The organism is Kitasatospora sp. NPDC004615 (assembly GCF_042873545.1).
Lineage (GTDB): Bacteria > Actinomycetota > Actinomycetes > Streptomycetales > Streptomycetaceae > Kitasatospora.
In genome coordinates, this window is the sequence record NZ_JBIALQ010000010.1 from 170,966 (window position 1) to 224,673 (window position 53,708).

The 53,708-nt window shown below is 72.8% G+C and carries 59 protein-coding genes and 1 pseudogene (1 of these 60 cut by a window edge); 24 read left to right on the forward strand and 36 right to left on the reverse strand.

All coding sequences use genetic code 11. The features are described 5' to 3' along the window. The 4 genes from ACFYS8_RS30370 to ACFYS8_RS30385 all read right to left on the reverse strand — a co-directional run. The coding region (locus tag ACFYS8_RS30370) for a HAMP domain-containing protein (protein WP_387647210.1) at positions 1-791 on the reverse strand (791 nt) is incomplete at its 3' end. Between the two features lie 166 nt (positions 792-957). Continuing rightward, positions 958-1,476 carry an ATP-binding protein gene (locus tag ACFYS8_RS30375; protein WP_387647045.1) on the reverse strand — a complete coding sequence of 173 codons (519 nt, stop codon included), beginning with the start codon at positions 1,474-1,476 and terminating at the stop codon, positions 958-960. After that, the gene (locus tag ACFYS8_RS30380) at positions 1,473-2,027 is read right to left on the reverse strand and encodes an STAS domain-containing protein (protein WP_387647047.1); all 555 of its coding nucleotides are present in this window, start codon (positions 2,025-2,027) and stop codon (positions 1,473-1,475) included. Before ACFYS8_RS30380 ends, ACFYS8_RS30375 begins: the two co-directional genes overlap by 4 nt. An 81-nt stretch (positions 2,028-2,108) precedes the next feature. Continuing rightward, entirely contained in the window at positions 2,109-3,065 is a 957-nt protein-coding gene (locus ACFYS8_RS30385) for a SigB/SigF/SigG family RNA polymerase sigma factor (RefSeq protein WP_387647050.1), read from the reverse strand. A 211-nt stretch (positions 3,066-3,276) separates the two neighbouring features. Between ACFYS8_RS30385 and ACFYS8_RS30390 the strand changes: the two genes are divergently transcribed. Next, positions 3,277-3,600, forward strand: a complete 324-nt coding sequence (locus tag ACFYS8_RS30390) for a plasmid stabilization protein (protein WP_387647051.1) — start codon at positions 3,277-3,279, stop codon at positions 3,598-3,600. A 5-nt stretch (positions 3,601-3,605) separates the two neighbouring features. After that, a complete protein-coding gene (locus ACFYS8_RS30395) occupies positions 3,606-3,884 on the forward strand; it encodes a hypothetical protein (protein WP_387647054.1) in 279 nt (92 codons plus the stop codon). Between the two features lie 14 nt (positions 3,885-3,898). Here the strand turns inward: ACFYS8_RS30395 and ACFYS8_RS30400 are convergent, their stop codons facing one another. Further along, entirely contained in the window at positions 3,899-4,804 is a 906-nt protein-coding gene (locus ACFYS8_RS30400; protein WP_387647057.1) for an alpha/beta fold hydrolase, read from the reverse strand. 60 nt (positions 4,805-4,864) lie between these two features. On the opposite strand from ACFYS8_RS30400, the gene ACFYS8_RS30405 reads away from it, so the two are divergent. From ACFYS8_RS30405 to ACFYS8_RS30420, 4 genes are all read left to right on the forward strand, one after another. Then, positions 4,865-5,449 carry a TetR/AcrR family transcriptional regulator gene (locus ACFYS8_RS30405; protein ID WP_387647060.1) on the forward strand — a complete coding sequence of 195 codons (585 nt, stop codon included), beginning with the start codon at positions 4,865-4,867 and terminating at the stop codon, positions 5,447-5,449. A 37-nt stretch (positions 5,450-5,486) separates the two neighbouring features. After that, positions 5,487-6,137, forward strand: a complete 651-nt coding sequence (locus tag ACFYS8_RS30410) for a class I SAM-dependent methyltransferase (protein ID WP_387647212.1) — start codon at positions 5,487-5,489, stop codon at positions 6,135-6,137. A 52-nt stretch (positions 6,138-6,189) separates the two neighbouring features. Beyond that, positions 6,190-6,891, forward strand: a complete 702-nt coding sequence (locus ACFYS8_RS30415; RefSeq protein WP_387647062.1) for a hypothetical protein — start codon at positions 6,190-6,192, stop codon at positions 6,889-6,891. A gap of 132 nt (positions 6,892-7,023) precedes the next feature. Continuing rightward, positions 7,024-7,359, forward strand: a complete 336-nt coding sequence (locus tag ACFYS8_RS30420) for a hypothetical protein (protein ID WP_387647063.1) — start codon at positions 7,024-7,026, stop codon at positions 7,357-7,359. A gap of 36 nt (positions 7,360-7,395) precedes the next feature. Here the strand turns inward: ACFYS8_RS30420 and ACFYS8_RS30425 are convergent, their stop codons facing one another. Continuing rightward, positions 7,396-8,409, reverse strand: a complete 1,014-nt coding sequence (locus ACFYS8_RS30425) for an AI-2E family transporter (protein WP_387647065.1) — start codon at positions 8,407-8,409, stop codon at positions 7,396-7,398. A gap of 337 nt (positions 8,410-8,746) precedes the next feature. On the opposite strand from ACFYS8_RS30425, the gene ACFYS8_RS30430 reads away from it, so the two are divergent. Then, positions 8,747-8,974 carry a hypothetical protein gene (locus ACFYS8_RS30430; RefSeq protein WP_387647068.1) on the forward strand — a complete coding sequence of 76 codons (228 nt, stop codon included), beginning with the start codon at positions 8,747-8,749 and terminating at the stop codon, positions 8,972-8,974. Between the two features lie 82 nt (positions 8,975-9,056). Here ACFYS8_RS30430 and ACFYS8_RS30435 read toward each other — a convergent pair whose 3' ends face one another. Next, positions 9,057-9,266 carry a hypothetical protein gene (locus ACFYS8_RS30435; RefSeq protein WP_387647071.1) on the reverse strand — a complete coding sequence of 70 codons (210 nt, stop codon included), beginning with the start codon at positions 9,264-9,266 and terminating at the stop codon, positions 9,057-9,059. 119 nt (positions 9,267-9,385) lie between these two features. Between ACFYS8_RS30435 and ACFYS8_RS30440 the strand changes: the two genes are divergently transcribed. Next, a complete protein-coding gene (locus ACFYS8_RS30440; RefSeq protein ID WP_387647073.1) occupies positions 9,386-9,961 on the forward strand; it encodes a hemerythrin domain-containing protein in 576 nt (191 codons plus the stop codon). A 245-nt stretch (positions 9,962-10,206) separates the two neighbouring features. Then, positions 10,207-10,773 (forward strand): type 1 glutamine amidotransferase domain-containing protein, encoded by a 567-nt coding sequence (locus ACFYS8_RS30445; protein WP_387647076.1) that lies wholly within the window; start codon positions 10,207-10,209, stop codon positions 10,771-10,773. Positions 10,774-10,795: 22 nt separating this feature from the next. Here ACFYS8_RS30445 and ACFYS8_RS30450 read toward each other — a convergent pair whose 3' ends face one another. After that, on the reverse strand, positions 10,796-10,966 hold the full coding sequence (locus ACFYS8_RS30450) for a hypothetical protein (protein WP_387647079.1): 171 nt from the start codon (positions 10,964-10,966) through the stop codon (positions 10,796-10,798). A 55-nt stretch (positions 10,967-11,021) separates the two neighbouring features. Here ACFYS8_RS30450 and ACFYS8_RS30455 point away from each other — a divergent pair, with 55 nt between their 5' ends. Further along, positions 11,022-11,882, forward strand: coding sequence for an alpha/beta fold hydrolase (locus ACFYS8_RS30455; RefSeq protein WP_387647082.1), 861 nt, complete (start codon positions 11,022-11,024; stop codon positions 11,880-11,882). Positions 11,883-11,914: 32 nt separating this feature from the next. On the opposite strand, the gene ACFYS8_RS30460 is transcribed toward ACFYS8_RS30455, so the two are convergent. After that, entirely contained in the window at positions 11,915-12,880 is a 966-nt protein-coding gene (locus ACFYS8_RS30460) for a TIGR03557 family F420-dependent LLM class oxidoreductase (RefSeq protein ID WP_387647084.1), read from the reverse strand. Between the two features lie 223 nt (positions 12,881-13,103). Between ACFYS8_RS30460 and ACFYS8_RS30465 the strand changes: the two genes are divergently transcribed. Genes ACFYS8_RS30465 through ACFYS8_RS30475 form a run of 3 tightly spaced genes read left to right on the forward strand, consistent with a single transcriptional unit; the run spans position 13,104 to position 15,504 of the window. Continuing rightward, entirely contained in the window at positions 13,104-13,532 is a 429-nt protein-coding gene (locus ACFYS8_RS30465; RefSeq protein WP_387647086.1) for a GntR family transcriptional regulator, read from the forward strand. Next, positions 13,529-14,467, forward strand: coding sequence for an ABC transporter ATP-binding protein (locus ACFYS8_RS30470; RefSeq protein ID WP_387647089.1), 939 nt, complete (start codon positions 13,529-13,531; stop codon positions 14,465-14,467). The genes ACFYS8_RS30465 and ACFYS8_RS30470 overlap by 4 nt, the downstream gene beginning before the upstream one ends. Continuing rightward, positions 14,464-15,504 (forward strand): ABC transporter permease subunit, encoded by a 1,041-nt coding sequence (locus ACFYS8_RS30475; RefSeq protein WP_387647091.1) that lies wholly within the window; start codon positions 14,464-14,466, stop codon positions 15,502-15,504. Before ACFYS8_RS30470 ends, ACFYS8_RS30475 begins: the two co-directional genes overlap by 4 nt. 99 nt (positions 15,505-15,603) lie before the next feature. Here ACFYS8_RS30475 and ACFYS8_RS30480 read toward each other — a convergent pair whose 3' ends face one another. Next, positions 15,604-17,088, reverse strand: a complete 1,485-nt coding sequence (locus ACFYS8_RS30480) for a SulP family inorganic anion transporter (protein WP_387647094.1) — start codon at positions 17,086-17,088, stop codon at positions 15,604-15,606. Positions 17,089-17,401: 313 nt separating this feature from the next. Beyond that, complete coding sequence (locus ACFYS8_RS30485; RefSeq protein ID WP_387647097.1) at positions 17,402-17,842, reverse strand: hypothetical protein; 441 nt, start codon at positions 17,840-17,842, stop codon at positions 17,402-17,404. Positions 17,843-18,242: 400 nt separating this feature from the next. On the opposite strand from ACFYS8_RS30485, the gene ACFYS8_RS30490 reads away from it, so the two are divergent. Further along, positions 18,243-19,676 carry an FAD-dependent monooxygenase gene (locus ACFYS8_RS30490; protein WP_387647099.1) on the forward strand — a complete coding sequence of 478 codons (1,434 nt, stop codon included), beginning with the start codon at positions 18,243-18,245 and terminating at the stop codon, positions 19,674-19,676. Positions 19,677-19,753: 77 nt separating this feature from the next. Here the strand turns inward: ACFYS8_RS30490 and ACFYS8_RS30495 are convergent, their stop codons facing one another. Further along, positions 19,754-20,476, reverse strand: a complete 723-nt coding sequence (locus tag ACFYS8_RS30495) for a class I SAM-dependent methyltransferase (protein WP_387647102.1) — start codon at positions 20,474-20,476, stop codon at positions 19,754-19,756. 301 nt (positions 20,477-20,777) lie between these two features. On the opposite strand from ACFYS8_RS30495, the gene ACFYS8_RS30500 reads away from it, so the two are divergent. After that, positions 20,778-21,290 carry a hypothetical protein gene (locus ACFYS8_RS30500; protein ID WP_387647104.1) on the forward strand — a complete coding sequence of 171 codons (513 nt, stop codon included), beginning with the start codon at positions 20,778-20,780 and terminating at the stop codon, positions 21,288-21,290. Then, positions 21,274-22,098: a tetratricopeptide repeat protein gene (locus ACFYS8_RS30505; RefSeq protein WP_387647106.1), complete on the forward strand. Its 825-nt coding sequence runs from the start codon at positions 21,274-21,276 to the stop codon at positions 22,096-22,098. The genes ACFYS8_RS30500 and ACFYS8_RS30505 overlap by 17 nt, the downstream gene beginning before the upstream one ends. 378 nt (positions 22,099-22,476) lie before the next feature. Here ACFYS8_RS30505 and ACFYS8_RS30510 read toward each other — a convergent pair whose 3' ends face one another. The 7 genes and pseudogenes from ACFYS8_RS30510 to ACFYS8_RS30540 form a co-directional block, all read right to left on the reverse strand. Continuing rightward, on the reverse strand, positions 22,477-22,845 hold the full coding sequence (locus tag ACFYS8_RS30510; protein ID WP_387647109.1) for a CU044_2847 family protein: 369 nt from the start codon (positions 22,843-22,845) through the stop codon (positions 22,477-22,479). After that, positions 22,842-24,215, reverse strand: a complete 1,374-nt coding sequence (locus ACFYS8_RS30515) for an ABC transporter substrate-binding protein (protein WP_387647110.1) — start codon at positions 24,213-24,215, stop codon at positions 22,842-22,844. The genes ACFYS8_RS30510 and ACFYS8_RS30515 overlap by 4 nt, the downstream gene beginning before the upstream one ends. Beyond that, entirely contained in the window at positions 24,212-25,369 is a 1,158-nt protein-coding gene (locus ACFYS8_RS30520; protein WP_387647113.1) for a hypothetical protein, read from the reverse strand. The genes ACFYS8_RS30515 and ACFYS8_RS30520 overlap by 4 nt, the downstream gene beginning before the upstream one ends. Continuing rightward, positions 25,366-26,856 (reverse strand): VWA domain-containing protein, encoded by a 1,491-nt coding sequence (locus ACFYS8_RS30525; protein ID WP_387647115.1) that lies wholly within the window; start codon positions 26,854-26,856, stop codon positions 25,366-25,368. The genes ACFYS8_RS30520 and ACFYS8_RS30525 overlap by 4 nt, the downstream gene beginning before the upstream one ends. Before the next feature lie 54 nt (positions 26,857-26,910). Then, on the reverse strand, positions 26,911-29,295 hold the full coding sequence (locus ACFYS8_RS30530) for a tetratricopeptide repeat protein (protein WP_387647118.1): 2,385 nt from the start codon (positions 29,293-29,295) through the stop codon (positions 26,911-26,913). Further along, positions 29,292-31,046: a trypsin-like peptidase domain-containing protein gene (locus tag ACFYS8_RS30535; RefSeq protein ID WP_387647121.1), complete on the reverse strand. Its 1,755-nt coding sequence runs from the start codon at positions 31,044-31,046 to the stop codon at positions 29,292-29,294. Before ACFYS8_RS30535 ends, ACFYS8_RS30530 begins: the two co-directional genes overlap by 4 nt. Before the next feature lie 123 nt (positions 31,047-31,169). After that, a pseudogene (locus ACFYS8_RS30540) lies at positions 31,170-31,262 on the reverse strand (BBE domain-containing protein); the annotation flags it as partial. Positions 31,263-31,714: 452 nt separating this feature from the next. Between ACFYS8_RS30540 and ACFYS8_RS30545 the strand changes: the two are divergent. Then, positions 31,715-32,575 (forward strand): universal stress protein, encoded by an 861-nt coding sequence (locus ACFYS8_RS30545; protein WP_387647123.1) that lies wholly within the window; start codon positions 31,715-31,717, stop codon positions 32,573-32,575. A 122-nt stretch (positions 32,576-32,697) separates the two neighbouring features. Here the strand turns inward: ACFYS8_RS30545 and ACFYS8_RS30550 are convergent, their stop codons facing one another. Beyond that, entirely contained in the window at positions 32,698-32,946 is a 249-nt protein-coding gene (locus ACFYS8_RS30550; protein WP_387647126.1) for a hypothetical protein, read from the reverse strand. A gap of 175 nt (positions 32,947-33,121) precedes the next feature. Between ACFYS8_RS30550 and ACFYS8_RS30555 the strand changes: the two genes are divergently transcribed. Further along, a complete protein-coding gene (locus tag ACFYS8_RS30555) occupies positions 33,122-33,802 on the forward strand; it encodes a YoaK family protein (protein ID WP_387647127.1) in 681 nt (226 codons plus the stop codon). 47 nt (positions 33,803-33,849) lie between these two features. Here the strand turns inward: ACFYS8_RS30555 and ACFYS8_RS30560 are convergent, their stop codons facing one another. From ACFYS8_RS30560 to ACFYS8_RS30575, 4 genes are read right to left on the reverse strand one after another with little or no spacing between them, the layout of a single operon-like run. Then, a complete protein-coding gene (locus ACFYS8_RS30560) occupies positions 33,850-34,347 on the reverse strand; it encodes a hypothetical protein (RefSeq protein WP_387647130.1) in 498 nt (165 codons plus the stop codon). Positions 34,348-34,404: 57 nt separating this feature from the next. Then, positions 34,405-34,764 carry a hypothetical protein gene (locus ACFYS8_RS30565; RefSeq protein WP_387647132.1) on the reverse strand — a complete coding sequence of 120 codons (360 nt, stop codon included), beginning with the start codon at positions 34,762-34,764 and terminating at the stop codon, positions 34,405-34,407. A gap of 40 nt (positions 34,765-34,804) precedes the next feature. Then, positions 34,805-35,461, reverse strand: a complete 657-nt coding sequence (locus ACFYS8_RS30570; protein ID WP_387647135.1) for a hypothetical protein — start codon at positions 35,459-35,461, stop codon at positions 34,805-34,807. Beyond that, positions 35,458-36,087 carry a hypothetical protein gene (locus ACFYS8_RS30575; protein ID WP_387647214.1) on the reverse strand — a complete coding sequence of 210 codons (630 nt, stop codon included), beginning with the start codon at positions 36,085-36,087 and terminating at the stop codon, positions 35,458-35,460. Before ACFYS8_RS30575 ends, ACFYS8_RS30570 begins: the two co-directional genes overlap by 4 nt. Positions 36,088-36,434: 347 nt before the next feature. Between ACFYS8_RS30575 and ACFYS8_RS30580 the strand changes: the two genes are divergently transcribed. Both ACFYS8_RS30580 and ACFYS8_RS30585 read left to right on the forward strand, forming a co-directional pair. After that, positions 36,435-36,716: a hypothetical protein gene (locus tag ACFYS8_RS30580; RefSeq protein ID WP_387647137.1), complete on the forward strand. Its 282-nt coding sequence runs from the start codon at positions 36,435-36,437 to the stop codon at positions 36,714-36,716. A 227-nt stretch (positions 36,717-36,943) separates the two neighbouring features. Continuing rightward, complete coding sequence (locus tag ACFYS8_RS30585) at positions 36,944-37,585, forward strand: carbonic anhydrase (RefSeq protein ID WP_387647140.1); 642 nt, start codon at positions 36,944-36,946, stop codon at positions 37,583-37,585. A gap of 54 nt (positions 37,586-37,639) precedes the next feature. On the opposite strand, the gene ACFYS8_RS30590 is transcribed toward ACFYS8_RS30585, so the two are convergent. From ACFYS8_RS30590 to ACFYS8_RS30610, 5 genes are all read right to left on the reverse strand, one after another. After that, positions 37,640-37,996 carry a Pycsar system effector family protein gene (locus tag ACFYS8_RS30590; protein ID WP_387647143.1) on the reverse strand — a complete coding sequence of 119 codons (357 nt, stop codon included), beginning with the start codon at positions 37,994-37,996 and terminating at the stop codon, positions 37,640-37,642. Positions 37,997-38,204: 208 nt separating this feature from the next. Beyond that, positions 38,205-39,161, reverse strand: coding sequence for a hypothetical protein (locus tag ACFYS8_RS30595; protein ID WP_387647146.1), 957 nt, complete (start codon positions 39,159-39,161; stop codon positions 38,205-38,207). Then, positions 39,151-41,310 carry a hypothetical protein gene (locus ACFYS8_RS30600; protein ID WP_387647148.1) on the reverse strand — a complete coding sequence of 720 codons (2,160 nt, stop codon included), beginning with the start codon at positions 41,308-41,310 and terminating at the stop codon, positions 39,151-39,153. Before ACFYS8_RS30600 ends, ACFYS8_RS30595 begins: the two co-directional genes overlap by 11 nt. After that, positions 41,307-42,332: a hypothetical protein gene (locus ACFYS8_RS30605; protein ID WP_387647217.1), complete on the reverse strand. Its 1,026-nt coding sequence runs from the start codon at positions 42,330-42,332 to the stop codon at positions 41,307-41,309. The genes ACFYS8_RS30600 and ACFYS8_RS30605 overlap by 4 nt, the downstream gene beginning before the upstream one ends. 168 nt (positions 42,333-42,500) lie before the next feature. Further along, positions 42,501-43,181, reverse strand: coding sequence for a Crp/Fnr family transcriptional regulator (locus tag ACFYS8_RS30610; protein ID WP_387647150.1), 681 nt, complete (start codon positions 43,179-43,181; stop codon positions 42,501-42,503). A 356-nt stretch (positions 43,182-43,537) separates the two neighbouring features. Between ACFYS8_RS30610 and ACFYS8_RS30615 the strand changes: the two genes are divergently transcribed. Continuing rightward, the gene (locus ACFYS8_RS30615) at positions 43,538-43,798 is read left to right on the forward strand and encodes a hypothetical protein (protein ID WP_387647153.1); all 261 of its coding nucleotides are present in this window, start codon (positions 43,538-43,540) and stop codon (positions 43,796-43,798) included. 75 nt (positions 43,799-43,873) lie between these two features. On the opposite strand, the gene ACFYS8_RS30620 is transcribed toward ACFYS8_RS30615, so the two are convergent. After that, the gene (locus tag ACFYS8_RS30620) at positions 43,874-45,454 is read right to left on the reverse strand and encodes an MFS transporter (RefSeq protein WP_387647155.1); all 1,581 of its coding nucleotides are present in this window, start codon (positions 45,452-45,454) and stop codon (positions 43,874-43,876) included. Positions 45,455-45,595: 141 nt separating this feature from the next. Between ACFYS8_RS30620 and ACFYS8_RS30625 the strand changes: the two genes are divergently transcribed. After that, the gene (locus tag ACFYS8_RS30625; RefSeq protein WP_387647157.1) at positions 45,596-45,943 is read left to right on the forward strand and encodes an ArsR/SmtB family transcription factor; all 348 of its coding nucleotides are present in this window, start codon (positions 45,596-45,598) and stop codon (positions 45,941-45,943) included. A 135-nt stretch (positions 45,944-46,078) separates the two neighbouring features. Continuing rightward, on the forward strand, positions 46,079-47,215 hold the full coding sequence (locus ACFYS8_RS30630) for an alpha/beta hydrolase family protein (RefSeq protein WP_387647160.1): 1,137 nt from the start codon (positions 46,079-46,081) through the stop codon (positions 47,213-47,215). Positions 47,216-47,225: 10 nt separating this feature from the next. Here ACFYS8_RS30630 and ACFYS8_RS30635 read toward each other — a convergent pair whose 3' ends face one another. The 3 genes from ACFYS8_RS30635 to ACFYS8_RS30645 all read right to left on the reverse strand — a co-directional run bounded on the left by ACFYS8_RS30635 (position 47,226) and on the right by ACFYS8_RS30645 (position 49,495). Next, positions 47,226-47,792 (reverse strand): dihydrofolate reductase family protein, encoded by a 567-nt coding sequence (locus ACFYS8_RS30635; protein WP_387647162.1) that lies wholly within the window; start codon positions 47,790-47,792, stop codon positions 47,226-47,228. A gap of 93 nt (positions 47,793-47,885) precedes the next feature. Beyond that, positions 47,886-49,145 (reverse strand): RNA polymerase sigma factor, encoded by a 1,260-nt coding sequence (locus ACFYS8_RS30640; RefSeq protein WP_387647165.1) that lies wholly within the window; start codon positions 49,143-49,145, stop codon positions 47,886-47,888. After that, entirely contained in the window at positions 49,142-49,495 is a 354-nt protein-coding gene (locus ACFYS8_RS30645; RefSeq protein ID WP_387647167.1) for a YciI family protein, read from the reverse strand. Before ACFYS8_RS30645 ends, ACFYS8_RS30640 begins: the two co-directional genes overlap by 4 nt. Positions 49,496-49,717: 222 nt before the next feature. On the opposite strand from ACFYS8_RS30645, the gene ACFYS8_RS30650 reads away from it, so the two are divergent. Then, positions 49,718-50,887, forward strand: coding sequence for an alpha/beta hydrolase family protein (locus ACFYS8_RS30650; protein WP_387647169.1), 1,170 nt, complete (start codon positions 49,718-49,720; stop codon positions 50,885-50,887). On the opposite strand, the gene ACFYS8_RS30655 is transcribed toward ACFYS8_RS30650, so the two are convergent. The 3 genes in view from ACFYS8_RS30655 to ACFYS8_RS30665 are tightly spaced (at most 52 nt apart) and all read right to left on the reverse strand, a layout consistent with a single transcriptional unit that may run on beyond the window. Beyond that, positions 50,871-52,187, reverse strand: a complete 1,317-nt coding sequence (locus ACFYS8_RS30655; RefSeq protein ID WP_387647172.1) for an ATP-binding protein — start codon at positions 52,185-52,187, stop codon at positions 50,871-50,873. The genes ACFYS8_RS30650 and ACFYS8_RS30655 overlap by 17 nt on opposite strands. After that, positions 52,187-52,903, reverse strand: coding sequence for a response regulator transcription factor (locus ACFYS8_RS30660; RefSeq protein ID WP_387647175.1), 717 nt, complete (start codon positions 52,901-52,903; stop codon positions 52,187-52,189). Before ACFYS8_RS30660 ends, ACFYS8_RS30655 begins: the two co-directional genes overlap by 1 nt. A gap of 52 nt (positions 52,904-52,955) precedes the next feature. Then, on the reverse strand, positions 52,956-53,708 hold the 3' portion of the coding sequence (locus ACFYS8_RS30665; RefSeq protein WP_387647177.1) for an alpha/beta hydrolase. 837 nt of this gene lie beyond the right edge of the window; the window shows 753 of its 1,590 coding nt (coding positions 838-1,590); its start codon lies beyond the right edge, outside the window; it ends in the stop codon at positions 52,956-52,958.

Genomic DNA, 53,708 nt, shown 5'->3' on the forward strand with positions numbered 1-53,708 from the left:
GTCAGGTCGCGCCACGTCCCCGACACGCCCCGCACGTCCGCCTGCCCGCCGAGCATGCCCTCGGTGCCGACCTCGCGGGCCACCCGGGTCACCTCGCCGGCGAACGAACTCAGCTGCTCCACCATGGTGTTGACGGTGCTCTTCAGTTCCAGGATCTCGCCCCGGGCCACCACGTCGGTCTTCCGGGTCAGGTCGCCGCGGGCCACCGCCGTCGCCACCTGGGCGATCGAGCGGACCTGCGCGGTGAGGTTCCCCGCCATGAAGTTCACGCTGTCGGTCAGGTCGCGCCACGTCCCCGACACGCCCCGCACGTCCGCCTGCCCGCCGAGCATGCCCTCGGTGCCGACCTCGCGGGCCACCCGGGTCACCTCGGCGGCGAACGAACTGAGCTGCTCCACCATGGTGTTGACGGTGTTCTTGAGTTCCAGGATCTCGCCCCGGGCGTCCACCGCGATGGTACGGGTCAGGTCGCCGCGGGCCACCGCCGTGGTCACCTGCGCGATGTTGCGGACCTGCGCGGTGAGGTTGCCGGCCATCGCGTTCACCGAGTCCGCCAGCTCCCGCCACGCGCCCACCGCCTGCGGCACCTCGGCCTGGCCGCCGAGCATGCCCTCGGTGCCCACCTCGCGGGCCACCCGGGTCACCTCGGCGTTCAGCCGGGACAGCCGCTCCGCCATGTCGTTGTAGACGCCGGAGATCTCGCCCAGCACCCCGGGCGCGTTCGGCAGCCGCAGCGACAGGTCGCCGTCCCGGACGGCGGTCAGCCCGGCCAGCAGCCGGCGCAGCGCCACGCCGTCGGACGTGGGCCGGGGCGCCGCGGGGTGCCGCGCGTCGGCGTGGTCGGGCTCGGGTTCGGATTCGGGCGCGGGCGCGGGCTCGGATTCGGGCGCGGGCCGTGCGGGCTCCGGTGTGCGCGGGTCGGACGCGCTGTCCACGTCACCACCACCTCGGGTCCGGTCAACGGGGCCGGGCCCGCCGGGTGAGGCGGGGCCCCGGCCGTTCACTGACATCTCTTCCACTGTGGCACCGTCGCCGCCAGGGTTCCGCCGGGGGGCGGATCGTCTCCAGCCACACCCGTTTGCCGCCGCCGGGAACCGGTTCGCTGCCCCAGGCCGCGGCCAGCCGGTCGACCACCCGCAGACCGTGGCCGCCCGGCCGCGCGGGCACGTGCGGGGCGCGCAGCACCGGCATCCGGTCGTCGCCGTCGCACACCGCGACCCGCAGCAGCGGCCCGCACCTGGTCAGTTCCAGCGCGTACGGGCCGGCCGCGTGCTGGCAGGCGTTGGTGACGAGTTCGCCGGTCATCAGCAGCACGTCCTCGGCGGCGGCCCGGCCGACGGCGTCGCGCGCGGGCAGCCAGCCCCACTCCAGCAGGGCGAGGCGGGTGAACTCCCGGCTGCGGGCGACCGCGCCGGGCGCGGCAGTGAGCGGCAGGCGGCGGCGCTCGGTGCGACCCTCGACGGGTCGGCCGCTCATCGCTGCTCCCCGGGCCTCTCCGCGCCGCCCGGCTCCGGACTCGCGGCACTCTCCGAGGACGCGGCAGAAGGCTCGGTGCTGTTCGAGGGCTCGGCACCGCCGGACTCAGTACCGCCCGAAGGCCCGCCACCACCCGGCGGCGCTGCCGGCCTCTCATCGCTGCTCGCCGGCGCTGCCGCGTTCCCGGCCGGCCCGTCGGTCAGCGCGTCCTCGACGGTGGGCCGCACGGCCAGCACCTCGTCCGCGCCGGTGATCTCCAGTATCTGGAGCATCACCCGCCCGGGAGCGGCCACCAGCAGCGGGACGCCCGCCTGCTGGAGGGCGGCGTTCGCCCGCAGCAGCAGGTTGAGGCCGGTGGAGTCGCAGAAGTCGAGACCGCCGCAGTCCACCACCAGCCGGGCGGGCGGGTCGGCGACGGCCCTCTCCAGGGCTTCGCGGAGCGGGCCGACGCTGTCGTGATCGAGTTCGCCCTCGGGGCGCACCACCAGTGCGCCAGGGGGACGGCGCAGGGTGACGGTGAGGGGGGCACCGGTGGCAGTCCGGGCGTCCACGGTGCGAACACCTCCTGCCGGCGGTAGGGTTTCCCGCCCTGGGGCGGCTACGGTCCGCGCGGCTACCCGGCTGGGCGAGGCTCAATCACGCGCCGTGTCCGTGGTGCCGCGCGTCCCGCCCTCGATCTGTTCGCGCAGCCCGGTCAGGGTGGCGGTGAGGATCCGCGAGACGTGCATCTGCGAGACGCCGATCTCGACGGCGATCTCGCTCTGGGTGAGTCCGCCCCAGAACCGCAGCAGCAGCACGGTGAGTTCCCGTTCGGGCAGTCGGCCGATGAACGGCCTTGCCGCGACGCGCAGTTCGGCGAGTTCGAGTTCCGGGTCGCAGCAGCCGAGCCGGTTGATCAGCGCGCTGCCGGTCTCGTCGGACTCGTCGTCGCGCAGCGAGTCGAGCGAGTCGCAGCGGCACAGCCGCCCGGCGTCCAGCCCTTCGGCCGCCTCGGCCTCGGTGACGTGCAGTTCCTCGGCGAGTTCGGCGGTGTCGGGCAGCCGGCCGAGGTCCTGTTCGAGCCGGTCGGAGGCGCGGGCGGCGGCCAGGTAGCGTTCCTGGACGCTGCGCGGGACCCGCAGCGGCCACGAGGTGTCGCGGAAGAATCGTTTGATCTCACCGGCGATGGTCGGGATCGCGTAGGTGACGAACTCGACGCCCCGGTCCGGGTCGAACCCGTCGACGGCCTTGATCAGGCCGATCGTGCCGACCTGCAGGATGTCGTCGAGCTCCTCCGGGCGGTGCCGGAACCGGGCGGCGACGAACCGCACCAGCGGCATGTTGAGTTCGATCACGGTGCCGCGCACATAGCTCGACCGCGAATCCTCGGGCGGCAGTTCGGCCAGCCGCCGGAACAGCGCGTCACTGAGCTCCCGGGCCTCGAACTTGCCCATGGCCCGCATCTCGCGCCGGGTCGGCCGGTACATCGGGTCGATCTCACGGCTGCCGCGTTCTCCGTACCGGCGGTCGCTCTCTCCGTACCGGCGGTCGTTCGGCCGGCCGGCGCGGCGACGGCGCGCCGGCCGGTGGCGGTGGGTCGTGGTGATCACTGGGAGTCATCTCCCGGGGACGGCGTGGGCCCTGGCGCCTGCCCGGGCTTCTGGTCATGGCTCCGGGCACGTCGCTACTGGGACGCACTGGGCAGCCTGCTCGGAGCGACGCCCCACCTGTACCCGATCGGCCGCGTTTGAACCCGATTCGTCCCGACTGATCCGGGTATGCGCGGACGTGACCCCTTCCGGCCACGAAAGGAGAGCCGTCATGCCCGCCGGATCGAGCCCCAAGCGGGAGCGCCAGTACGAGCACATCAAGGAGAGCCAACTGAAGCGCGGCGCGAGCGAGCAGCGCGCCGAGGAGATCGCGGCGCGCACCGTAAACAAGGAACGCGCCCGGCACGGCGAGAGCCGGACGGCCTCGCGCAGCTCGGTGCGGGACGTCTCCTCCGCGCACCGCGGCGGCAAGCGCTCGCACAGCGGAGCCGAAGGGCCGACCTACGACCAGCTGTACAACGAGGCCCGCCGGCGCAACGTCGAGGGCCGCTCGAAGATGAACAAGCACCAGCTCGAAAAGGCTCTGGGGCGGTGAGTGGGATGACGATGCCGATCCCCGCCGACCCGGACGTACGTCCGCCCGAACCGCCGGACAGCCCGCCGCGTCCGACCGACCCGCCAGGCCCGTACAGCCCGACGCCCGTGCCGCCGGACCCGGACCCGCCGATCTCGCCGCCCATTCCGCACGACCCGCAGCCGCTCCAGCCCGTCCCCGGGCCTCCCCCGAGCGAGCCCGAGCCGCCGGACCCGGGCCGGCCCGGCCCCGAGCCGACCCCCGAACCCGAGCCCCAGCCCGCCTCTCCCCCGCTCGGCCGGTAGCGCGTCGAACAACGTCAACTCGCCGCGTGCTCCGACCTCGTGGCCGCGAAGAACTCCAGCAGGCGGGCGTTGACCAGCTCCGGCCGTTCCAGGGTGAGACCGTGCCCCGCGCCCGGAACCATCTCGGCCCGGACGCCCGGGATCAGGCCGGTGACCCGGGCCAGCACCCGGCGCGGGCGCAGCAGCGCGCTGCGGGCACCCACCAGCACGAGGGCGGGGACGGCGACGGCACGCAGTTCCTCGTCGCCGAACGGCGGGGCGGCGGGACGGCCGGTGGGCTTCCAGCTGCGCATGGCGAGCATCATCGGGGCGAGCATCTCGGGTGGGGCGATCAGCGCGGGGTTGGCGAGCAGCCGGGCGAGGGCGGGACGGAAGCGGCGGGGTGCGAGCATGCCGAACAGGCCCGCGATCATGTGGAAGTAGAACCGGACCGGCACCTTCTCGATGCCGCCCGGGTCCAGCGGGGCGATGGACGCCAGCCGCCCGGGCGCGCGGATCGCCTGGTTGAGGGCCAGCCAGCCGCCGTACGAGACGCCGACCAGGTGCACCCGTTCCAGGCCGAGCCCGGCCAGCACCTCGCCGAGCCACTCGGCGTTCTCGGCCGGCCCTGCGGCGACGGCGCGCTGCACGCTGCGGCCGGGGTCGTCGAGGGTGGAGATCGCGTACACGGGATGGTGGGCGCCGAGCGCCGCGATCTGCGGGTACCAGTTGGCCGGGTGGCCGGCGTGGCCGTGCAGCAGCACGACCGGTTCCCCCGCGCCGGGCCCCGCGTAGTGGTGGACGTGCACGGTGCCGTAGGAGGTTTCGACGTCGAGGGCACTGTGCGGGGCGGGCCACAGGCCCATGGCCCGATCGTAGGCGTCGAGGAACGCGGTGCGGGCCTCCTCGTTGACGAAGTGTCCGACGCTGGTCCTGGTCATGATCCCCTCCGGAACTTTTGGTGGTATGTTTGTACCACAAAAACGTTCGAAGGGGCCCGTATGCCGAAGCTGGTCGACCACGAGGAACGGCGGGCCCTGATCATCGACGCCCTGCTGCGCTCCGCCGCACGGACCGGCCTGCACGCCGTCACGATGCGCTCCGTCGCACAGGAGGCGGGCGTCTCGGTCCGCCTGGTGCAGTACTACTTCGACACCAAGGAGCAGCTGCTCCTGGCCACCCTCACCCGCCTCGGGGTCCGGATGGGCGAACGCGTCCGCGACCGCGTCCGGGCCACCGCCGCCACCCCGTCCCCGCGCGAGATCGTCGAAGCCGTCCTGGTCGAGGCCGTCCCCACCGACGAGGAGAGCCGCACCTTCCACCTCGTCTACACCGCGTACGCCGTCCTCTCCGTCACCGACCCGGCCCTCGCCGAGCAATCCTTCCTCTCCGCCCCGAACGAGATGGAGGCCTTCCTCGTCGCCCACCTCACCGCCGCCGCCATCACCGACCCCCAGCACGAGGCCGTCGTCCTCCTCGCCCTCTCCGCCGGCCTCGGCCTGAGCGTGCTCCTGGGCCAGCGCACCCCCGAGGCCGCCACCGCGGTCCTCCGCCACCACCTGGACCGGCTCTTCCGGACGCCCTGACTCCCCCCAACCACAGTGGTACGCAGGCGAGTTGCCTCTGCGGTCGCCGTGGCAGGATCGGATCATGCCCTTCGATCACAACGACCACTACCACCGCCTGCTGCTGCGCCAGGTGCCGCGGAACGGCCGTGCGGCCCTGGACGTCGGCTGCGGGACCGGCCGATTCGCCCGCCGACTCGCCCAGTCGGGCCTGCGGGTCGACGCGATCGACCGGTCGGCGGAGGCGATAGCGGAGGCCCGCGCGGCGTCCGCACGGACGGCCGACCACCGGGCACCCCAGTTCCGGCACGCGGACCTCACGGAGCTCCAACTCCCCCAGGGACACTACGACTTCATCTCCTGCCTCGCCACCGTCCACCACATGCCCTTCGCCACCGTCGCCGCACTGCGCGACGCGCTGGCGCCCGGCGGCGTCCTGGTGATCCTGGGCTGCTACCCCGAGAAGACCCGCCTCGACTGGGCGTGGAGCCTGGCGGCCGTACCCGTCAACGCCGCCGCCCGGCTCGCCGTGGCAGCCGCCGAAACGCTCCGCCGCCGCCAGGCTCCACCGGCGGGAACGGCGCCGGTCGCCATGCCGACCATGCCCCTGCACGAGATCCGCCGGAAGGCCGCTTCGCTGCTGCCCGGGTGCCGCATTCGCCGCCTGCTGTTCTGGCGCTACCTGCTCGTCTTCCGCCAGGGCGCCTGACCCCACCCGGCCTGCCCGGAAGGGGAGTTCACGGATCCGCTACCTTCCTCCCATGGAACGGGCCACCATCCTCAGCAGCCTCGCCGCGAGCGGAACCGACACCAGCCCGCAGCGGCTCACCGAACTCACCGCCGAACTCGGCCTACCGCTCGCCGACCTGTACGCCGTCGCCGGCCACCCGGTCCCGCCGGAACTCCTCCCCCCGCAGCGCGACGCCAAGGTCCTGTACCAGTTCTCCTACCGCGTCAGCCACTGCGACCACGCGCAACTCGTCGCCCTGGAGGAGTTCGTCCGCTCACTGCCCCGCATCGCGGCGACGGAGCCCCCGGTGCGGCCCGAGCCATTTCCCGCCCAGACCGGCTTCGCCGCCACGCTCGGCGCGATGATCCACAACCGTGGCTTCGGCCTCCGCGAACTGCCGTTCATGGGCCTGTCCCGCAGCACCCTGCACAGCATGGTGGAGAGCTGGGAGCCGAGTCCGCACCACGAGTACCGGCTGTGCGCCATCGCGGGCCCACTGGGCTGGACGCTGCCCGACCTGTTCGCGGTCGCCGACGAGCCGTACTCCGAGAAGTTCCGCCCGGTGATGCACTGCCACCACCTCGGCCGGGTCTTCACGGCGGCCGTCCACCTGACCACCGCCCAGCTGATCGAGACCGCCACCGAAGCCGACCGACTGAGCGCACGCCAGGACGAAGGCGTCTGGCAGCCCGTCTCGGACGGCTTCGCCACGGAGTGCCCGGACCTCATCTGAGGGCGCGCATCCCGACCCGGCCGGACACAGCGGCAGGTCACGCGTCTCGGCCGGGCCCGGTGATTGAGCGGGGGGCCAGCGGGCAGACGCCGCGTGAACGGAGCAATGGAGCACGCGAAAGGACGTGGACCCATGCTGCTGCTCGGACTCCTCCTGTTCGCCGCGTCCGGTGCGTTCGCCGGGCTGCTGATCGCCGAGAACCTGGGCGGCGGACCCGAGACGGCCGTGACGATGTTCGGTCACCAGATCGCCACCATCAGCACCCTGGGCGCGTTCCTCGCCGGAATCGCCCTGACGCTGATCTTCGGCGCCGGCCTGCTCCTGATCCGCGCGGGCCTGCACCGGCGCCACCACTACGGCCACCGCCACAGCCAGCCGGCCGCCACCACCACCGACCCGCTCGGCACGGGCACCATCGACCCGACCACCGGCACCCCGTCACGGGGCAGCCACCGTTACGACCACTGAGCGCCGGGCGCACGAACTCCCCCGCCGCGCGCCCCCTCAGGTCGTTCCCGCCGGTCCGCGCAGTTCGCGGAACACCCCCCAGCCCACCGACAGCACCGGCACCGCGACGGCCGCGCCGACGATCCCGCCCAGGGTGGCGCCGGCGGCGACGGCCAGGGCGATGGCGACGGGGTGCAGGCGCACCGCCCAGCCCATCACCAGGGGGTGCAGGATGTGGCCCTCCAGCTGGCCGATCACCACGATCAGGGCGAGCACCACCAGCGCGGTCACCGGTCCGCGGGTGGCGAGTGCGACCAGCGAGGCGATCGCGAGGGCGATCGGCGAGCCGATCAGCGGGATCAGCGCCGCGACGAACTCCAGGCCGGCCAGCGGCACGGCGAGCGGCACGCCGAGTACGGCCAGCACCACGCCGACCAGGATGGCGTTGGTGCCCGCGACCAGGAACAGGCCCCGGGTGTAGCCGGCGAAGGTCCGCCACCCGGCGCGGCCGCCCCGCTGCCACAGTTCGCCGGTGCGGGCGGGCAGCAGGGACGTCCCCCAGCTCCACATCCGTTCGCCGGAGTGCGTGAAGAACACCGCGCAGAACAGGGCCAGCGCGGCGCCGGCCGCCGCCTCCACCACCCAGCCGGCGCCGGTGACGGCCGTGGACAGCACGGCCTGCCGGTGCGTGCTGAGCAGTTGGCCGAGCCGGTGCCGCAGGTCGCCGAGGGTGCCGGCCCGGGCGTGGAACGGCGGGCCCTCCAGCCAGTGCTCCAGCCGGTCCAGGCCGTCCCGCACCTGCCCTCCCAGCTGCCCGGACTGGGCCTGGATCACCACCGCGATCAGCGTCCCCACCCCGGCGAGCAGCAGCATCGCGCCGAGCACGGTGAACAGCACCGCGAACGCGCGCGGCATCCGGCGGGCCAGCAGATCGACGGGCGGGCGCAGCACGGCGGTGACCACCAGCGCGACGAACACCGCCACCACCGGCAGCAGCAGCCGGCTGACGATCAGATAACCGGCGTACCCGGCCACCGCGATGGCCAGCAACCGCCAGGCCCGTCCGGCCATCCGCTCCAGCCCGCTCGGCCGCCGGGGCACCTCGGCGCCGCGCGCGGCCGCCGGCCGCCCCGACCTGGCCGGGCGACTGCCTCGCGGCGCACGGACGTTGCGCGAGCGCGGCCCACCTGCGCGTCCGGCCATCACACTCCCGCCTCCCGTCCGCCCGGACCCGCCGCAACCCGCACGCCGGCCCGCGCCTTCACCACCCGCCACCACCACTACTACCCCCGCCGCCCCGGGCCCGCTCGCAGCACATCCGCAGGACAGCCGCACCGCCCCCCGTTTCCGCCCCCCCGCTCGCGGGCAGACGCCCGGACGGGCATCGACGCAGCAGGAGGTGGACACCATGGCGCAACTCAGCGTCCCGATCGTCTGCGGACTCTCCGGCGACCTGGCCATTCCCGCCCTGCAAGTGGTCGCCCTGCTGCGCGCACTCCCCGAGGAGTGGCAGGACTGGGCACAGCGCGACGACAACGAACTCGACCCGGTGACGGCCGCAGTGTTCGCCAGCCTGGTCCGCCAACTCGCCGACCAGATCGACCTTGCCTGCATCGAGATCACCAGCGAGGGCTGAACGGGTCGGTCCGCCCACCAGGAACCGTCCGTCCGGAGCCGCGCGCCACCGCAGGCGCGCTACCGCAGCACGATGCGGGCCTTCAGGATGGGGCGCAGGCGGTCGACACCCGGGTGCGGTCCGCGGCCTTGACCAGCCAGCCGCCGTCCCGGAACCACCGCCAGGGTGTCTCGACCCCGGCATCCGCCAGCACGCGCAGCAACGCGTCCCAGCCCTCGATCGCCGGGCCCAGCACGTCGGCGATCTTGTCGCGCGTCGGCTCGACGTCCGGGTCCGTGAACGGGTTCGTCACGCTGCGAGGCTAACCCCGGGGCGGTCTCGCGGCGCAGCCGGAGAGTGCGGTTTCCGGTTCGCGGAGGCGGGCAGGCGCATCCGCGAGGGGTTGGGACCGCGACGAAGAGGTGCTTGACGATGGCGACCGACCTGGAGCTGGACCTGTTGGAACAGATGACGACGGATCACGACGTGCTGCGGGTGCGCTTCAGTGAGCTGGCGGGCCTGCCGCTGGGCGATTCGCGGCGGAACTGGCTGGCACTGCTCACCGCCGACGGGCTGGTGCGGCACTTGGCGGCGGAGGACGAGTACCTGTACCCGATCGCGCGCAGCGGCCGGCCGGCCCGTGACGACACGGTGGACCACGGCCTGCAGACGCACGCGGTGCTGTACGAGCTGGTGCGCGAGTTGCGGGCGACCTCGTCCGGCTCGGCCGAGTTCGACCGGCTGCTGGCCCGGCTGATCGAGGAGGCGACGGGGCACTTCGGGGTGGAGGAGGCCCAGTTGTTCCCGACGGTCCGCACCCACGCCACCCCGCTCCAGCTGGCGGCCCTGGGCGAACAGGCCCGCGACACCGAGCGGACCGCCCCGCCGCTCTCCAGGGCCGTTCTGCCGCGCGACACCCTGCCCCCGGACGACCTGGTCGCACCCGAGCTGACCTGGCACGAGCGGATGCACCGCCGGTTCCGCTTCGGCGACATGCGCGAGGGCTGACCGGCGCGGCACCGGGTCGCAGAAGAACCGCCGGGCAGGCGCCGGTCCGGCTGACCGGTCCGGCTCGCCGCCGTGCCGGTGAGCCGGACCGGCGAGGACGCAGGCGCCGCCCGGCGGGTCGGGGACTCCGGGGCGGCGCAGTACGTGGTCCAGGCCCCGCCGGTCCCGGCCGGCCGGTTTGCCGGGTGGCGATCGTGGTGAAACGCGCCGCGGGGGCCGGATCGACCGCGGAGCGGAGAGTCGAGATGAACGAGCTGAGCGAGGTCGTGGTCGCCTTTCTGGCGGCACCCCGAGGAACGGAGCAGGTCGAACTGACCTCGCCGTGGCAGGCGGTCGCGGACCGCGGCGGCACGCCCCGGCTGGTGTCGACGAAACCCGGGAAGATCCGGGCGTTCCACCACCTGGACCGGGCGGACGCCTTCCCGGTGGACGCGGTCGCCGCGGACACCTCGGCCGCCGACTTCGACGCGCTGGTGCTGCCGGGGGGCGTGGCGAACCCGGACTTCCTGCGCACCGACCGCCACGCCGTGGACTTCGTCAGCGGCTTCTTCGCGCGCGGCAAACCGGTCGCGGTGATCTGCCACGGTCCGTGGACGCTGATCGAGGCCGACGCGGTGCGCGGCCGCACCTTGACGTCCTGGCCAAGCCTTCGCACGGACCTGGTGAACGCCGGTGCGACCTGGGTGGACCGGGAGGTGGTGGTCTGCGTGGACGGGCCCAACACGCTGGTGTCCAGCCGCAGGCCGAACGACCTGCCCGCGTTCGAGCGCGCCTTGGTCGACGCCTTCGCCGGCCGCCCGGCCGCGGGCTGAGCCGACCCGTACCGAAGCCCGGTCAGTCGAGTACGCCCGCGAGGGCGCGGGTGAGTACGTCCTCGAACGGGTCGCGGGGGGCGGCGGGGCCGGGGGTGGTGAAGAGGGCGGCGATCCGGGGGTGGCCGCCGTCGGTGGCGAGGTGGCGCAGGTAGGCGGTGCGGTGGGCGGCGTCGTCGGCGCGGGCGGCCATCTCGTTCTGGGCGAACAGTGCGGTGAGGCCGCCGAGCAGGGCGAACGCCTCGACCTTGCGGGACGGGGCGGCGGGGTGGTCGGCGAGGTTCTGGTGGCCGGACGGCCTGGTCCGCGAACTGGTCGCACGCGGCTTCCACGTGGCCGCCTACGACCAGCGCGACGCCGGCGAGTCCGGACGCGTGACCGCGCCGCCCGCCGGGCACCCCGTCACCGCACTGCTGCGCCGCACCGCGCCCGCCTACCGGGCCGAGGACCTGACGGACGACGCCGTCGCCGTGCTGGACGCACTGGGCTGGCCGCGCGCCCACCTGTTCGGGCACTCGCTGGGCGGGCTGGTCGCCCAGCGCGTCGCCGTCCGGCACCCGCAGCGGGTGCTCACCCTGACCTCCTCCGCGGCGATGCCCAGCGACGCGGGCGCGCTCGGCGCGCTGCGCCACGTCCGCCCGGGGCCGGTGCTCCGACTGGCCCGGCTGCACCACCCGGAGACCCCCGAGGGCAACCTCGCCCTGGCGGTCGCGCTCGCCCGGATCCTCGCCGCTCCCGAACGCGCCGTCGGGCCGGACGACGTCCGGGAGTTCGTCGAACGGGAGGCCGCGCGCGGCCTCGCCGGGTTCCGCGACGCCCAGGCGCAGAGCCGGCAGATCGGCGCGAAGTGGTCCGGCGGGCCGCTCGCCCGGATCGCCGCACCGACCCTCGTCCTGCACGGCGAACGCGACCCGCTGCTGCGCCCGTCCGCCGCCCGCACCCTCACCGCCGCCGTCCCGGGAGCCCGCCTGCGCATCATGCCGGGCGCGGGCCACCTGCTCACCCGCGAACACTGGGCGCCGTACGCGGACGAGCTGCGCGCCCACGCGACGCGCCGGTCCGTTTCGGCAGTCAGCCCCGCAGGCGGTGCGGCGGCCCGTCGAGAGTGAGCGCTCCGCCGGCGCGTGCGCGGGGCGTTCCGTCAGAGTTCGCGGAGCGCGGGCAGCAGCTCGCGCTCCGCCCAGTCCAGGTACGCGGGTTGGCTCTCGCCGCCGATCTGGATCAGCGCGAGCTCGTCGAACCCGGCCTGCGTGAACGGGCGGACGGCGCCGAGGAAGTCCTCCGTCCGGTCGCCGCAGGGGACGATCCGGGCGACGTCCTCGGGGCGCACGAACCGGCTCGCGGCGGCGAACGCGGCCGGGCCGGGAAGTTCGGCGTTGACCTTCCAGCCGCCGCCGAGCCAGCGGAACTGCTGGTGGGCGCGGGTGACGGCGGCGTCGCGGTCGCGGTCGAAGCAGATCGGGATCTGCCCGACGGCGGGCTTTCCCGCTCCGCCGTGCTCGGCGAACCCGGTCAGCAGCGACCGTTCCGGCTGGACCGCGATCACCAAGTCGGCGAGGCGTCCGGCGAGCGCGCAGGAGGCCGGGCCGGAGACGGCGACGCCGATCGGCGGTGGCGGCTCGGGCAGATCCCACAGTTTCGCGCGGTCCACCTGGAAGTGCTGCCCGTGATGGGTGACGTACCCCCCGGCGAACAGCGCCCGAATGATCTCGACGGCCTCCGCCAGCATCTCCTGCCGCACCGCCGCGGCGGGCCAACCCCGGCCCATCACATGCTCGTTGAGGTTCTCGCCACTGCCCAGCCCCAGCCGGAACCGCCCGCCGGAGAGCAGCTGAACGGTCGCGGCCTGCTGCGCGACCACCACCGGGTGGTACCGGAACGTCGGGCAGGTCACGTACGTCATCAGCGGCAGCGCGTCAGTGGCCCGGGCGGCCGCGCCGAGCACCACCCAGGCATTCGAGGCATGCCCCTGTTCGGCCAGCCACGGAAAGTAGTGGTCGCTGATCACCGAGAAGTCGAACCCGGCCCGCTCCGCACCCACCACGTCCGCGACCAGATCGGCCGGGCCGCGCTGCTCCGTCATCATCGTGTATCCGATTCGCACCATGGTTGCGCGTGTGCCCAGGTCACACGGGTCCGCACCCGGATCCGCCCGTTTTCCCGCCGTTCGCAGCAAGCCCGGGCACCTCGTGGAACGTCCACCGCGGCCCGCGCATCTCACCCCGCCCGACCCGAGGTGGCGTCAAACATGCCTCTCACCAGGCGACTTGACCTGGCCACGCCCGACCGCCACCATTCCACTAATCAATTAGTGAAAGGGTGGTGGTGCCGTGATCGAGTACCGCCTGGATCGGCGCGGTGGCGTGCCGACCTATCAGCAGATCGTCCAGCAGACCAAGCACGCGTTGCGGCTCGGCTCCCTTCAGCCCGGGGACCGGTTGCCGACGGCGCGGGAGGTGGTGGAGCGGACGGCGGTCAATGCGAACACCGTGCTGAAGGCGTACCGGGAGCTGGAGCGGGAGGGGCTGGTGGCGCCGCGTCCGGGGCTGGGGACGTTCGTGTTGCGGTCGCTGTCCCGGCCGGAGACGGCCGAGGACGGGCCGCTGCGGGCGCAGTTGACGGCGTGGGTGGACGGGGCCCGGAAGGCCGGGCTCGAGCGGGAGGACATCGGCGCGCTGGTGGCCTCCGTACTGGATCAGCGCTTCGCGACCGGGGGCCGCCCGGCGGAGCGGACGACACTGGACAAGGGTGAGGAATGACAGCAGCGATGGGTACGCCGCTCGCACTCGAGGCGAAGGACCTCGGCTGGGCCTACCGCCGGAATCAATGGGCGGTCCGGCACTGCGACTTCACGGTGCCGACCGGCCGGGTCTGCGGTGTGGTCGGACCGAACGGGGCGGGCAAGAGCACACTGCTCGGCTTGGCGGCACGGCTGTTCGCCCCGTCCGAGGGCGAACTGCGGGTGCTCGGCGAGTCGGTGACGGGCCCCGCGGCGCCCGAACTTCGGGCCAAGGTGGCCTATGTGACGCAGGAGAAGCCGCTGTACCGGACGTTCACGGTCGCCGAAACGCTGCGGATGGGCCGCGAGCTGAACCCGTCCTGGGACCAGGCGACAGCCCAACGCGTGGTCGAGCTCAGCGAGTTGCGGCCGGACGCCCGGGTCGGCCGGCTGTCCGGCGGCCAGCGCAGCCGGGTCGCGCTGGCCATGGCGCTCGGCAAGCGGGCCGAACTCCTGCTGCTGGACGAGCCGTTCGCCGATCTGGACCCACTGGCCCGGCACGACCTGACCGGCCTGCTGCTGGCCCAGGCCGCCGAGCACGGCACCACCGTGGTGATCTCCTCGCACCTGATGTCCGAGCTGGAGGAGGTGGTCGACCACGTCCTGCTGGTGCAGTCCGGCCGCGTCCGGCTGGCCGGCGACCTGGACGAACTCCTGGACGGGCACCGGCTGGTGGCCGGCCTGGCCGACGCGGAGCGGCCCGCCGGGAAGGTGATCGAGTGGCGGGTCACCGGCCGCCAGGCCACCGGCCTGATCCGCACCGACCCGGCCGGCCCGCCGACCGGGGACCTGTCCGAGTCGTGGGACGCCACGCGTCCGCGCCTGGAGGAACTCCTGCTCGCCCACCTGCGCAATCCCGCCGAGGCCGGCGCCCCGGGCGACCGCCTCTCGACCATCAGCGAGGCCGCCGCATGAGCACCGCACAGCTGACCTCGCCCGACACCGCTTCCGGCCCGGCCAAGGAGCCCACTCCCGCCCGCCGCTCCCGCCTGCACGGCCTCGCCTGGCTGGCCTGGCGACAGAACCGCCTCGCCGTCTGGACCCTCGGCGGCGCGATGCTGCTGGTGGCCGCCGTCCAGCTGTTCCTGCACTTCAAGCTCCAGCGCGAGATCTCCCTGTACCACGGCGAGTGCCGCGATGGCGGCGGTTGGGGTGTGCCGGCCTGCGACCGCTTCATCACCGACGTCAACGACGCGGTGAACTGGACCGCCGACTGGATGCACCGGCCGTTCTTCCTGCTGCCCGCGGTGGTCGGCATGTTCCTGGGCGCACCGTTGCTCGCCCAGGAGTACGAGCGCGGCACCGTGCGGATGATCCGCGCCCAGTCGGTGTCGCCGGCGCGCTGGCTGACCGCCCGGCTGGCCGCGCCGGCGGCGCTGGTGATCCTCGCGATCGGCCTGTTCGCCGCGCTGAACACCTGGCTCGCGCTCGACATGAACCGTCTCGACTTCGGGCGGAACGACCTCTTCCCCGGCTTCACCTACGCGACGATCGGCCTGGCGCCGCTCGCCTGGTCGCTGTTCGCGCTGGCCGTCGGCGTGGCGGTCGGTCAACTGGTGCGCCGCACCGTGGTGTCGATGCTGGTGACCGGCGTCCTCGTGCTGGGGGCCGAACTGCTGGTCCGCTCGCTCCGGGTGTACTTCGTTCCGGTGTCCGAGGCGACGGGCAACCTCGGCGGGCAGATCAGCCACTGGCGCGGCGTCCCCGGCCAAATTCCGTACGGGGCCTGGCTGGTGGACCACGGACCGGTGCTGGCGAACGGGACGCGGGCGACCGAGGCCGACTGCTACCGCCTCGGTGACGCGTGCGACAAGGCCACCCAGGCCTGGGCGACCTACCACCCGAACTCGCACTTCATCCCGATGCAGCTGGTCGAGGGCGGCCTGCTGCTGGCTCTCTCGGCCGCCATGGTGTTCCTGGTCTACCGGCGGGTCACCCGGTCCGCCGTCTGAACGCGACGGCGGGCCGCCCGGTCCGCCGCGTCTGAACGCGCCGATGCCCGGCGCCGTGGGCTGTCAACCACGGCGCCGGGCTCACCTATTGATGATACGTCAGGTCGAGCCGACCAGCTCGGGGCCGGGGGTGACGGTGACGGGGACGCCGCGTCGGCGGTGCTGGTCGGCCCAGGCGGTGAGGGCCTGGCGGCAGGCCGCGTCGAGGTGGGTGAGGGCGGACAGGTCGAGTTCCACCGGGCCGGTCGGGGTGACGTCCTCCAACCGGTCGACCAGGGTGGGGAGTTTGACGAAGGTGGCGTTCCCGTGCACCCGCACCACGGTGCCGTCCGGCGACTGCTCGACGTGCAGCCGGATGTGGGTGACGTCCCAGGCCGTCTTGGCGAGCGCCGCGACCAGGCCGATCACCACGCCCTCCAGCAGGTTGAGGGCGACGATGCCGATCGCGGTGGCGAGCAGCACGAACGCCTCGGAGCGATCCGCGCGCCACATCCTCAACCGGGCCCGGGGCGCGACGAGTTTGCCGCCCGCGTGCACCAGCAGCCCGGCGAGCGCGGCCAGCGGCACCAGGTCCAGCAGACCCGGCAGCACCAGCGCGAACAGCAGCAGCCAGACGCCGTGCAGGATCCGCGAGGCCTTCGTCCGGGCGCCCGCCTGCACGTTGGCGGCGCTGCGGACGATCACCGCCGTCATCGGCAGCGCGCCGAGCGCCCCCGCCACCGTGTTTCCGACGCCCTGGGCGAGCAACTCCCGGTTGTACGCGGTGCGCGGCCCCGCGTGCATGTGGTCGACTGCGGACGCGCTGAACAGGCTCTCGGCGGACGCGATCAGCGCGAACGCCAGCACGGCGCCCCACACTTCGGGCCGCACCAGCAGCGCGAACTGCTCGGTGCCCGGCGGCTGCAGGGTGTCGAGCAGGCCGTCCACCCGGACGGTCGGCACCGGAAGGTGCAGCAGCCGGACAGCGGCCGCGGCGAGCACCACGGCCACCAACGGGCCGGGCAGCAGCGCGAGTCGGCGCGGCACGAACTTCCACAGCACCAGCACCGCGACCACCCCCGCGCCGACGGCGAGCGACGCCCCGCCGGCCGCCGTGTGCACCGCCCGGACGGCGGCGACGGGCAGACCGACCAGGTTGGCGAGCGCCTCGCCGCCGGCCTTGCGATCCAGCAACACATAGGACTGCGAGGCGATCAGCACGATGCCGATCCCGGTGAGCATCCCCTCCACCACCGCGGCGGAGACGGCCCGGAACCAGCGCCCCAGGCGCAGCACCGCGAGCAACACCTGCACCAACCCGGCGGTCAGCACCACCACGCCGAGCGCGGGCAGCCCGTAGGTGGTGACGGCGGAGTGGACCAGCACGGTCAGCCCGGCGGCGGGCCCGCTGACCTGCAGGCTGCTGCCGGGCAGCGCGCCGGCCACCAGGCCGCCGATGATGCCGGTGACCAGGCCGAGTTCGGCGGGCGCGCCAGAGGCGACGGAGACGCCCACGCAGAGCGGGACGGCGACGAGGAAGACGGTGATCGAGGCGGGCAGATCGGTGCGCAGCACGGCGCGCACCCGGGCAGGGTTCCAGGGCATGGCGGGTCCTCGGACGTAGCAGTGACGGGGACTTCCGGTGGCGCGGGGCACGCCCGGTCCGCCCGGCGGCCGTCCGGCGTGCGGGCGGGCGCGGGCAGGCGGGAGCGACGTTGCGCGGCGCGGGGCGATGCGGGGCGGCACGGCGTGATGCGGGGCGGTGCGGGGCGGGGCGGCGCGATGCGGGGCGATGCGGGGCGATACGGGGCGATACGGGGCGATACGGCACGGTGCGGCGCGGGGCGATACGGCACGGTGTGGCGCGACGGTGGTCGGTCGGTGACGGGGCGTCGGGGCCGGGCGGGACGGCTCCGGCTCAGTGGCGGAACACCTGAAGTACGGCGGGCCCGGCCGGACGTGCGGCCGGTGCGGACTGACGGCCGGCGGTATCGGGCGGCGTGCGCGGGGCCGCGCCGACCGCCGATCGCTTCGCCACCGCGGACGGCCGGGCATCGCGGCGAACAGGGGCTGCGGGGGCGGGAGTTGTGGAGCCGCGTCCACGTTCGACGCTCTCCGGCTCCTCCTCCGCCGTGCTGCCCGCGACACTCGCGCTGCCGGCGCTGCCAGTGGCGGTGCCGGCGGCCTGGACCGCTGCCCCGCGGGCGTCCGCGAACCGGTCGCCGCCGGCCGGGCCGGGGAGCAGCGCCACGACCAGCGTCACCGTCAACGCGGCGACCAACGCGGCAACCGACGTGGCGACCCTCGCGGCGCTCGGACCGGCGCGCAACAGCCGGATCGGCGGCACGGCTCGGCGCATCCCGCCCTCCCCGGCTCGCGTCCGTCCCGGCTCCCCGCCGACGGACTTGATGTGCCGTCATCGTATCCGGACGGTCACCGTGGGTGTGCGGCTGCGGGCGGTCTGCCGGGGTCTCGGCCACGGGTTTGTCCGGTTCCCGGCCGCGCACACGCCGCGCACACGCCGCATCCGGGGGCGGCGCGCCGTCGCGCCGGCCGCCGGCTCGAACACAGGTGCCGGGAACAGCAACGGCAGGGCGGTCGGGCCGCTCCTGCCACTCTCAAGCTATAGCGCGACGGGGGGCTTGCGGCAAGGCCCCCGGGCTGTCGCAGAATGTCCGGCCAAGGGCGGGGAAGCGCGGGAAGCGAAGTACGCGCCGAATCTGACGAAAAATCACTTGCCGGACGCTTTGGGAGAGTTGATGATCGACGTGCTGGTGGTCGGCGGCGGGCCGACCGGGCTGATGCTGGCGTGCGAGGTGCGGCTGCACGGTGTGGAGGTGGTGGTTCTTGAGCGGTTGACGGCTCCGACCGGGGAGTCCCGCGGGCAGGGTCTGCATGCGCGCAGTGTGGAGGTGATGGATCAGCGCGGTCTGTTGGAGCGTTTCCGGGCGGTGAGTCCGGAGTACCGGGTCGGCGGCCTGTTCGGCGGCGTGATGAAGGACTGGCCGGAGGGCATGGACACCGCCCATCCGTTCGGTCTGGCGACGCCGCAGCCGGTGACGGAGCGGCTGTTGGCGGAGCGCGCCGCGGAGTTGGGCGTGGAGCTGCGGCGCGGGCGCGAGGTGGTGGGTCTGGCGCAGGACGAGGAGGGTGTCGAGGTCGAGTTGGCGGACGGCTCGCGGCTGCGGGCACGCTGGCTGGTGGGCTGCGACGGTGGTCGCAGCACGGTGCGCCGGCTGGCGGGTGTGGCGTTCCCGGGCGAGGCGGCGACGGTGGAGACCCTGGTGGGGCAGCTGTCGGCCGCGGAGGACCCGGAGCGGATCGCCGAGGTGGTGGAGCGGGTGCGGCGCACCCAGGTGCGGTTCGGCCTGCAGCCGGAGGGCGACGGGCAGTACCGGGTGGTGGTGCCGGCCGACGGTGTGTCCGAGGATCGGACGGCGCCGACGCTGGACGACTTCCGGCAGCAGCTGCGTACGGTGGCGGGCACCGACTTCGGTGTGCACTCGCCGCGTTGGCTGTCCCGCTTCGGCAACGCGACCCGCCAGGCGGAGCAGTACCGGGTGGGCCGGGTCCTGCTCGCGGGCGATGCCGCGCACATCCACCCGCCGACCGGCGGCCAGGGCCTCAACCTCGGCGTGCAGGACGCGTTCAACCTGGGCTGGAAACTGGCGGCGGAGGTCAACGGCTGGGCCCCGCCCGGCCTGTTGGACACCTACCACGCCGAACGCCACCCGGTGGGCGCCGCCGTCCTGGACAACACCCGCGCCCAGAGCATCATGATCGGCACCGACCCGGGCCCGACCGCCCTGCGCCACCTGTTCACCCGCCTGATGGACTTCCCCGAGGTCAACCGCCACATCACCGGCATCATCACGGCCCTGGACATCCGCTACGACTTCGGCGACGGCCCCGACCAACTCGGCCGCCACCAGCGGGACATCCCCCTCACCACCGGCCGCCTCTACACCCACCTGCACACCGCCCGCGGCCTCCTCCTCGACCGCACCGGCCACCTCTCGGCCGCCCCCTGGTCCGACCGCGTCGACCAACTCACCGACCCCTGCCCGGACTTGCCCGCCCCCGCGGTCCTGCTCCGCCCGGACGGCCACGTGGCCTGGCTCGGCGACGACCAGCACACCCTGACGGCCACCCTGACCCGCTGGTTCGGCACCCCGCGCCCCCAGGGCCGGTAAACCTCACTGCGGGCAGTTGATGCCACTGCCCTCGTGAACGTCGGTGCCGAGGGCGCGCGGTTGGTACTGGTCCGCGCTCAACCGCGGTGCGCGCGGACGGCGAGGAATGGCGGCAGCCCGGCTCGCTGTGGCTGTGCGGCCGCGAGTTGGGAGCCCGGGGCCGGCTCGGTGACGGCGTCCAGGACGAAACCGTGGCGGACAAGGGCCGTCAGGTACGTCGACAGGGTCCGGTGTTGGTTGCCGGCTCGGCGGACGGCCTCGGGGTTGGTCGAGCGCCAGAATCCTTCGGCGAGGTAGGCGCCGACGACCCGGCGGGCGGTGCCGTCCTCGGTCTGCGTCCAGGTGGCGTGGGGTGCTTCAAAGCAGGGGTGCGGGATGGTGAAGACGAGCGAGCCGTGCACCGTCAGCACTCGCCGGACGGCCGAGAGTGCGGCGTCGAGGTCGGGCACGTTGTTCAGGGACAGTCCGGCGGTCACCCAGTCGACCGAGTCGGTGGCGACCGTCCTCAGCACGCATCCGTCGTCGATCGAGTAGCTCACCGTACCGGCCCGGCCTGCCACGGCGGACTTCGCGTGCTCGATCATGCGAGGTGACGGGTCGATACCCACGACCGAGGCCCCGCGCGCGGCCACCGCACGGGCGATGGCGCCTTCGCCACAGCCGAGATCGAGCACGCGATGGCCGCCGAGTTCGTCGGGGAGGTGTTCGAGCAGGACGTCGCGGTTGAAGTCGTTCATCGCGGAGCCTGCCCGCAGCAGGGCTGTGTACCAATCGGCGATGGTGTCCCAGGAGTCGGTCATCGAGCCCGGACGCTACTCGCTCATCCGCGACACCGCCACGGGCTTCCCACCTTTCTCGGCCCAGCCCTGGAATCTCCGGCGAACCGGCTCCTTCCGGCACCCGGACGGAGGACGATGGCTGAGACGGACGCCGGCGACCGCAGCGCCCATCACACCATCCCAGCGTGGGAGAAGCATGTGCGATCACGGTGGCACCAGGGATCCCGAACGCTCGGACAGCGGCGGGACGTCGGAACCGCGGACGCACAACGATTTCTCGGGCAGGGCCGAGTCGGCCGTACAGGCCGGATCGGTCGGGGCGGTGAACATCTACCACTCTCCCCCGCAGCGGCCTCCTGCCGAAATTCCGGTCGCCATTACCTGCGAGGTGGAGTCCGACTACGTGATCCAGCGCGACTGGTCCGACGGAGTTCCCCTCAGCGGTGGGCTGGTCCGGATCTTTGTGGAGGCCGTCGAGGACCGGGCCGTCCTGCTACGCGCCTTGCGCCCCATTGTGGTGGCGCGCCGCCCTCCGCTCGACGGGACCGAGACCACGCATCTGGGAATCCCGCAAGTACGCAAGTATTCCCTTGATCTCGACAGGAACCCGCCACTCCTGAAAGGCCCGAAATTCCTGTACACGGTCTCTCCGGGCGACCCGGAAGTATTCGAGCTGACAGTCACCTCCACCCGCCACTACGTCGAATGGCGCCTGGAACTCGACTGGACCTGCGCGGGCCGGTCGGGCACCAGCGTCATCGATCTCGGTGGGCATCCTTTCGAGTTCACGGCCAAGCCAGGAGCGCGGAGGTGGCCCTTTGGAACCCGTCGTTGAAGTTCGATTCATCAGCCGTCTTCAGCTGATTTATCCGCCCAGCTCGGCAACCGGTCCGCGCCCGATTACCGCCCAGGTCAGCGGACACGGGATCGCGGTGCGAGTGAGCGCACCCGAGGCGGAGCCGGTCGTCGTGCACACCCTGGGCTTCCGGGTGAAATCCCGCCATCCCACTCGAACCGCACCGCTGGAAATCGACCCCTGGGGCAGCATCCCGGACCCGCAGGTTCGGGTGTGGCTGGACGAACCGGCGCAAATGGCGGACGGGCCCGTTCCCATCACACTTCCCACCACCATTCCGCACGGGCAGAGCGAGTGGTTCCTGCTGACCGCGCACACCCAGGAGCACGACGTCGAGTGGGAACTCGGCATCGAGTGGAGCTGCGGGGAGAAAAAAGCGTGGACCAGCTGCAACGTCCGCACCACAGCCGAAACGTCCATGGTGACGTTCCGAAAGGACGGCAGCCGAACCCCCGGATTCAACCTTCACCCGCAACCCGACCGACCGGAAATCGCCGCCGCAGCCGAAGCCGGCTACCGGCCTGATGCCGAAAATGGCGATCCCGAGGCGATGTTCCGGCTCGCGGTCAGGCTGGCAGAGCGTGGCGCACTGCGCGAGGCGAAACACTGGTTTCTGATCTGCGCGACAATGGGCAACGCAACGGCCGCGGAGTCGGTCGGGTGGATTCTCGAGCAGCAAGGAAAGCACGCCGAATCCGTGGACTGGTACCGAAAAGCAGCGGACCTCGGGAGTACCCGCGCGGCGGAACGCCTTGCCGAGCGGCCCGCCGGCGAGGAACCGCGCTGAGGAGCTCCCGGGGCGCCGGTGTCACCCCCAGAGGTGGATCGGTCGGCCCGCGGGCGGAAACGCGGTGAGCGGACGGTCGGTGTTCCCTGTTCGTCGCAGGCCAGGACGAAGGTGGGTGCAGGAGGCCACGACGTCCGTGACGCGCTGGTCGAGCATGGCGGCAGGCGGTTGTCCGCCAACCCGCACCGTGGTGTTCGGAGAACAGCTCGACCGCGTCCTCGGGGTTCATCGTGAGGACGTCAGCGATGGTGTGACCGTGATATCGGGCTGCGAGGGCTTCGGGGTTGAAGCGCGTGCCTTCACCCCTTCCGCCTCCAGCACGGCAACGGTCCTGCCAGGTGCGAGTCGCGACAGGCGGCTCGCACCTGGCAGTTGCGGTCACTCCTGGGCCTGGGCCTCGGCCTGGGCCTCGGCCTCGGCCTCGGCTTCAGCGGCATGGTCGGGGGACCAGCGGAGCGTCACATCGAAGTGGACGCCGGCGGAGCCGCCCGCCAGGATCACGCCGACGCTGCCGTCCAGTTTGACGCCGAACTTGACCTCGATCTCGTCGGGTCGGCGTGGCAGGGCGCGGAACGCGTCGATCACGTCGGACGCCGTGTTGACCACGGTGTGCAGCGAGTCCCGCACCGTGGCGCTCGCTCGCTCCAGACTTCCCCGGCCGGCCGGCGCCACCCCGGTGCCGGTGCCCTCGCTCTCGACCACCAGCGTGCCGCCGGACGCGAGGGTGAATTCGGTACGTGTTGTCACTTGGCCTCCTGGCCTGAGGATGGGGGCGGGCAGACGGAGCTCTGTATCGGCTGCGGGTAGGCGTCGACCCGGACCTTTTCCAGATCGGCGAGAATCGCGTCCAGTCGGGTCGGGTCGTTCAGGTACTCGAGCACCGCGTGGTTGAACGCGGCCGACATGGCGCTGGGCATGGTGTCCGAGGCGTCGAAGCACGGGGTGGCGCCCGAGTCCAGCAGCTGGTTGATCCGGCGGGCGATGAGGTTGGTCGCGCCCTGGGCCAGCGTCTTCGTGACGGTGCGGTTGGCGGAGAAGGCCGCCTCCGGCTGGCGTTCCGGCCAGATCTGCTGGGCCTTCCGGCTCGCGAGGAAGGCCATGAATCTCTCCGCCTCGGGCGAGTCGCGGAACATCGCAACGAGATCTCCCGACACCTCGTACGTCGACGTCGACTGGGAGTCGGGGAACGCGAGGAAGTCGTAGTCCTTTCCCGAGACGAGTGTGGTCGGTGTCTCGGGGTCCGGGGTGACGAGGGCGCCGTGCTCGAGGTAGCAGCCGGGCGTTGCGGTGAAGAACGGATAGGACCCTTCGCCGTAGCTGGTCAGCAGCGCGGTCAGCGGGCCGCCACGAATCGCGTCCGGGGCAGCGACGGTCTGGCCCCAGGTCTGCCAGGCCGCGATGACCTCCGGAGATTTCCATTCGAGCTTGCCGTCGACCCAGTCCGTGTATGTGCCGACACCCGACTGGTGCAGCAGGATGTCCTCGATCCAGTCGGTACCGGGCCACCCCGAGTTGGGGGGGTCGGCCATGGCCAAGCACCAGGGCGTCCTGCCCTGTTGGGCTTTCGACCGGCCGGCGGCGACCACGTCGGCCCAGCTGCTGTCCGGTCGGATGGCGAGCTCGCGGTTGTACCAGATCAGGCTCTTGACGGAGGCTTTGACGACGACCGCGTACTGATGCTTCGTCCCGGCCTCCCCGAGCCGGTACCACAGGGGGTCGTAGTCGGACTTCAGCTGCGCGACGAGATCATCGCCGAGTGCCTTGTTCTGAAAGCCGTCCAGCGGGACCAGGGCGTTCTGCTGCGCGTAGGAGCGCAGCGCCCCGGGGTTCGCGACCACGGCCAGGTCCGGTTCCTCGCCCTTCTGCACACCGGCCCGCAGCACCTGGTCGAGCGCCCGGGTGGGCGAGGCGTGGACGGTGATGTCGTGGTTGTCGGCCTCGAAGGCATCGATCACCGCTTGGAAGGAGTCCTTCTCGTCGCCGCCGGTCCACGGCGTCAGGATGGTCAGGACTCGCCGGTCGGACGTGGACGAGCCGCCGAGGCAGGAGGCGGACCCGGCCAGCAGGGTGAGGACCAGTAGGAGCCGGAGGGCTGCCTGGCGCTTGTGCCGCATCATCGGCCTCCGTACCGGTACTCGTCGATGCGCGGATTCAGCGCGCGGGCGGCCGCCCCGGCCGCGGTCAGGGTCAGCAGCAGGACGACTGTCAGGCGTTCGGTGGAGGAGGCGTCCGCTTTGCCGACCCCGTTCGTGAACTCGGCCTCGGCCCGGCCCAGTTGGTGACCGTCTTCGCTCGTCCCGCCGGTCGCGGGCGCCGGCGGTGTCAGGCCGGTCCCGCAGTACCTGGGAGCGTCCGGGCAGGCCTTCTCGTCGGTGACGATGGCGAACAGGTCCTCGCCGGCCTTGGCGGCGGACCGGCTCGCCTGCTGCTGCGTCAGGGTGACCGCTTCGCCGAACGGACCGTCCAGGGCCGAGCGCAGGTGTCCCTCCGAGGCACCGAGCGACTGACCGCACCACAGCACCGCCGCGGTGAGGGCGAGCGCAGCGGTCGTCAGCCAGATGCTCAGCCGGCGCCGGAACCGGCGGCGCAGCACGAACTGGGTCCGCGCGAACAGCGCCAGTACCAGGGCGAACGGCAGCAGGAACAGCAGCTCTGTGGTGCCCGCCAGCCACGCCGAGCTGCGCCGATCGGTCAGTGCCGTGCGGCCGTCCGTCCGCAGCCGGTCCAGCGTGGCCGAGATCTCCCGGTACTGCAGGGTGGCGTACCAGAGGGCCGGCAGGGCGCGGTTGATGTCGTGGGTCCGCTGGTAGTCGGCGGCGGCCTGCTCGATCTCGGCGTTGTAGGCGACGACGAGGCCCTCGACGAGTTGCAGATCGCTGGTGCTCTCCGGGCCCGCCACGTTGTACCTGGCCAGTTCCGCGAGGTTCTGGCTGATCGCGGCGATGTCGTTCTGGTACTGGTCGCCGAGGCCGCCGAGTCCCACAGTGCCTTGCAGGAAGCCGTGCACCGCCACCCGGTGAGCGTCCGCGAGCGCGCTGTTCGCGGCCTCGGCCCGGAGCAGCGCGGGGGCGGCCCGTCCGCCGGCGGCGTCGGTTCCGGTGTGGGCCTGGCTGGACACCAGCAGGCACAGCGCGCCGGTCAGCAGGCTTCCGGCCACCAGTGCCGCGCGGAGCCGGCGCAGGGTGCGTGCGGTGGTGGAGGGTGTCGCCGGTTCGTCCGTCGCCGGTTCGGGCGTCACGGGTTCGGGCGTCACCGTGCCGGGGGCCGTCATCCGCCCACCGCCGGTGCGTGGTCGGTGAACTCGTGGTCGCATGCGAGGTTCTCGCAGTACCGTGCGCCGGCCACGGCGATCCGGTGGCATCTCGGGCAGGCGGGCCCGGGGCCGGAGGGGTGCGCGGGCGCGGGGTCGGCGCGTGGCGCCGGGTTGCGCGAGTGGCTGTAGGAGCTGCTGGTGACCGTGCCCATCATGGCCTGCAGGACGTAGTCGGGATCCAGTTCCGGCAGCAGGCTGACCACGCCGCGCACGGCGTCCTCGACCTGGACGACCTGGCCCAGTCGCCGGAGCGCGTCCTCGTTGCGCAGTTCGGTGGCCAGCGCCACGGCCCGGCCCCAGGCGTCGCACGCGCCTTGGCGATCCCCCTGGCGGAACAGCGCGCCGCCGCGCCATCTGAGCGCGTACAGCTCCTTCTCCTGCTCGTGGCGGTGCCGGTCGGCCCCGAGGACGGTCTCCGGGGCGGGCTGGTCGAGCCAGCGCGCGGTGACCACCTCGACCGGGCTGACGGGTGTGGCCCGTTCGGTGCCGATCGCGCCGATGACCACCTCGATGGAGGCCAGGGTCTCCGCGCCGGCGCCGGCCGTCCGGTCGCCGGTCACGGTGAAGGTCGCGACGAACCCGCGGGTCTCGCTGCTCCAGGGGCCGGTCGGGTAGTCGGTCACCGCTGTTCCGGCCAGCGGCAGGCGGTGGCCGAGCAGGTCGGCCACCGCCGGGTGGGCCTGTTCGAGGACCGACACGGACACTCCCGGTGCGCAGCGCACCCGCAGCGCCAGGTCGGACAGTGTGCGGCCCATGGCGGTGCGGACCAGTGTGCGGAAGTCGGGTGCCAGGTCGGCCAGGTCGGGTACCGCGTCCGCCGTTCCCCGGAGTTCCTCGGCGATCCGTCTCAGCTCGGCGGGCTCCCAGTCCGCGCCGATGCCGCGGGCGTCGCAGGTGAACACGGAACGGCAGTCGGCGAGTACGGTCTCCATCGACCGTGCCGAGCGGTCCTGGTGTTCGTTGCGTCCGTCGGTGAGCAGGAGTGCATGGCAGATCCGGTCGCGGTGCGGTTCGAGCAGTTCGCGGGCCTTGTCGAGCCAGGCGCCGATGACGGTGCCCTGGGCGCCGGGGGCGATCCGGTTGACGGCCTGCTTGGCCTCCGCGCGGGTGGTGGCGTTCGCCGGGGCGAGGAAGGACTCCCGGGGGTAGATCATGGTGGCCTCGTGGGTGCCGGCGACCACGGCGAAGCGGGTTCCCTCGCGCAGGGTGTCGATGGCGGCGCAGCTCGCTTCCTTGGCCCGTTGGAGCTTGGTGCGCGGATGACTCATCGACCCCGATTGGTCCAGCAGGACGACCTCGGCGAACTGCGCCTGGCTCCGCGGGCTCACCGACCGGCCGTCCGGGGTGCTCGCGGCCACGCTGAGGTAGACGTGCACCTCACGTTCAGCCAGGGAGCGGTACCTGTCGTAGTTGGCCTCGAGGGTGACTCTCGACGCTTCGATCATGTGCCAATTCCCCGTTCGTAGAGAAAGATTGACGATCCGTCGGAGCGTGCGGGTTCACTGCGTGGTGACCGGTCTTACGGCGTTGGCCAGGTCGACGAGCACGGTGTGGCGCATCTCGTCCGGTGCCCACTGGGCGAACGCCCGGTATTCCTTCTCCAGCCGCGACCGGAGTTCGTGCTCGGCGGCTTCGTCCTCGGACGCGGTGCGGTCCGGTCGCGCGGTGCGCCGGCGGTCGAGCCTGGCCTCGATGATCAGGGCGGCGAGCCGGCGCCGTTCGGGTTCGTCCAACGGCAGTGTGGCCAGCGCCTGTTCGGCTTCGGCGAGGTCCGTGCGGCCGGGCAGGCCCTCGGGGCCGGCGCCGAGCCGCCCGGTGTGGATCCGCAGCGCGGCGATCCGGGCCGCCCGGTGGTGCGGCGAGGTGTCGGGTATCTCCCGCAGCGCCGAGACCGCGCCGGCCCGGTCGCCGCGGCGGAGCCTGGTCCGGGCGTGGCCGAAGGCGGCGCTCTCGTGCCAGCTGTCGGTCCGCCACACCGACAGGTAGGCGGCCGCCGCTGCGTCGAGTTCCTCGTCGGTCGCCGCCCGGTACTCGGCGCACAGGGCCAGCGCGAGCTTCGGCGCGAGCTCACCCGGCAGCATCCGGTGGCAGGCGGTGAACATCTTCTCCGCGCCGCCGAACTGCCGCTCGGCCAGGGCTGTCAGCCCCTCGTGCCAGTTGAGCCGCCAGCCGGGCCGCAGCAGTCCCCTCGCCCGGTCCAGCGCGGCGCGGGCCGCTTCGAGGTCGTCGAGCCGCAGGTGGAGCCGGCAGCGCAGCAACTCGACCTCGGGCGAGGGGACGCGGGCGGCGGCCGGGGCCGCGTCGGTGTAGGAGGCGAGCTGGGAGAGGGCGACGGCCGGATCGGCGCTGACCGAGGCCCGGAGGAACCCGGCGGCGGGATCCCGGGCGTCGACCAGCGGCTCGGGCAGCCCGGCCGCCGCCATGACCGGCGCGGGCGGGGCGGTGACGAGCGGACGGCAGCTGCCCTCGGCGGCCGCCCGCAGCGCCGCGGTGCTCGTCCACCGGTCGAGCGGCGGCACCGTCCCGAGTCCGGGGTCGAGCAGCGTGGTGGAGCGGGCGAAGAGCAGCGACGGCGCGGTGTACTGGGTGCCGTCGCGCCTGGAGACCAACTCGCGCAGCACGCCGCTCAGTTGGCCCGCCATCTCGGCCGCCGAACCGAACCGCAGCTGCGGATCGGCGTTGGTGGCGCGGCTGATGAGCTGACGCAGTGAGGTGAAGCGGGCATGGTCCGGGTCGGCGGTGTACCACCCGAGGAGCGACTCCAGGGTCCGGCCCACCGTGTGGAGGTCGGTGGCGACGGTGGGCCCGGTGTCCAGCAGCTCCGGGGCCCGGTAGTCCTCCGAGTACGCCCACCTGCCCGGCTTCCCGGCCTCGCGCACCGCGCCGAGGTCGATCAGCTTGATCCGGGAGCCGTACACCATCAGGTTGCTCGGCTTCAGGTCGCAGAACAGGTACTGGCGGTCGTGCAGGTACTGGAACGCCCGGAGCACGCACAGGACGTAGCCGATGATCTGCTCGGTCTCCAGCTTGCCGAACAGGTCCGGGCGCTCCAGGGAGTAGCCGGGCAGGTACTCCATCACCAGGTAGCCGTGGTAGCCGTGCCGGGACCCGCCCGCCGGCTCGTGCGTGACGAAGTCGTAGATGTCGACGATGTCGGCGTGCCTGAGCTCGATCAGGAACCGCTTCTCCTCGGCGGCGTCCTCGACATGTACGGGGTCCTCCGCGTCGATCAGGCCTTTGAGCGCCACCGGACGGTTGTTCAGGCGCTCGTCGTGGGCGAGGTAGACCCAGCCGAAGCCTCCGTGCCCGATGCAGCCCGCGACCCGGTAGCGGTCCGACAGCAGCTCGCCCGGGCTGAGTCTCGGCACGAACGAGTAGGCCGTTCCGTCGTACGGGCAGCGCCCCTCCAACAGGCTCGGCTGGCCGTCGAGGCCGGTGCCCACCGGGCGGCCGCAGTCGGGGTTGGGGCAGACCCTCCGCTCCTCCGGGATCTGCGGCATGGCCTTGACCGCCTGGCCCGGCTCCGGTCCGTCGATGGTCGGCAGCGTGACGAGGCCCAGCCCCCACCAGGGGTCGTCGCCGAACTGGCGCGGCGGCTGGACGAGTTCTGCGCGGCGCCCGGACGGCACCACGCCGCGCTCCGTGCCCACCGGCACCACGCCGAAGCCGGTGCCCACCGGCACCGACCGCACCGACCGCACGGGGGCCACGCCGCGCCCCGTACCCACCGGCGCCGAGCGCACCGAGCGCACCGGGGCCTGTTCCCCGGTCGGCGGCCGGCCGGCGCCCACCGGCGGGGCCACCAGTGGCGGGAGCAGGCAGCGCCGGCAGTAGCCGGTCGCGTCGAGTTCGCCACCGCAGCCAGGACGGTTGCACCGGTTCATGCCTGTCTCCCGTCGATCACGCGTCGAACGGCCTGGTGGTACTCCTCGACCCGGAGCTCGGCGAGGGGCAGATCGCATTCACCGCTGTAGAGCAGCCGCCGGGCCGCCTCGTACGGCTCGCCCAGTTCCTCGATCAGGCCGCGCCCCGCGGCCTCCGAGCGGTAGGCGTCCAGCCGCCCCCGGGCCCGGTCGCGCCGGGCGAGCAGGGCCGTGCACGCGGCGTGCAGGCGCCGGGCCCGCGCCAGCGACCGGGCGGCCGCCTCCTCGCAGGCATGGAGTTCGCCCAGCAGCCGTCCCCGGAGGGCGGATCCGGCGTTGGCCGGTCCGGCACCATCGTGGTGCTGGGTGTCCCGCAGCACCCGCAGGCGGACCGCGAGCGCGGCGGCGCCGGCGACCTGCGGCGGCGGCGTGCCGAGGATCCGCGGTCCGACGTGGTCGCGGCACACCCGGGCGTCGCGCTCGGCCGCCTCGACCTCCTCCACCAACCGGTCGAGCCGCTCGAGTCGCTGGCCGAACCGCGTCGCCCCGCCGTGTCCACCGCCCCGCTGACCGCCCGGCGGGGCGGTCGCGGCGGGCCGCCCGAGGCTCGCCGCGACCGCGCTGCGGACGTAGCGCGGAGGGTCGCCGTGGTAGGCGAGCAGCAGGCGCACGCCGATGCTCGGCGCCCGTGCGGCGATCGGTTCGAGCAGCCGGTAGTACAGCTCACCGGGGTCGGCCGCCAGGTCGACCGCGTTCACCACGACGACGATCGGTGAGCCCAACTCCTCCAGCTGGTGGAAGAGTTCATCGGTGACGCGGTCGGTCAGCAGACTCAGACTCTCCGCGAGCTGCTCGGCGACCTGCTCCGTCGTCCGCCCGGTCGCGTCGACGGCCGCGTCCACCTCACCCAGCTGGGGAACGGTGCCGGGCGGGGCGCCGGTGACGGTTTCGTCAGGGGCCGCCCGACGGTAGCCCGGCACCGTCAGGCCCACCAGACGGGACGTCAGCGCGACCGCGCCGCCACCGCCGATCGCACAGACCCCGCCCGGCCCACCGGACGCCAGCCAGCCGACCAGGTGCCGGGTCAGCGCAAGCTGCACCGGGTCGTCCAGGACCTCCGGGACCCGCGGCGACGACCAGTCGCTCGGCGCCACCTGCGAGGGCCGGCTCGCCAGGTGCCCGTCGAGCACCGCGCTCGCGTACTTGTACAGCGTCCGGACCGCGATCATCCAGCTGCTCTCGGCGAGCGGCGCCCGGACCACCGCGATCACGCCGAGGATCTCACCACTCGCGGCAAGCGCCGCCGCACCGCTGAACCCGCGATCGACGCGCTGCTCCAGCACCGCGTCGAGCTGCACCCGCTCCCCCGTGAAGTCGTACGCGGCGATCTTCGCCCGGGCCAGCTGGCCGTTGTCGGTACCCGCCGGAAAGCCGAAGATCCGCACGATCTCGTCGTGCTGCCAGGTCCGCCGGATCCTCGCCCGCGGCGCGCCCGGCACCACGGACCGAAGGGCGAGAATCGCCACATCCCCGCGCTGGTCCGGCAACGGCGGCTGCCAGCAACTCTCGACAACGGTCGCCGGATGGGCCTCGTCGGGACGCCCGGCAATACGGACCCGGACCTCGCGATCGGCCCCGCGCACAGCGCCGATCGCCTCCTCGACCACATGCGCACACGTCAGCACATACTCGCCGTCGAGCATCGTCCCGGCACCATGCACACGCCCCTGGGTGTCCTCGATGCGCGCGAGCCAAGGATCCTCCCGCCCCATGGCGAAAGACGTTACCGCCTAAGTGATCTGACGAACACTCACTTCACATGATCACATCATTTGTGGACACACCGAAGGATTCGGCTGCGGCTCCGGATACTCGATTCGGGCCTGCATGCCAGGTCAGTGCGGCAGTTCGATCGACAGGGCGTGCCGGAAGACGTCGCGCGGGTCCCAGCGGGCCTTGACCCGTTGCAGGCGCGGGTAGTTCTGCTTGTTATCACGAGATCGACGTCTCTCCCCAGCTCAGGGGCGTGATCCAACATCCGGGGTCAGCGAAAGGTCAGCAAGATTCCGGAGGTTCCACTGGGCGGCCGAATGGCCTCCCGCCCGACACCTCGCGGGCGGGGCACCCAGCGGATCGACCAACCCGGTCATCGACCACCACATGGTCTATGCCCTCCTGTCGATCGTCCTCGCGGCCGCGCAGGCCGGTGACCGCTGGGGCCTGGGCCGCTGGTGGGCCACCCTGCCGGTGGCCCGGTCCCGCCGCTGGCTGCGCTGAGTAGCCCGCCGACGCCACCCGGCCCCATGCCAAGTCCTGCTGCGAAGAAGGACCTTGGGTCCGCGCGAGGGACCGTCGGGCCCTGTCGGGGCGGTCGCCGCGAGCAGCAGCATGGATCCCGGAGGCGGGACACCGGGTCACCGCCCGACAGAACGGAACGGCCATGGCCCACGGAATCGTCACCGGGTTCGACGGATCGGCGCGGTCCGAAACCGCAGTCGGCTGGGCCGCCGCCGAGGCGGCCCGGCAGGGCGAACCGCTGCGGATCGTGCACGCCTGGCCCTGGCTCGGCTCGGCCTGGAGTGACGGGCCCGCGGCGGCTCCCCACCGCGGCGCCCTGCTGAAGTTGGAAGAGGTCGCTGACCGGCTGCGCGGCGTTCACCCCGCGCTGGACGTCGTCACCGAGGCGGTGGCCGACGACCCCGCCGACGCCCTGCTCGCCCGTGCCGCGGAGCACCGGCTCGTCGTGCTGGGCTCACGCGGCCTCGGCGGTTTCGCCGGCCTGGTGGTGGGCTCCGTCGGCCTGGCCGTGGCCGCCCGCAGCACCACCCCGGTGGTGCTGGTCCGCGACGGCGCGCCCGCAGCTCCTGCCGACGCCGCCGACCGCCCCGAGATCGTCGTGGGCGTGGGCGGTGAGTCCTCCGCGGCGGTGCTGGAGTTCGCGTTCGCCGAGGCCGAGCGCCGGGGGGCGCGAGTGCGGGCAGTGCACGGATGGGAGGCGGTCCCGTTCTGGACCGCGGCAGGCTGGATGCCGCCGCAGGAGGACGTGGAACTCCGTGGCGCCGAGCTCATGGACGTGCTGGCCAAGGCGCTCGCGCCGGTCCGGGCGGCACATCCCGGCGTCGAGGCCGTCGCCGAGACCAGGACCGGCGGTGCCGCGCACGCGCTGGTCGCCGCCTCGGCCCAGGCCGACCTGGTCGTGGTGGGCCGCCGGCAGCACCGCCTCGGCACCCGGCTCGGCGCTGTCGCCCACGCGGCGATCCACCACTGCACCGCCCCGGTCGCCGTCGTCCCGCACGACTGAGATCGCCGCCTTCCCGTGGGCGCAGCCTTCGTCCTCTCCGGCCGACATGCCGGCAACCCGGCAGCCGCTGACTGACCGTGAAGTAGATCGAGTACCCGGCCCGGCAGACCCGTGGTCCCGGGTCACGGACGCGCATGCGGCCGGCTGGTTCCGCCAGGTCTCCCGCAGAACCGGTGGTTGTCGCCCCGCAGCAGGCTCTCGTACCGCGGATCCCCCGGCCGCACCGCCGTCGGCCCGAACGTCTCCGGATCCCGCCCGGACGGCGCGCCCGCGGCGACGGCCGGTGACGCGACGGCCGCCAGGGTTTCGGCGGCGGCGGTCAGCAGGGCGCGACGGTTCGGTGGCGCGCCGGACGATTCCCACTGGTTCATCGTCATTCCCCGTACGCCGAAGGCCGGTTACGTCGATGGGCACCAGCATGCCCGCAGACGCGGCCCGCGCCCGGCGTTCGGCCGGACGTGTCGGCCGCTTGTGGGGTCCATCGGTGTGCGGCGGTGCCCTGGCAGGCTACTGACCAGCCGACAGTCCGTCCGCCCCGGAGGAGCCGTGCCCGCGTCCGCCGCAAACCCGCCGCCTTCCCGGCCGATCGGCGCGGCCACCGAGGACGGCGACCCGCTGGCCCTCGCGCTGTTCGGGCTCACGGCGGTGAGCGGACTGATCGACGCCGTCAGCTACCTCGGGCTCGACCACGTGTTCGCCGCCAACATGACGGGCAACGTGGTCGTCATCGGCTTCGCGCTGGCCGGCGCGCCCGGATTCTCCACCCTCGGCTCACTCACCTCGCTCGGCGCGTTCCTGCTCGGCGCGGCCCTCGGCGGACGCCTCACCACCGGCCGCCTCCGACCGGCCCTCGCCGCCGAAACCCTGCTCCACCTCGCCGCCGCCGTCGTGGCCTTCGCCGTGGGCACCGGTGGCGCCGTGCAGTACGGCGTGATCGCCCTGCTCGCCGTCGCCATGGGACTGCGCAACGCCACCGTCCGCAGCCTCGGCGTCCCCGACCTCACCACCACCGTCCTGACCATGACCCTCACCGGCCTCGCCGCCGACACCCGCCTGGCCGGCCGCCACTCCCCCCACCAGCGCCGCCGCATCCTCGCCGCCCTCACCATGACCGCCGGCACCGCCCCGGGCGCCCTCCTCGTCCTGCACCACCACCTCCCCTGGGCACTCCTCCTCGCCGCCACCATCACGGCGGCGACGGCCGTCCTCTACCGCCAACCCGCCTGACGGCGGAAGCCCAACGGGCCGTCCCCGCACCGCCGTTCAGGCATGCCCTAGCTGAGTATCAGGTTCTCGCCAGGACCGAACCTGAGGCCCATGGCCTTGACCAGGGCGAATATCAAGTCCTCAGCAAACGGGTCGCTCTCCGCGACCAGGGCAGCCCGAACGGCGGCCGGATCGGGCCGCAGCCCGGCCCCCTCCGCCCAGGCCACGGCCTTGCGGCCGACCTCGTCGGGCTCGCCGATCCACCACTCGGGGACCTGGTGATCCCGCGCCATTTCCGGAGACAGCACACCGCGCCAACCCAGGTCGGCCAGACCCTTGGCCTCCACCCAGGCGAGGTCGCTGTCGTGGACGTGCATCTCAAGCACCGGACCCCCCGTCTCCGCGACGATCGCGTCCGGAGTCTTGTCGTCCGTGTGCATCTGAAGGATCTGCCACGCCCCGTCCGTGGCCAACCAGTAGAGCGGCGCACCCGCTGCCCGAACCGATGCCAACTCGTTCAACGGCCGGTCGACCCGCGCCACGACAAAAGATCCCGAGAACCCCATGGGCCGAGACCGTAACCCCGCCCGCCAACACCCGCCCCGGCCATATACCCGGCATGACTACCAGACGACGATCCCGCCGCCCACCGACTTGGCCCGGCGCGCGGCAACGACGATGTTGTCGAACCGCTCGGCGACGTAGTCGGCGTCGTAACCGCCCTGCGCGGCCAGCTGGTCGAGATGCGGGCGGACGAGGTCGCACTCGGCGAGGAACTCGTCGATCTCGTCCGGCTCCGCGTAGAGGTCGTAGCCGTCGAGCCGCGGGAAGAACCGGGCGCCCAGGTCCCGCATCGCCTCGGATCCCCAGAGCCGCTTCCGGGTGCTCTCGAAACCGGCCAGGGTCTTGCCGTACGCGGGGTCCTCCAGGAAGTCGCATCCGCCGTCGGCGGCGCGGAGGAAGGTGTGTACGAGGAGACTCACGGGTCAGTTCCTGTCGTTCGGGGTGCGGGGGACGCGTGCATCAGCTCGCGGGCCAGTGCGGGTTGGGCCTGCCATCATCGCCCATGTGCGCCCGCCGCCAGATCGCGGGCCAGCTGTTCGTGACCGTGGGCTCGAGCGGGTGCCACCGCCCGCACGGGCATGGTGCCGTCACCCACGAGCAACGGGCGCACAGCTCGATCCAGCCGTGCCCGGTCGCGTGCGATGTCGGCGCGCCCTCGTCCCCGCAGGCCGGGCAGCCGGGGAGTTCGGCGCCGTCGAGGAGCGCGTTCTGGCGCCGGACGTACGCGGCCAGGTGCAGCGACGGGTGGCGGAACGGGTCGTCGCACCAGACGCGCTCCGGCCAATTCTCCGACCCGTTCCACAGCCACCACGGCCGGGGGTTCGGTACGGCCCGCCGCCCGGCCCGCTTCTCCGCGCGGCGTTGCTCTGCGAACTGCTCCGCCCGCTCGCGCCACAGCAGCCTGGCCTCGTGCAGTTCCTCCACTGCCCGCAGCAGCGAGTCTGGGTCCGCCTCCAGGCGCCGGGGGATGCGGGCGCTGAGGGTGAGGTGGTGGTAGGTCGCACGGAAGCCGTAGGGGGCGAATTCGGTGACGCAGGTGCGCAGCGCGCTGTGCCGCCGGTGGACGGGGAGCCGGTCGTCGTGCACGCGGGCCCGGTGGGTCCGGAAGCTGGTCATTCGGCGAGCTCCAGGTCCTGGTCCAGGTCCAGCGCTCGAGACAGGGCGGCGGTGACAGCGGCGGCGTGGGTCGGCAGGTGCTGCTCGGCCCAGGCTGCGGCAAGCCCGAGGAAGTCCCGCAGGTCCTGCTCGGCGCCGGCGACGAGTGCGCGTACCTCGTCCACCGGCAGTTCGATCACCGGGCCGGCGCTCTCGGCCTCGGCGTCGAGCGTCAGCCGGACGGTGCCGCCAACGCGTTCGGCCAGCGGGGACGGGTCGTGGCCGAAGGTGGCGCTGCCCCCGACCTCCAGCGCGTCCAGCCAGTCCCGCCAGGTCTCCAGCCCGTTGCAGCAGCCGGGCTCGAAAACGGTGCCGGTCGCGGTGTCGGTCAACCGGAGGCCGCCGGCGGCGAACAGGTCCGGCATGGTGAGCAGCCCGTTCAGGAACATACCGAGCGGATCGGTCGGGCACGGCCCGTGCTCTTCCTCCGGCTCGAAGTCGTTGCAGTCGGCGATCCGCTTGACTGCCGTGCCGACCTCCGCCGGCGTCAACTTCCCGTTCAGTGCCAGGACCCCGTACGGCTCGTGGTTGCCGACTGGCCAGAGCGTGAAGTCGTCGTCGGCGAAGATCTCCAGAACGGGCTGCATGATGATCACACGGGGATGATGCCGGACCCGATTGCCACCTCGCCACGGAGTTCCGCGCTCGACGCTCGACGCTCGGCCGCCGGACGGCGAAGCGGCCCGACGGCGAAGCGGCCCGACGGGGCGGCGGCCCGACGGGGCGGCCTCGCCGAGGAGTTGGCGCAGCTCGGCCCGGCATCCCGAGCGGCCCTCCCTCGCTGCCGAGGGCACGCCACCGCGCCGCGAGTCCGATTCCAGCCATCCTCCGGCGCCGATTGGTACATACCATTGACGCGCTCAACTCAACCCGGGCAAGATCCCTCCCGGCCCACCCACGGCCGCCCCGAACCTCCCTACCCAGAGGAGCCCCCGTGCCCGTCCGCCGCGCCGCCAAGGCCATGTCCGTTCTCGCCCTCGGGGGTGCGCTGGTGGCCGGAATGACCGGCACCGCCTCCGCCGCGGGGATCGCCGACCTGACGGGCATGGGCTGCCCGGACTACTACACCAACTACTACGGCAACGGCGGGTTCGTGCAGACCCTGGCGTACACGTTCACCGGCGGCAACGGGGCCCGGTACGGCCACTACAACGTGGTGTTCCGCAACAACTACGGCGAGACCAACGAGGGCTACCGCGAGTACCGCTGCTACTGAGCGGTGCCGGCCCGGTGCATCGTCAACGCGCTCGCGGGGCGGTCGGCGGGATCGATGGTGTCCGCACCAACGGCGCAGTTCCTGCATAATTATCGCCGCCGCCACACCGATATCCGAACGATTCCGGCCATTTTCGACCGGTTCGTCCCGTTCCGTGAGCGGCTCCGGCGCGTCCAGGAGGTGGCCCGGACGAGCCTGCCCCTAGCCGGGGGACGTAGTCTGCGGGCATGACAGACGCCGCGAACCTCACTCCCCGGGAAGCCTTCGAGATGCTGCTGGCGGGCAATGGCAGGTTCGTCGCCGGTAGCCCCTACCACCCGAACCAGGATGCGGCCCGCCGCACCCAGACGGCGCCGGCGCAGGCACCGTTCGCGGTGCTGTTCGGCTGCTCCGACTCCCGACTCGCCGCCGAGATCATCTTCGACCAGGGCCTCGGTGACCTGTTCGTGGTCCGCACCGCCGGCCACGTGCTCGGTCCCGAGGTGCTCGGCAGCATCGAATACGGCGTGAGCCTGCTGGGCACCCCGCTGGTCGTGGTCCTCGGCCACGACTCCTGCGGCGCCGTCGCCGCCACCCGCGAGGCGGTCGCCGCCGGCGCCACCGGCGAGGGCTTCGTCCGCGACGTGATCGAACGGGTCACCCCGAGCGTGCTCGCCGCGAACGCCGCCGGACACACCGACAACTCCCACTTCATCAACGAGCACATAAGGCACACCGTCGCCCTGCTGATGGAGCGCTCGCGCATCCTCTCCGACGCGGTCGACGCCGGACGCACCGCCGTCGTCGGCCTCTCCTACCGCCTGGTGGACGGCACCGCCCACCTGGTCACCACCCGCGGCCTCGACCTCCCGGCCCCCGCCGCCGCCTGACCACCCCGGCACCCACCCGCAGCCCCGGCCCGACCAGGCCGGGGCTGCGGCGTGTCAGACCGGCCGCAGCACCGCGCCGAACTGCATCAGGGCGAGCAGCAGCAGCGTCGTGCCCGCCTCGATCCAGCGGTACTTCGAACGGATGATCGCACTGGTCCCGATCAGCGAGGACAGCAATGCCCGCCCCGGATCCCGCCCGGACGCCTCGAACTCGCCGCCCAGCCGCTCGGCGCCGTCCGCCGCGGTGATGTGCTCGAAGTAGCCGGGCGCGCCGGTCGCCCTGGACCGCCCCCGGCGGCGGCGCGGCACGATCGCGGCGACGAAGCACGCAACGGCCAGCAGCGCACTCATCGCCGTCGTCCACCACAGCAGGTGCGCGGGCCAGGACCCGCCACCGCCGTCGCGGCTCAACGGGAGGAACGCCCCGAACGCCGCACCCGTGAAGCCAGCAGCACCGCGGCCTTCGCGTCGGCCCGGCCGAGCTCGGCGCTGTTGGCCGCCGCCAGCCGTTCCATGGCTGCCACCGCCCGTGCGCTGCGCGACGCCGGCCCCACGTGCGCGCCATCCCGCCGCCGGCGCAACGCCGCCGCGGTCGTGCGATGCCGGACGGGTAACCGCATCACCGCGCCACCCCGTTCAGCCGGTCACCGGCCACCCGGCCGTTCAGGCCGCCGCCGGTCCAGTCGTGGCCGGGTGGCGGCGTCTGCGGAGCGGGTGGCGGCGTCGGGCCGGGGACGCGGCGGCCGAGTGCGGACAGCCGGTCGTGCAGCAGCAGGGAGAGCTCGTCCTGCTCCTGCTGCGGCAGTTTGCCGAGCAGGCCCGCCAGTTGGTCCTGCCAGGTCGTCTCGCCGCGAATCAGGTCGGCGTGGCCGACCGCCCAGTCCAGCACCTGGCTGACCTGCTCCGGATGGCGCACCAGCCAGAGCGCGGCGAGCGAGACGGGGCCCTCCTGGACGGCCTGCTTGCAGAACTCGTACTCCTCCCGGCTGTCGGTCCACGGGTACGGCGCACCCGCCTCCGCCGGTTCGCCGAGCCGCAGTTCCTCCGCGTCCTCACGGGTGGAGACGTCCGTGACGCGGTACACCAGGCCGTGATCGGGCAGGCGGCGCGGCCCGCCAAGGTACTGGAGCAGGACGTCGGCGGTGACCCGCCTCCCGAGGGCGGCGTACTCGTCACCGATGTGGCCCAGGCACCGTTCCAGCTCCTTGCGCACCGGATGCCAGCCGTACAGCGTGCCACTGCGCACCACCTGCGCGGCATCGTCCGCCCACCACAGCACCCGGACGTCGGTCGACCTGGTGCCGCGACCGGTCGGCAGACCGACGGTGCGGGAGCCGACGCGCTGGTCGAGGTCGACGTGGAACGCCTGGTCGTAGTCGCGCAGGCGCAGCCGGGCGGCCGGGAACTTGCCGAGGGCCGGGCCGCTCGGGTCGGCCCCGGCCCGGTGGAAGCCGCCGCTGCGGTCACGCAGGACCAGCGCCCGGTTGCGCGGCGCGGACCAGCGGTGGCGTAGCACCTCCCGCCACAGGGCGCGCGGGGCCCGGACGTACAGCGGTGCGTCGTTCTCAGTGGACATCGGATCCTCCGTCCGGTGATGCGGGATAACTGCCGTTGGCCGCTTGGCGGTTGGTGCGCGGAGTTCCGCGGCGCCAGTCCTCCAGGGCCTGGCGGGCGATGTGACGGCCGGCCAGGTCGCCGTCGTAGCGGTCGATCTCGACGAACAGGGCGAAGACGCCGTGCCGCATGTCCTGGGCGAGGGCGGACAGCAGGGCCTCGACCGCCGGCCGGAACTCCTCGTCCCAAACAGCGGTGCGACACCAGTAGAGCAGGGCGAAGCAGATGGTGCGGAAGTGGCGCTCGTCATCGAGGAGTTGGCGGACCAGGGCGAGGACGGTGGCGGTGTGCTCGGTGACGGTGGTCAGATGCCGCTGGAACCAGGAATCGTCGCAGTACATCAGGCTGGGGAAGACCCACAGGAGGAGATCCGCGTCACCACCGGGCCGCTCGGCCCAAGTGGTGAGGGCGCGAAACACGAGTTCCTCGTTGCCAGCCGCGAAGAGCGCGGACAACGCCCTGCCCACTTCGCCCGCCACACCGGCCTCGTCGCCGTCCCGGCCCCGGTAGCAGCGGTGCAGCATGGTGAGCGCCACCTCCGGCCGGGCGAGACCGAAGTCCGTTCCGCAGGCTCGGGCGACCGTCCAGCGCCGGTACTTGCCGGCCTGGTAACTCCACTGATCCAGACGGTACTTGACCTCACTGGCGAGCACCGGTTCCTGCGCGGCGATGCCGAGCGCGTAGGCGGCGGCGCTCCGACTGCGGGCCCGGTCCGAGTCGGCCAGTGTCTCGATGTGGCGCAGCGCCCGCCGGCCGCCGCCCCAGCTGGCGGCCAGGCCCATCACCCGGCCGACCCGCTCGGCGAGGTCGCTGTCCCTGCCGGGGATGGTGTCCATCCACTCGGTGAGCAGTTCGGACGACCCGCCGTACTGCCGCCACAGGTGACGCAGCACGGTCTCGCTCTGTCGGTGCCGGGTGAAGTGCACTGGTTCTACCGTGTAGTTGAAGCCGGAGGTGTTGCGGATCTCCGGCGGCCCGCACTCGGCGCGCACCATCCTGAGGAGCTCTTCGAGCGGGCGGCGCAGCACGAACTTCGGGTTGGGACGGGTGCTGCGCTTGGCACCTTCGTCCTCGCCGGTCAGGACGGCGTCGAGTCGCCCGTCGGCCAGGGCCACGAGCCGCCTGGCCTCGTCCTGGACGATCCGGTGATCGAGCCCTTCGAGGACGCTGATGGCCAGCAGGAGTGCCAGGCCGTCGGGGTCGTTGCGGAGCCGGTCGAGCAGTTCCGGCACCTCGTCCTCGGCGAGGTAGCTGAGGCGCTCGCGCAGCGCCTCGGGGTCAGGGCCGTCGTCCCCGCCGGCGGCCACTTCGGCGACCAGTTCGGCGACCTGACTGGGCGTCAGCTCGCTGGTCAGTAGCGGCCTGAACCGGTCCTCCAAACGGTTGCGGCGCTGCTCGGACGGGACGGTGGCGGCCAGGCGGGCGTTGAAGACCTTGCTGGGTGTGGGCGGCGTGCAGCGGATCGGCTCGACGTGCAGCTCGCGGGTGAGGCTGCGGAGCCTGCTCGGCTCGTTGGGCAGGACGATCACCATGCAGGCGCCGGCGTCCTTGAGCTTGGCGCGCAGGTTCGCCAACACCGCGGGCCCGAAGGACTGTTGAGGCAGTAGGCCGTTCACCAGGTAGCCCCGCACCTTGGTGTGGGTGGGCCGCCAGGAGGACAGGTCCACGCCGCTGTCGAGAGCGCGCAGGTCCAGGCTGTGGCCGCTGTGCCGGTACAGCAGGTTGAGCGCGGCGGTGCGGCGTCCGCTGCCGGGCTCGCCGGTCAGGAACAGGATCCGGGTGGAGAGTTCGGACAGCGCCTGCCGGAACCAGTCGGGTTCGGCGAATCCGAACCGCGCGTCGAGGATCTCCGCCTCCGTGATCGGCCCTTCGAAGGCCTCGACGCGGCGCGGCCCGGGGCCGCCGACCGATGCGCCGACGTTCTTCACCCGCTGGCCGCCGTACACGGAGCCGGTGTTGATGCTGCCGTTGGGGGCGTAGATGAACGGCTGCCCGCCCGCGAGGTGCTCCGCGAACCGGTCGGCGAACTCGTCGTCGTACATCTCCTCGTCGGGGTCGTCCGCGAAGGATTCCGCCGCCTGTTCGAGGGGTCCGGCATCGGGCGCGGTCACCGGCGCTTCTCCTTCTTGTTGCCGCGCACGGTGTCACCCTGGTTGCCGTGGACCGTACCGGCCTGGTTGCCGTTCACGGTGCCGGACTTGTTACCGCCGACGTAGTCACCGGCGATGCCGAGGCGGTCGCCGCCGATCCTGTCCCCGCCGAACCGGTCCCCGCCGATGCTGTCGCGGCCGGTGTTGGTGACGCTCTGACCGCCGTGCACGGTACCGGAGTTGATGATGCCCCGGTCGGCCCGCTGGGTGACGTGGGACCGCGCGGGCCGACCGACGCCCCGCTCGTCGGTGTCCGCGGCGGACTTCGCGGATTCGTGTTCGTCGACGACGCGGTCGCCGAGGATGCGGCGGTCGTAGAGGTTGCCGGAGGGCATCGGGACGTACAGCCAGGCGCGCTGGTCGAAGCGCTTGCCCTCGACGGTGGCGGGGACCTCGACGAAGTGGTCGGGGTGGCGGCCGGTGTAGCCGGAGGCGACGGCGTCCTGGTAGCAGCGGTCGGAGAGGATCGCGGCGACGTGGGTGATGCTTTCGCTGGACGCGGCCAACATCGCCTTGACGGGGCGGGAGTCGAGCAGCCGGTGGGTGTCGTTGCGCGGGGTGCCGTTGCCGTCGAACTCGTCGCCGGTGTCGGGCAGCGGGCCGATGTGCAGGCTGACCCGGAGCCGGGTGCGGACGGCGCCGGCCGAGTGGACGTTGAACTCGGTCAGCACGTCCTGCAGGGTGTGCAGCCAGGGGTGGATCAGGAACGGCATCCAGGCCGGGTCGAAGCCGAAGATGTAGCCGTCGCCGGTGGACGCGGGGAACCGCCGGTCGTCCCAGACGTGGGCCAGGCCGGCCCGTTCGAAGGAGCGCTCCAGCAGTTCCGGCACGGCCCGGCTGATCACCCCGTGCTCGATCGCGGGGTACCCGGTGAAGTCCTTGGCGTCGACGGCCACGAGCCCCCGGTAGGGCGGCAGTTGGCGGCTGCGACTGTGCGGCAGGGCACTGGCCTGCGGCAGCGGCCGGTCGTACGGGCGGCGCATCGGCTCGTGCTCGTCGTACTGGTCGTACTGGTCGTACTGGGTCATGGCGGCACCTCGGAATCTTCTTGTGCGGACGAAGCGCCTCCAGCTTCCCGAGTTCGCGCGAGGCGGTGTGCTCGCGCAGTGCGAAAGGAGAGTGACGGGCGTCACAGCATGGCTGACGGCTGGTCAATGCCGTGGGGCCGCACGGCGCAGCGCGGGCAGGTCGGTGAGCAGGACGCGCTTCCGGGCGCTCTGCACGCCGAGCGGGGCGAGTTCACCCAGGCCGGTGCTGACGGTGTTCCGGGAGACGCCGAGGTGCTGGGCCAACTCCTCGCGGGTGAGGGCGAGTTCGACGGGTCCGCCGGGCGGTGCGGCGGAGAGGTCGGCGAGGGTGAGCAGGGCGGCGGCGAGGCGGGGCAGTATGTCACCGCCGGCCCGGGCGAGGTCGGACTCGCGCAGGCGGGCGAGGGCGTAGCGGACCAGGACGGGGTACAGGTTCTGGGCGGCGACGATGTGCAGGAACGTCGGTTTGGCGAGGACGGCGACCGTGCAGTCGGTGATCGAGAGCACGTTCGCCGACCGGGTACCGCCGTCGAGGACGGCCACTTCGCCGAGCAGTTCGCCGGGCCCGCGAAACGCCAACAGGGTGAGTTCGCCGCTGTGTTCGCGCCGCAGCACCTTCGCGACGCCGCCGAGCAGCGCCAGGACGTGCTGCCCCGTTTCGCCCTGCCTGAGCAGCGTGGAACCGATGGGGTGGCGGCGCACCAGTGCGCCGTCGAGCATCGCCGTCCAGGCGGGTTCGCCCAGCAGTTGGCGAAGCGTCTGGCTCTGGGTGTCGGGCGGGGGTGGCGCGGCGGTCTCGGTCACGGGAACGACCTTATGGCCGGGCGCACACTCGGCGTGGGCGGGAGCCAGGGGACCCCGTCAGCTGACTTGTCCGATGCCCGGACGTCAATGCCGGAGCCCGTCCGAGCACGGCAGGCGCCTGCGGGTGCGCGAGGGCGCGTCTTCGGCCCGCTCCGGTGTCCGCCGGGCACTCGGGGTCTTACCGGCGCGTACGTCCGCGGCGGAGAGGTCATTCGTCCAAGGAGCGCCGGCCCGCCGCCCGCCGCCCGCCGCCCTCCCCAGCAGGTCCTCCCCGGGCCTCGGCCCGCTCACCACCCGAGCCACTAGGGTTGGCGCCTCGGCCGCCGACAGCGGCGGCGATCGGTCAAGGGGGAGACATGACGAGTTACTCGATCTCGGTTCGCCTGCAGCGCACGACGGTGGAGGAGGCGTACGTCTCCGTTCCGGTCACCGACGCGGTGATGCAGGACGAGCCGGACACAGACGGGTCGCAGCACCTCGACGCGGCGAAGGTCTTCGCGGTCGCGCTCGAACTCGGCGCTGCGGCCGAGTGGTTGCCGGAGGACGGGAGCGTCGTCGTGCACCCGATCCAGAAGGCGCCCGACCACATCCAGGCGCTGCTCGACGCCCAGCGGTAGCCCCCGGGCTCGCCGCCCGCCCGGGACGTCCGGGCAGGCGGGAGCGGCGGTTTCCGCCCCGAAGTGGCCGCGGGGTCAACTGGCCGCTGCGCGCCCGGCCTTGCGGCCGCTCAGCAGCGCCACGACGAGCACGAGCAGCACCAGGCAGATACCGCCGAGCACCCACAGGACGGTGTGGAAGGCGCCGTCATAGGCGTGGACCAGGAGGTCGGTGAAGCCGGCGCGCTGCGTCTCGGCGACCTGTCCGGCGGGGCCGGAGATGTTGCCGCTCGCGACGGTCCCGGCGACGGTGGCCGGGTCACCGGCGCCGGGGTAGCCGGCGATGCCGTCCCGGGTCCTGCCGTTGATGACGGTCGCGAGCAGCGAGCCGTAGACGGCCACGGCGACGGCCTCGCTGCCGAGGCGCATGGTGTTGAGGAAGCCCGCGGCCATGCCGGCCCGTTCCGGGGCGACGAGTGCCAGGGCCTGGCCGTCGACGAGGCCGGCCGCGAGGGCGTAGCCGGTGCCGGTGATCACCATGGGCAGGGCGACCAGGCCGAGGTTGATGTCGGGTTCGAAGAGTTCGAGGCCGACGGCGCCGGCCACCAGGAGGGCCAGGCTCAGGTGGATGATGCCGATCGCGGAAACGCCCTTGGCGACGAGCTTGGCGGTGACCAGCGGGAGGACCAGCATCGGGGCGGTCAGCATCAGCATGATCGCACCGGCCGCGCCGCTGGGGTAGCCGCCGGCGGCGGTGAGGTAACTGGGCAGGTAGGTCAGCATGGTGACGAAGCCGAAGGATCCGGCCACCGGGACCAGGCAGATCGCCATGAACCGGCGGTTGGTCACGATGCTCAGGTCGAGCATCGGGTGCTCCTTGCGCTTCTCCACGGCGGCGAAGATCGCGAGCACGACGACCGTGCCGGCGAACAGGCCGAGCACGCCCGGGCCGGTCCAGCCCCACTGCGGGCCCTGCGCGATGCCGGTGGTGAGCAGCAGCATGGCGAGAACGAACAGGGCGGAGCCGAGGATGTCGATGCGCGCGCCCTGGGTGCGGGTCTCCTGAACGGCGCGGCGCATGGTCGGGACGGCGAGCAGGACCACGGCGAGCACGATCACGTGCACGGCGAACACCCAGCGCCAGCCGGCGCTCTCGATCAGCGCGCCGGACAGCGACGGGCCGAAGGAGACGCCGATGCCGGCGACGGTGCCGAAGAGCGCGAACACCCGGCCGCGGGCGGGACCTTCGAAGACGGTGGAGAGCAGCGCCGTGCCACCGGAGAAGATCGCGGCGCCGCCGATGCCGGCCAGGGCACGGGCGACGTCCAGCAGGATCACGTTGCCGGCGAGGACGCTGACCAGCGAGGCGGCCGCGTAGATCGTGGCGCCGAGCGCGAAGGCGCGGACCCGGCCGATGATGTCGGCGATGGACCCCCAGGCGAGGGTGGAGCACGCGAACGCCACGTTGAAGGCGTTGACGACCCATTGCAGGGGCACCAGGCCGGCGTCGAGGTCGGAGCCGATGTACGGCAGCGCCACGCCGGTGCCGGAGATGGACGTGGGGACGACGAAGACGGCCAGCAGGACGGCGACCAGGATCAGTGTCCGCCGCTGGTGCCCCGGGGCCCGGGGGCCGGCGTCTTCCCCGACGAGGGGGGATTCGGTCTGTGCAGCCATGGCTGGGGAAGCTCCCGTTCCGGAGGACTCCGAACCCAAGGTTCGGTCTCTATCGAACCTGAGGCTTTCAGGGAGCAGAGGTACTATGCAAATCGAACCTGCCCCACGGCGATGTCCGGCGAGCGACGGAGAGACAGAGAGATGGTCGACGCGGAAGGCCACCCGAGCCGCGACGAGATGGAGCTCGCGGCGATCCTGAACGCCCTGTCGGATCCCTTGCGGTACCGGGTCGTCCAGGAGTTCGCGGAACTGCCGGAGGGCACCGAGCGGACCTGTCTGTCCTTCGGGCTCGGGGTCTCGAAGTCCACGCTCAGCCACCACTTCCGCGTCCTGCGCGAATCCGGGCTGGTCCAGCAGATCGACCGGGGGAACAGCAGGAAGGCGCAGCTGCGCCGGGAGGACCTGGAGGCACGCTTCCCCGGGCTGCTCACCCTGATCGGCCAGAACCCGCCGCCCGGGGCGGACCCCGGCGACCGCCACCACGGCTGACGCAGTTACCGGAGGGGCCGACCAGGCCACTTCGGCCTCCTCCTGCCGGCTCACCCTCCCCTAAGGGGTGCGGCCAGGGCGCCTACCTCTCTGACATGACGTCAACTTTCCTCCTCTTTACCTACGTTGACCGCCATGAACGCACTTCGCCGCACTGCCGCCGCGGCAGCGCTGATGCTCGCCCTGCCACTGGCTGCCGCCACACCCGCGGCGGCAGCGCCCTCCGCCACAGCCGGCGTCCACCTCGGACTCCCGCGCCCCACCGGGCAGTTCGCGGTCGGCCGGGAAATCCTGCACCTGACCGACCGGAACCGCCCCGACCCGTGGGTCCCATCCGCCGGACCGCGCCAGCTGATGGTCTCCCTGTACTACCCCGCCGAACGCGGCACCGGCGACAACGCCCCCTACATGACCCCCGCGGCCGCCCGACTCCTGCTGGACGACAAACTGCCCGACCTCCGCGTCCCCACCTCGACGCTCGCGGGCGCCCGCACCTTCGCCAAGTCCGGTGCGCAGCCGCACCCGGGCCGCTTCCCGCTGGTCGTGCTCTCCCCCGGCTTCACCATGCCACGCGCCGAACTGACCAACCTGGCCGAGGACTTGACCAGCCGGGGCTACGTCGTCGCGCTGATCGACCACACCTACGAGAACACCGGCACCACCTTCCCCGACGGCCACACCACCACCTGCGTCCCGTGCGACACACTGACCCCCGACTCGGACTGGGCGGGCATCGTCGCCAACCGCGCCAAGGACACCTCCTTCGTCCTCGACCAACTCACCACCCGCCCCCGCTACGCCCACCTCATCGACCACACCCGCATCGGCATGGCCGGCCACTCCAGCGGCGGCGCCGCGACCGTCCCCGCCCTGCTCTCCGACCCCCGCATCCGGGGCGGCGTGGACCTCGACGGCAGCATGGACTACCCCGTCCCCGCCACCGGCCTCCAGGGCAAGCCGTTCCTGCTGATCGGCAACTCCGCGGACGGCCAGGAGGACCCCAGCTGGACAACCGGCTGGCCCCGCCTCGACGGCTGGAAGCGCTGGCTCACCCTCAACGGCTCCGACCACAACACCTTCACCGACTACTCACTCTTCTTCGAACAACTCGGCCTCCCCCACGAGCCCGGCGCCACCATCGACCCCACCCGCGGCCTCCAACTGACCCGCCAGTACGTCGCGGCGTTCTTCGACCTCCACCTGAAGGACCTCCCCCAGCCCCTCCTCGACGGCCCGGCCGCCGCCAACCCGGAGATCGCCTTCCACCTGTAACGGCAAGAGCTCAGCGCCTCGTCCCGTACCTGGTCAGGACCACGCCGCCGGGAAACGTCCGTGTCTCCAGCAGGTTCAGGTTCACCCAGCTGTCCAGCGCGGTGAAGAACGGCGTGCCGCCTCCCACCAGGACCGGGTGGGTGGCGATCACGTACTCGTCGATCAGGCCGGCGCGCATGGCCGCGCCGGCGAGTGTGGCGCCGCCGATGTTCATGGGGCGGCCGTCCTCGGCCTTGAGGCGGGTGATCTCGGCGATCGCGTCGCCGGTGACCAGGCGGGTGTTCCAGTCGACCTCGTGGATGGTCGAGGAGAACACCACCTTCGGCGTGTCCCGCCAGTTCCGCGCGAACTCGATCTCCGCCGGGGTGGCGCCCGGCCGCTGGTCGCCGGTCGGCCAGAAGGAGCTCATCGTCTGCCACAGTTTGCGGCCGTACAGCGTCAGGCCGCTCGCCCGCTCGTGGTCGAGCCACCACTGGAACAGTTCGCGGCTCGGCGGTCCGCTCCAGCCGATGTCGTCGTGCGCCGCGGCGATGTAGCCGTCCAGGGTCAGGTTCATGGCGTAGATCAGTTTCCGCACAGCCCGGCCTTCCGTCCGTACTCGTACTCGTACTCGTGTGCAGGGTCTCGCGCCGACGGGCACACCACCACCTGCGTCGCGCGGGCCCGGAGGTCAGCTTCCACCGGTGAGTTCCGCGAGTCTGCGGGCGAGCGTGGCCCGCTCCGGTTCGTTGCCGGCGTCGGCGAGGGCGAGGGCGGCCCGGTAGGCGGCGGCTGCTTCGGTGGTGCGGCCGAGCCTGCGCAGGAGGTCGGCGCGGGCGGCGGGGAGCAGGTGGTAGCCGGGGAGTTGACCGCTCTCGGTGAGGTCGTCCAGCAGGGTGAGTCCGGCCTCGTAGCCGTCGCACATGGCGATGGCGACGGCCCGGTTGAGTGCGACCAGAGGCGACGGTTCGAGCTCGAGCAGCACGTCGTAGAGCGCGACGATCTGCGGCCAGTCGGTGGTCTCGAAGTCGCCCGCCTCGTCGTGCAGCGCCGCGATCGCCGCCTGCACGGCGTACGGTCCGACGCCCGGCCCGGTCAGGGCGGGGACGAGGAGCCGCTGTCCCTCGGCAATCAGGCCGGTGTCCCATAGGGCACGGTCCTGCTCGTCGAGGAGTACCTGGTTGCCCGCCGCGTCGGTCCGGGCCGCGCGGCGGGCGTCGGTGAGCAGGAGCAGCGCGAGCAGGCCGGTCACTTCGCGTTCGCGGGGCAGCAGTTGGTGCAGGATGCGGGCGAGTCGGATGGCTTCGTCGGCGAGGCCGGGGCGGAGCAGGTCGGTGCCGGAGCTGGCGGCGTAGCCCTCGGTGAAGACGAGGTAGACGACCCGCAGGACGCTGGGGAGCCGGGCGGGCAGTTCGTCCGGGCCGGGGACGCGGAACGGGATGCGGGTGCTGCGGATCTTGCTCTTCGCGCGGACGATGCGCTGGGCCATGGTCGCGGTGGGGACCAGGAAGGCGCGGGCGACCTCGGCGGTGGTGAGGCCCGCGAGGAAGCGCAGTGTGAGCGCGGTGCGGGCCTCGGGCGAGAGCGCGGGGTGGCAGCAGGTGAAGAACAGTTGCAGCCGCTCGTCGGGGATGTCGTCGAACCCCGGCCCGGCAGGGGGAACGGCCGCCCGGTCGCTCTCCACCTGGAGTTCCGCCAGCCGCTGCGCGTACGTGCGGTCGCGCCGGATCCGATCGATGGCCTTGCGGCGTGCGGTGGTGAGCAGCCAGGCCAGTGGCTTGTCCGGCACGCCGTCGATCGGCCACCGCTGGAGTGCGGCCTCGATGGCCTCGGAGGCGGTCTCCTCGGCCAGGTCGAGGTCGCCGAATCTGGCGGCGAGCAGAGCGAGCAGCCTGCTCCGGTCTTCGCGGAACACCGCCTCCACGGAGCGGGCCGCTCGCTGCTCATTCACGACTGGTGGTGCTCCCAGACGGTGCGGACCTCGACGTTGCCGTACTTGGACCCGGGGCAGCGGGCGGCCCAGTCGAGCGCGGCGTCGAGGTCGGGGACGTCGATCAGCAGGTAGCCGCCGACGATCTCCCGGGTTTCGGCGAACGGCCCGTCGGTGACGATGCGTTCGCCGTTCACGCGGACGTGCACGCTGGTCGCGTTCGAGGTGTCGAGCGCGTTGCCGTCGAGCTTGACGCCGGCGTCGCAGATGGCCTTGTCGAACGCCATGAACTCCTCGACGGTCGGCCCGTCGGCCGGCTGCTCCTCGGTGGAGTCGGGTGCGACGGTGTTGATCAGCAGCAGGTACTTCAAGGGTGCGCTCCTCGTGCGTCGGATCGGGCTGGTTGCGCAGGTATGACGAACGACCGTAGCGAGAATCGACACCACGTCCCGGGAAATCTTGCCGCGGATCCCGGACACCTTCGAAAGACAACCCTTAGGGGCCGCGACCCGCTCCCCGCCACGCCCTCGGTGGGATCCCTTACGCCTCCGACGTGACGCCAACTCGGCCACCACCGACCTACGTTGAGCTCCATGACCCGAATCCGTCGCGCCGCCGCGGCAACCGCCCTCCTGCTCGCTCTCCCGCTGGCAGTCGCTACCGCCGCGCCCGCGCCGGCCGCACCCGCATCTGCCACCGCCACCATCCAGGCCAGCGTCCAGCTCGAACTCCCGCGCCCCACGGGGACGTTCGCGGTCGGCCGGCAGATCCTGCACCTGACCGACCAGGAACGGACCGACCCCTGGGTCCCGTCCGCCGGCCCCCGCCAACTCATGGTCTCCATGTACTACCCCGCGAAGCCGGGCACCGGCGGGCCGGCCCCGTACATGACGCCCGAGGCGGCGCGGCTGCTGCTGGACGCGAAGGTGGCCGGCAACACCATCCCCGCCGAGCTGGTCGCGGACACCCGGACGTGGTCCAGGACGGACGCGCTGCCGCAGCACGGCCGCTTCCCGCTGGTCATGCTCTCCCCCGGCTTCACCATGCCGCGCACCGAACTGACGGCGCTCGCCGAGGACTTGAGCAGCCGCGGCTACGTCGTCGCGCTGATCGACCACACATACGAGAACAGCGGGACGACGTTCCCCGACGGGCACACCACCACCTGCGTCATGTGCGGCAAGTTCGGCCCGAGGGAGGAGTGGGCGAACCTGGACGCGAGCCGGGCGAAGGACGTCGCCTTCGTCCTCGACCAGCTCACCACCCGCCCGCATCCGGCCTGGCGCTACGCCCGCCTGATCGACCGCGACCGGATCGGCATGGCCGGGCACTCGGTCGGCGGCGCGGCGACCGTCCCGACCCTGCTGAGCGACGACCGGGTCCGGGCCGGGGTCAACCTCGACGGCAGCATGGACTACGGCGTGCCCGCCACCGGCCTCAAGGGCAAGCCGTTCCTGATGATCGAGCACCAGATGGACGGCGGGAAGGACGCCAGCTGGACGGATGCCTGGAGGAACCTCGACGGCTGGAAGCGCTGGCTGACCCTGGCCGGCGCCGAGCACCACTCCTTCACCGACATCCCGCTGCTCGCCGGCCAGCTCGGCCTCCCGCACCCGCCCACCACCACGATCGCCCCCGAGCGCGGCATCCAGCTGACCCGGCAGTACGTCGCGGCGTTCTTCGACCTCCAGCTGAAGGGCATCCCGCAGCCGCTGCTCGACGGCCCGACCCCCGGCAACCCGGAGATCAGCTTTCACTCGTAGCGGGCGGCAGCCGGAAGCCGACCTCGGCGCCGCCGCCGGGGGCCGCGGTGGCGAAGACGGTGCCGCCGTCGGCGGCGACCAGGTCGTGGACGATGGCCAGGCCCAGCCCGGAGCCGGGGGTGGCCTGGGTGCCGGCGGCGCGGAAGAAGCGTTCGAAGACGGCCTGCCGTTCGCCGGGGGCGATGCCGGGTCCGTGGTCGCGCACGGACAGCCGGGTGCCGGTGATCCGGATCTCCACCGGGGTGCCGTCGGGGCTGAACTTGACGGCGTTGCCCACCAGGTTGTCGACGCAGCGTTGCAGGGCGCGCGGGCGGGCCAGCACCGGCACGGGGGCCTCGGCGGTGACGGCGATCTCGCGGCCGGTGCGGCGCTGGAACCGCCGGGCGCTGTCCTCGGCGGCGGCCGGCAGGTCGAGCGGCTCGGGGTCCTCCGCGGTCTGCCGGTCGGTGGCCAACTCGACCAGCTCGCGCACGATTTCGTCGAGTGCGACGGTCTCGTTGACCAGGGTGGCGAGGATCTGTTCCTCGTCCTCGGGGGCGAGCCGGCCGCGGGCGCGCTGGAGGAGTTCGGCGCAGCCGCGCACCGAGGTCAGCGGGGTGCGGAGTTCGTGGCTGGCGTCCTGGACCAGGCGCTGCTGCTGCTCGCGGGAGCGGCGCAGCGCGCCGACCATCGTCTCGAAGGCCCGGGTGAGGCCGCCGACCTCGTCGCGTCCGGCGGCGGGCAGCGGGGTGGCGAGGTCGCGGGTGGTGGTGATGTGTTCGGCGGCGTGGGCCAGGCGCCGTACCGGGCGCAGGATCCGGCCGATGACGAGCCAGCTGAGCAGGGCGCAGGAGACGGCCGCCGCCGTGCTGGTGACGGTGATCCGTCGCAGGAATGCCTCGTCGACCTCGGCGGCCCCGGCGTAGGTCTGGCCGACCATCACGGCTCCCTGCCCGTCGGGGCGGGCCTGGGTGAGGAGGCCGTAGGGGGTGCCGTCGACGGTGACGTCCTCCTGGTGGGAGCCCTGCCCGGTGCGGGCCACCTCCAGGGCGCGGGCCGAGACCGGCAGGGCGGGGCCGCCCGGGGTCAGCGGGCGGGCGGCGCCGTCGGCGGGCAGCAGCTGTTCGACCATGTCGGGCCGGGCGGGCGGCAGGCGGCCGAGGTCCAGGGCGTCGAGCACGGTCCGGCTCCGGTCCTGGAGGCTGCGGTCGAGCTGGTCGGCGACCAGGGCGCTGACGCCGCGGTAGGCGGCGGTGACGGGCACCGCGATCGCCAGCAGGACGGAGGCGAGGACCACGAGGCCGATCCTGGTGCGCAGCATCAGGCGGTCCTGGCGGTGTAGCCGACGTTGCGCACGGTGTGGATCAGCCGGGGTTCGCCGTTCTCCTCGGTCTTGCGCCGCAGGTAGCCGACGTAGACGTCGAGCGAGCGCGAGTCGGTGTCGAACTCGTAGCCCCAGATGCGCTGGTAGATCTGGTGGCGGGTCAGGACGGTGCCCTGGTTGCGCAGGAGCAGTTCCAGCAGGTCGAACTCGGTCTTGGTCAGGTCGAGCCGGCGGGTGCCGCGGTGGGCCAGCCGGGCAGCCGGGTCCAGGACGAGGTCGGCGAGGGCGAAGTCCGCGCTGCCGGTGCCCTCGTCCTCGGCGCGGGGCGGATCGGTGCGGCGCAGCAGGGCGCGTATGCGGGCCAGCAGTTCTTCGGTGGCGAAGGGTTTGGCGAGGTAGTCGTCGGCGCCCGCGTCCAGTCCGGCGACCCGGTCGCCGAGCTGGTGGCGGGCGGTGAGGACGAGGACGGGCAGGCGGTCGCCGCGCCGGCGCAGCATCCGGCACAGCGCGAGGCCGTCGAGGCGGGGCATGACCACGTCCACCACGGCGAGGTCGGGGCGCCGGTGTTCGAGGAGTTCCAGGGCCTCCTGGCCGTCGGCGGTGGTGAGCACCTGGTAGCCCTCGAAGCGCAGCAGGTGGTCGAGGGTGCTGCGGACGCCGGGGTCGTCCTCGACGACCAGGATGGTGCGCCGGGTGGCGGTGGAATCTGTCATGTCATCATTTTCGCTGGTGGCGGGCGTGGTTGTGCCGGTAGGGGGTGGCCGCTCAGCGCGGGACGGGGACGACGGTGACCGGCGGGATCTGCGCCAGGCAGGAGGTGTCGCCGACCTCGCCGGTGCGGATGAAGCGGCTGGAGATCTCCAGGGCGCAGCCGGTGGACTCCATCTCGGGGAGGTGTCCGCTGTTGGGTACCGAGACGAACGTGCTGTGGCGGAACTGGGCTGCGGACAGGTGGGAGTTGACCTCGGGGGTGTTGGTGTCGAGGTCTCCGGAGAGCACCAGGACGGGCACGTCGGGCACGTGCTTCAGGTCGGTCGGCTGCGGGCGGGCGGTGTTCCGGCGCGGCCAGTTCAGGCAGTTGTCCCCGCCGTCGGTCTGGCCCTCGGTCCAGCCCTTGACGCTGAACGCCCCGAAGTCGGCCGGGTCGGCGGCGGCCAGCGCGGCGCGGTACTGGCGGCGGCGCTCCGCCACCGGGGCGTCCGGGTCCCAGGCGCGGGCGTAGTCGTTGCAGGTGACGGCCAGGAACGAGGCCTGGTCCTCGGTGCCGGTGTTCGCCATCTCGTCGCGCACCAGGGCGGACAGCGGACCGTCGTCGCCCGCGGCGAAGGCGTGCAGGGCGGCGGGCAGGGCGCCGAGCAGGCCGGGCTCGCCGGGGTTCAGGCCGATGCCGCGGGTGGCCGGCTCGTACAGCAGGTCGGCGAGCTTGTCCTCGGTGAACAGCACGGTGCGCCGCTTGCCGTCGACCGGGGCGGTCACCTTCAGCGGGCGGGCGCGCAGCCGCGCGGTGACGGCGGCCAG

Bases quoted from the DNA above. Each gene is read 5' to 3' on its own strand.
- ACFYS8_RS30375 (WP_387647045.1), bottom strand. From the start codon at position 1,476: ATGAGCGGCCGACCCGTCGAGGGTCGCACCGAGCGCCGCCGCCTGCCG.
- ACFYS8_RS30390 (WP_387647051.1), top strand. From the start codon at position 3,277: ATGCCCGCCGGATCGAGCCCCAAGCGGGAGCGCCAGTACGAGCACATC.
- ACFYS8_RS30395 (WP_387647054.1), top strand. From the start codon at position 3,606: ATGACGATGCCGATCCCCGCCGACCCGGACGTACGTCCGCCCGAACCG.
- ACFYS8_RS30400 (WP_387647057.1), bottom strand. From the start codon at position 4,804: ATGACCAGGACCAGCGTCGGACACTTCGTCAACGAGGAGGCCCGCACC.
- ACFYS8_RS30405 (WP_387647060.1), top strand. From the start codon at position 4,865: ATGCCGAAGCTGGTCGACCACGAGGAACGGCGGGCCCTGATCATCGAC.
- ACFYS8_RS30415 (WP_387647062.1), top strand. From the start codon at position 6,190: ATGGAACGGGCCACCATCCTCAGCAGCCTCGCCGCGAGCGGAACCGAC.
- ACFYS8_RS30420 (WP_387647063.1), top strand. From the start codon at position 7,024: ATGCTGCTGCTCGGACTCCTCCTGTTCGCCGCGTCCGGTGCGTTCGCC.
- ACFYS8_RS30425 (WP_387647065.1), bottom strand. From the start codon at position 8,409: ATGGCCGGACGGGCCTGGCGGTTGCTGGCCATCGCGGTGGCCGGGTAC.
- ACFYS8_RS30430 (WP_387647068.1), top strand. From the start codon at position 8,747: ATGGCGCAACTCAGCGTCCCGATCGTCTGCGGACTCTCCGGCGACCTG.
- ACFYS8_RS30440 (WP_387647073.1), top strand. From the start codon at position 9,386: ATGGCGACCGACCTGGAGCTGGACCTGTTGGAACAGATGACGACGGAT.
- ACFYS8_RS30445 (WP_387647076.1), top strand. From the start codon at position 10,207: ATGAACGAGCTGAGCGAGGTCGTGGTCGCCTTTCTGGCGGCACCCCGA.
- ACFYS8_RS30450 (WP_387647079.1), bottom strand. From the start codon at position 10,966: ATGGCCGCCCGCGCCGACGACGCCGCCCACCGCACCGCCTACCTGCGC.
- ACFYS8_RS30460 (WP_387647084.1), bottom strand. From the start codon at position 12,880: ATGGTGCGAATCGGATACACGATGATGACGGAGCAGCGCGGCCCGGCC.
- ACFYS8_RS30470 (WP_387647089.1), top strand. From the start codon at position 13,529: ATGACAGCAGCGATGGGTACGCCGCTCGCACTCGAGGCGAAGGACCTC.
- ACFYS8_RS30475 (WP_387647091.1), top strand. From the start codon at position 14,464: ATGAGCACCGCACAGCTGACCTCGCCCGACACCGCTTCCGGCCCGGCC.
- ACFYS8_RS30480 (WP_387647094.1), bottom strand. From the start codon at position 17,088: ATGCCCTGGAACCCTGCCCGGGTGCGCGCCGTGCTGCGCACCGATCTG.
- ACFYS8_RS30485 (WP_387647097.1), bottom strand. From the start codon at position 17,842: ATGCGCCGAGCCGTGCCGCCGATCCGGCTGTTGCGCGCCGGTCCGAGC.
- ACFYS8_RS30490 (WP_387647099.1), top strand. From the start codon at position 18,243: ATGATCGACGTGCTGGTGGTCGGCGGCGGGCCGACCGGGCTGATGCTG.
- ACFYS8_RS30495 (WP_387647102.1), bottom strand. From the start codon at position 20,476: ATGACCGACTCCTGGGACACCATCGCCGATTGGTACACAGCCCTGCTG.
- ACFYS8_RS30515 (WP_387647110.1), bottom strand. From the start codon at position 24,215: ATGATGCGGCACAAGCGCCAGGCAGCCCTCCGGCTCCTACTGGTCCTC.
- ACFYS8_RS30520 (WP_387647113.1), bottom strand. From the start codon at position 25,369: ATGACGGCCCCCGGCACGGTGACGCCCGAACCCGTGACGCCCGAACCG.
- ACFYS8_RS30525 (WP_387647115.1), bottom strand. From the start codon at position 26,856: ATGATCGAAGCGTCGAGAGTCACCCTCGAGGCCAACTACGACAGGTAC.
- ACFYS8_RS30530 (WP_387647118.1), bottom strand. From the start codon at position 29,295: ATGAACCGGTGCAACCGTCCTGGCTGCGGTGGCGAACTCGACGCGACC.
- ACFYS8_RS30535 (WP_387647121.1), bottom strand. From the start codon at position 31,046: ATGGGGCGGGAGGATCCTTGGCTCGCGCGCATCGAGGACACCCAGGGG.
- ACFYS8_RS30545 (WP_387647123.1), top strand. From the start codon at position 31,715: ATGGCCCACGGAATCGTCACCGGGTTCGACGGATCGGCGCGGTCCGAA.
- ACFYS8_RS30550 (WP_387647126.1), bottom strand. From the start codon at position 32,946: ATGAACCAGTGGGAATCGTCCGGCGCGCCACCGAACCGTCGCGCCCTG.
- ACFYS8_RS30560 (WP_387647130.1), bottom strand. From the start codon at position 34,347: ATGGGGTTCTCGGGATCTTTTGTCGTGGCGCGGGTCGACCGGCCGTTG.
- ACFYS8_RS30570 (WP_387647135.1), bottom strand. From the start codon at position 35,461: ATGACCAGCTTCCGGACCCACCGGGCCCGCGTGCACGACGACCGGCTC.
- ACFYS8_RS30575 (WP_387647214.1), bottom strand. From the start codon at position 36,087: ATGCAGCCCGTTCTGGAGATCTTCGCCGACGACGACTTCACGCTCTGG.
- ACFYS8_RS30585 (WP_387647140.1), top strand. From the start codon at position 36,944: ATGACAGACGCCGCGAACCTCACTCCCCGGGAAGCCTTCGAGATGCTG.
- ACFYS8_RS30595 (WP_387647146.1), bottom strand. From the start codon at position 39,161: ATGTCCACTGAGAACGACGCACCGCTGTACGTCCGGGCCCCGCGCGCC.
- ACFYS8_RS30605 (WP_387647217.1), bottom strand. From the start codon at position 42,332: ATGCGCCGCCCGTACGACCGGCCGCTGCCGCAGGCCAGTGCCCTGCCG.
- ACFYS8_RS30615 (WP_387647153.1), top strand. From the start codon at position 43,538: ATGACGAGTTACTCGATCTCGGTTCGCCTGCAGCGCACGACGGTGGAG.
- ACFYS8_RS30620 (WP_387647155.1), bottom strand. From the start codon at position 45,454: ATGGCTGCACAGACCGAATCCCCCCTCGTCGGGGAAGACGCCGGCCCC.
- ACFYS8_RS30625 (WP_387647157.1), top strand. From the start codon at position 45,596: ATGGTCGACGCGGAAGGCCACCCGAGCCGCGACGAGATGGAGCTCGCG.
- ACFYS8_RS30630 (WP_387647160.1), top strand. From the start codon at position 46,079: ATGAACGCACTTCGCCGCACTGCCGCCGCGGCAGCGCTGATGCTCGCC.
- ACFYS8_RS30650 (WP_387647169.1), top strand. From the start codon at position 49,718: ATGACCCGAATCCGTCGCGCCGCCGCGGCAACCGCCCTCCTGCTCGCT.
- ACFYS8_RS30655 (WP_387647172.1), bottom strand. From the start codon at position 52,187: ATGCTGCGCACCAGGATCGGCCTCGTGGTCCTCGCCTCCGTCCTGCTG.
- ACFYS8_RS30660 (WP_387647175.1), bottom strand. From the start codon at position 52,903: ATGACAGATTCCACCGCCACCCGGCGCACCATCCTGGTCGTCGAGGAC.